Genomic DNA, 56137 nt, shown 5'->3' on the forward strand with positions numbered 1-56137 from the left:
GCGCATTCTACAGCAGCCTCATTTGCTGTCAAGTGATTATTTTCAGAAGTTTTCAAAGTTTCCTTTGTAACTTCAACCACTTGCGCTTCCGATCTCTCGTTAGCGGGAGGCGAATTCTACAGCGTTACACGCTGCTGTCAACACCTCTTTTTCACCGCTTTCGACCGAGAGGATCGAATCGTTAATAAGGCTAAAACTCACTGCCTTACCAACTCCTTCTGGCTTCGATGAACTGAAGCGTAACCGCTGCCGAAAACTGCGTAACTCGTTGAATCTCAAGGAGTTTTCCGTTTCGACTGCGCCGGAAGTGGGGCGAATTATAGACGTGTAGAATCTGCCGTCAACACTTAATTTGAATTTTCTATGAATAAGATCAAAAGCCCCTGAAACAGGGGCTTTCGCAAGGCTATATATAGAGAGGCATTACGCACCTCTATATAGAAGAGAACCCTACAGCACTCCCGACTGCCGCAACGCACCCACCGCCTCGACCGGCATCCCCAGTACCCGCTGCAGAACCTGCGCAGTGTGCTCACCTAATAGAGGAGGGGCATTACGGTACTCCACTGGAGTCTCGGAGAGGCGAATCGGACTCGCCACCTGGGGCACCATCCCAGCCAATGCATGAGGCAACTCGATAGCCAGGCCACGAGACACGACCTGTGGATCAGCAAACACCTGTGCCAGATCATTGATCGGCCCACAGGGCACCCCAGCCTGCTCCAGCTGGCTCACCCACTCAGCTGTAGTCTTGAACACCGTCGCCTGACGAATCAGCGGAATCAACACCGCCCGATTAGCCACCCGCAGCTTATTAGTGGCAAACCGAGGATCATCCACCCACTGCGGCTGACCTGCCACCTCGGCAAACTTGCGAAACTGGCCGTCGTTACCCACCGTAAGAATGAAGTCACCATCCGCCGTTGGAAAGTCCTGATAAGGAACGATATTCGGATGAGCATTGCCCAGACGCTTGGGGGCAACCCCCGTCGTCAGATAGTTCATGGCCTGGTTAGCCAGACACGCGACCTGCACATCCAGCAACGCCATATCAATGTGCTGCCCGCCACCACCCTGATCCCGATGAGCCAAGGCCGCCAGAACCGCCACCGTCGAATAAAGCCCCGTCAGGATATCGGTCAAGGCCACACCGACCTTCACCGGTCCACCTCCCTCATCCCCCTCAGGTCTTCCGGTGAGACTCATCAGCCCACCCAACCCCTGGATCATGAAGTCATAACCCGCCCGCTTGGCATAGGGACCGGTCTGACCAAACCCGGTGATCGAGCAATAGATCAACTGCGGGTTAATGGCCTTGAGCGAGTCATAGTCCAAGCCATATGCCGCCAGCCCACCAACCTTGAAGTTCTCGATGACAATGTCTGACTTGGCCGCCAGCTCACGCACCAGCTGCTGCCCCTCAGGACGAGTGAAGTCGATGGTCACCGACTGCTTGTTACGGTTGGCCGACAAGTAATAGGCGGCCTCGGTGGTGTTCTCGCCATACGCATCTTTAAGGAAGGGCGGCCCCCAGGCGCGCGTATCGTCACCATTGCCTGGACGCTCGACCTTGATGACCTCGGCCCCAAGGTCCGCCAGAATCTGCCCAGACCAGGGCCCAGCCAATACCCGTGACAAATCCAGTACCCGCAGATGCGATAACGCGCCCATGGTCGCTCTCCTATTAATAGAACGCCTGGAGACCGGTTTGCGCACGCCCTAGAATCAGCGCATGCACGTCGTGGGTACCTTCGTAGGTATTGACCACTTCCAGGTTCACCAGGTGGCGGGCAACCCCGAACTCATCGGAGATACCATTACCGCCCAGCATGTCACGAGCCATACGCGCGATATCAAGGGACTTGCCGCAAGAGTTGCGCTTCATGATCGAGGTGATTTCCACCGCTGCCGTGCCTTCATCCTTCATCCGTCCCAGTCGCAGGCAACCCTGAAGGGCGAGGGTGATTTCAGTTTGCATGTCCGCCAGTTTCTTCTGGATTAACTGAGTCGCAGCCAAGGGACGACCAAACTGCTGACGATCCAGGGTGTATTGACGTGCGGTGTGCCAGCAGAACTCTGCAGCACCCAGTGCACCCCAAGAGATGCCATAACGCGCCGAGTTCAGGCAGGTGAAAGGACCTTTCAGGCCACGCACGTCTGGGAAGATGTTCTCTTCCGGTACAAATACGTTGTCCATGACGATCTCACCAGTGATCGACGCTCGCAGACCGACCTTGCCGTGGATAGCCGGAGCACTCAGGCCTTTCCAGCCCTTCTCCAGAACGAAACCCCGAATATCGCCGGCGTCGTCCTTGCCCCAGACCACGAACACATCGGCGATCGGACTGTTAGTGATCCACATCTTGCTGCCAGTCAGGCTATAGCCGCCGTCCACCTTCCGCGCACGAGTAATCATCGCACCCGGGTCAGAACCATGGTTCGGCTCGGTCAGACCAAAGCAACCAATCCACTCGCCAGACGCCAGTTTCGGCAAGTACTTCTGTTTTTGTGCCTCAGTCCCGAACTCGTTGATCGGCACCATTACCAGGGACGACTGCACACTCATCATCGAACGGTAGCCGGAATCCACACGCTCCACTTCACGAGCGATCAGGCCATAGCACACGTAGCTCAAGCCACTGCCACCGTATTGCTCTGGAATGGTCGCCCCCAGCAGTCCGATCTCACCCATCTCACGGAAGATGGCTGGATCAGTCTTCTCATGACGGAAAGCTTCCAGAACCCGCGGCGCCAACTTGCCCTGGGCGAACTGCTCGGCACTGTCGCGAACCATGCGCTCTTCTTCGGTGAGTTGCTGGTCCAGCAGAAGGGGATCGATCCAGTTGAAGCTTGCTTTGCCGCCCATGAGTAAGTCCTCGTGAATTAGGTCAACTATCGTGAGCTGATCCTAGGCGCAGCTGGAGCCCCCAGGCAAACGAGGATTTTGCATATTGTTGTGCTAATTTCTCACTCCGTAATGGCAAAAAATGCCTTTTACAGCCTCCATTAGTGAGATAGCCGTACATGCGCAGAAAGATCCCCAGCACCGCCGCCCTTATCAGCTTCGAAGCCGCCGCTCGCCACGAGAGCTTTACCAAGGCCGCGCAGGAGCTTTCCTTGACTCAGGGCGCCGTCTGCCGGCAGATCGCTAGCCTGGAAGAGTTTCTCAGCGTGGAACTCTTCCGACGTTCACGACGCGGAGTCAAACTCACCGAGGCAGGCCTGTCCTATAGCCGCCGGGTGGCCACTCAGCTGGATGCGGTGGAGCGCGACACGCTTTCAGTCATGGGGCAACAGGGTGCCAACGTCATTGAGCTAGCAGTGGTTCCAACCTTCGGCACCCAGTGGCTCTTGCCACGCCTCAAGGACTTCCAGCAGCAACACCCCGAAGTCACGGTCAACCTGACCAACCGCACGCGCCCCTTTCTGTTTGCCGACACGCCCTTCGACGCCGCCATCTACTTCGGCGATGCCGACTGGTCCGGCACCCAGTCCCACCGCCTGATGGGCGAGAATCCCATGCCGGTGTGCAGCCCGGAGATGCTGGGCAACAACGGCCAATTAAGCGCCACAGCCATTGCCGAGTTGCCGCTACTACAACAGACCACGCGCCCCTACGCCTGGAGACAATGGTTCAACTCCCAACAGTTGAACATCCCCCGCGACATGACAGGCCCGCGCTACGAGCTATTCTCCATGCTCGCCCAGGCTGCCATGCACGATATGGGCATCGCGCTGATTCCTCCCTTCCTTATTCAGCGCGAACTGGCAGAGAAACTCCTGGTGATCGCCAACCCTCAGGCGCTGTCGAGCATCAAGGCGTATTACCTGATCATTCCCGAGCGCAAGGTGGAATCTGCCTCTTTGCGGGCATTCCGCGATTGGCTGGTGAACCAGGCGAATAGCTACAACCTAGAGCAGTAGGGGCCTACAGTTATTAGCTGACCCCGTAGTCAATAAATATAAAACACTACAGATATAATTATTTGTCGCATTTAGACAGACTGTACCGACACCTTGCACAATCGTCCTACAAGCGCCTAACCACGCGGCTTGTAGGGTTTATTGAGAGGTAATGCAGGACTATTCACACCTCCGATGAGAAAAATCTTGATTTCAAGGCCTAGGCCTTGAAAGGCACGGCTTACAAGGGTTTAACCCGGTACGTTGCGACATTCGGTCACGGGGTGACTTGTAGTTAATTTTCCGTCACTAGTCAGAATCCCTTGAAGGCCTCAAAGTTCGCCTGCAAAATGCCGCGCCCCGCTGTGATTTCAGCGGGATCGTGCTGATCGGCCACCCCAGTTGCACCCTCCGCAGTGCACTGGCCTTCTAAGAAAGATCGAAAGCAATAAGATCAAGCAGGAGATTTGACGTGCACATTGGTGTTCCTCTCGAAACCCAGACGGGTGAAACACGGGTTGCTGCAACCCCGGAAACCATCAAGAAGCTGATCGGCCAGGGTCATAAAGTCACTGTGCAAAGCGGCGCCGGCATTAACGCCAGCGTGGTCGACAGTGCCTATGAAGCGGCAGGGGCAACCATTGGCAGCGCCAACGATGCCTTTGGCGCTGAACTGATCCTCAAGGTAGTAGCCCCGAGCGACGCAGAGCTGACGCTGATCAAGAGCGGCACTGTGTTGGTAGGCATGCTCAATCCGTTCAGCAACGAGACCATTGCCAAGCTGGCCGAGTGCGGGATCACCGCCTTTGCCCTGGAAGCCGCGCCACGCACTTCCCGGGCCCAGAGCCTGGATGTGCTTTCATCCCAGGCCAACATTGCCGGCTACAAGGCTGTGCTGCTGGCAGCCCACTACTACCCACGCTTCATGCCGATGTTGATGACTGCCGCCGGTACCGTGAAAGCCGCCCGCGTGCTGATTCTTGGCGCCGGTGTTGCAGGTTTGCAGGCCATCGCCACGGCCAAACGCCTGGGAGCGGTGATCGAGGCCTCAGACGTGCGCCCGGCAGTGAAGGAGCAGATCGAGTCCCTGGGAGCCAAGTTCGTTGATGTGCCTTACGAGACCGATGAAGAGCGCGAGTGCGCCGTTGGTGTCGGCGGTTATGCCCGCCCCATGCCGGCCAGCTGGATGCAGCGCCAGGCCCTGGCGGTGCATGAGCGCGCCAAGCAGGCCGATATCGTCATCACCACCGCGCTGATTCCGGGCCGCAAGGCGCCGACGCTGCTGAGCGCCGAGACCGTAGCCCAGATGAAGCCCGGCTCCGTGGTCATCGACCTGGCTGCCGCCCAAGGCGGCAACTGCCCGCTGACCGTGGCTGACCAGGTGGTGGTCGAGAACGGCGTGACGATTGCCGGTCCCACCAACCTGGCCGGCGCGGTAGCGGCTGATGCCTCGGCGCTGTACGCCCGCAACCTGCTGGACTTCCTGAAGCTTGTCTTCACCAAAGAAGGGCAGTTCGAAGTCAACCTCGAAGACGACATCGTCGCCGCGTGCCTGATGTGCCGCGACGGCCAAGTCATCCGCAAAAACGCCTAAGCAGGGATTCAGACGATGGAAGAGCTTATCTCCCCCGGTATCTACAACCTGATCATCTTTGTACTGGCGATCTATGTCGGTTACCACGTGGTCTGGAACGTCACACCCGCACTGCACACGCCTTTGATGGCGGTGACCAATGCCATTTCCGCGATCGTCATCGTCGGCGCCATGCTGGCCGCCGCCCTGACAGTGACCCCGCTGGGCAAGACCATGGGCACCCTGGCCGTGGCCCTGGCTGCGGTCAACGTGTTTGGTGGTTTCCTGGTCACCCGCCGGATGCTTGAGATGTTCAAGAAAAAAGCCCCGAAAGCAAAAGAAGAGGCGCCCAAGTAATGAGCATGAACCTGGTAACGACGCTCTACCTGATCGCGTCTATCTGCTTCATCCAGGCCCTCAAAGGCCTGTCGCACCCCACCACGTCCCGTCGCGGCAACCTGTTTGGCATGCTGGGCATGGCACTGGCGGTACTGACCACCATCGGCCTCATCTATAAGCTGGGCGCCGAACTGGCCACCGCCGGTATCGGCTATGTGATCGTCGGCCTGCTGATCGGCGGTACCGCCGGCTCGATCATGGCCAAGCGCGTCGAGATGACCAAGATGCCGGAGCTGGTAGCCTTCATGCACAGCATGATCGGCCTGGCTGCGGTGTTTATTGCCATTGCTGCGGTGGTCGAACCTCAGTCCCTGGGCATCGTCAAACACCTGGGCGACTCAATCCCGGCCGGTAACCGCCTGGAGCTATTCCTTGGTGCGGCCATCGGTGCAATCACCTTCTCCGGTTCGGTGATCGCCTTCGGCAAACTGTCGGGCAAGTACAAGTTCCGCCTGTTCCAGGGCGCACCAGTACAGTTCGCCGGGCAGCACAAGCTGAACCTGGTGCTGGGCCTGGCCACCCTGGGCCTGGGCGTAACCTTCATGTTCACCGGCAACCTGGGCGCTTTCGCCCTGATGCTGGCCCTGGCCTTCGTCATGGGCGTGCTGATCATCATCCCGATCGGCGGCGCCGATATGCCGGTGGTGGTGTCGATGCTCAACAGCTACTCGGGCTGGGCAGCAGCGGGGATCGGTTTCTCCCTGAACAACTCAATGCTGATCATCGCTGGCTCCCTGGTAGGCTCCAGCGGCGCCATCCTCTCGTACATCATGTGCAAGGCGATGAACCGTTCGTTCTTCAACGTACTGCTCGGTGGTTTCGGCAACACCGCCGACGCCGCAGGACCTGCTGGCTCGAAAGAAGCCCGCCCGGTGAAATCCGGTTCGGCTGACGACGCGACCTTCCTGCTGACCAATGCCGACACTGTGATCATCGTTCCCGGCTACGGCCTGGCGGTGGCCCGGGCCCAGCATGCGCTGAAGGAGTTGACCGAGAAGTTGACCCACCGCGGCGTGACCGTGAAGTACGCGATTCACCCCGTAGCGGGTCGCATGCCCGGCCACATGAACGTGCTACTGGCCGAGGCCGAAGTGCCTTACGACCAGGTGTTCGAGATGGAAGACATCAACTCCGAGTTCGGCCAGGCCGACGTGGTGCTGGTACTGGGCGCCAACGACGTGGTCAACCCGGCGGCGAAGAACGATCCGAAATCGCCCATCGCCGGCATGCCGATTCTCGAGGCCTTCAAGGCCAAGACCATCATCGTCAACAAGCGCTCCATGGCCAGCGGTTATGCCGGCCTGGACAACGAACTGTTCTACCTCGACAAAACCATGATGGTCTTCGGCGACGCGAAGAAAGTCATCGAGGACATGGTCAAGGCCGTCGAGTAACCCTGCCGTAGCGCAATACCCAAAACCTCAGTCTTTAGTAGGCTGGGGTTTTTTATTTACCCCACAAAGCCGACAGAAGGCTCTAGATCAGGGCCTTTCATTCGACCTTTGTCGCGGGGCGTTTTTTTTTGAAATCACTAGACTGCGCTTCTTGCTTTCGTTGCCCGAGATAACAATCCATGTACCGTGATCGTATCCGCTTGCCTTCGTTGTTGGATAAGGTGATGAGCGCCGCCGATGCTGCCGCTCTGATCGAGGACGGCATGACCGTCGGCATGAGCGGTTTTACCCGCGCCGGTGAAGCCAAGGCCGTCCCCCATGCCCTGGCCGAACGGGCCAAGGTAACGCCGCTTAAAATCAGCCTGATGACCGGCGCCAGCCTGGGCAACGACCTGGACAAGCAACTCACCGAGGCCGGCGTCCTGGCCCGGCGCATGCCGTTCCAGGTGGACAGCACCCTGCGCAAGGCGATCAACGCCGGCGAGGTAATGTTCATCGACCAGCACCTGTCGGAAACCGTCGAGCAACTGCGTAACCAGCAGCTCAAGCTACCGGATATCGCGGTGATCGAAGCTGTGGCCATCACTGAGCAGGGGCATATCGTGCCGACCACGTCGGTGGGTAACTCCGCCAGCTTCGCGATCTTCGCCAAGCAGGTGATCGTCGAGATCAACCTGGCGCACAATCCGAACCTGGAAGGCCTGCACGACATCTATATCCCGACCTATCGTCCGACCCGCACGCCAATCCCGCTGGTGAAGGTCGACGATCGCATCGGTAGCACCGCGATTCCGATTCCTGCGGAAAAGATCGTCGCCATTGTCATCACCAACCAGTCCGACTCACCGTCCACGGTATCGACCCCGGACAGCGAGACCCAGGGCATTGCCAATCACCTGATCGACTTCCTCAAGCAGGAAGTGGATGCCGGGCGCATGAGCAATAAGCTCGGTCCGCTGCAGGCGGGTATCGGCAACATTGCCAACGCGGTGATGTGCGGCCTGATCGATTCCCCCTTCGAAAACCTGACCATGTACTCCGAAGTGCTGCAGGACTCGACCTTCGACCTGATCGATGCCGGCAAGCTGAGCTTCGCCTCCGGCAGCTCCATCACGCTGTCGAGCCGACGCAATGCCGACGTTTTCGGCAACCTGGAGCGCTACAAGGACAAACTGGTGCTGCGTCCCCAGGAGATTTCCAACCATCCGGAAGTGGTGCGCCGCCTGGGCATCATCGGGATCAATACCGCGCTGGAGTTCGACATCTACGGCAACGTCAACTCCACCCACGTCTGCGGCACGCGGATGATGAATGGCATCGGCGGTTCCGGCGACTTCGCCCGCAACGCGCATCTGGCGATCTTCGTCACCAAATCGATTGCCAAGGGCGGAGCCATATCCAGCGTGGTACCGATGGTCAGCCATGTGGACCACACCGAGCATGACGTCGACATCCTGGTGACCGAGATCGGCCTGGCTGACCTGCGTGGCCTGGCGCCGCGGGAGCGGGCACGGGTAATCATCGACAACTGCGTGCATCCAGCCTACCGCGACGCGCTGAATGACTACTTCACCAAGGCCTGCGCCCTGGGTGGTCATACGCCACACATCCTGCGCGAAGCCCTGAGCTGGCACATCAACCTGGAAGAAACCGGGAAAATGCTCGCCGAGTAATTGATACAGTTGGCAGCTGACGCAAACACAGTTTCGTCAGCCTGCCGACCACTCGCCACAAACCTGAAAAAACTGTACTGCTGTACTGGTTGATTCCCCTTCCTAGCACACCACTCCTCAGTCAAAAACAACAGAAACGCACCAATATAGTGCCGACAGGTACAGTTGCGCCATTTCTGAACAGTACAGCCCCTATAAACAGTTAACTGGCCCATCACAATACAGATGAACTGTATCTACAGAGTCTTGCGCCGGAGGAGGATCATGGGCACCAGTTAAACCACTACCTAATCCCGCCACAAGCGGAAGGATGCACATCATGGAACGTACACTCAGTTCCGAACTGTTCTTCGAAGACAAAGCTGCAAAGACCCAGGCTTCCATGCCTCTGCGCGTTATCGCCAACCTGATGCTGTGGCAGCGCCGCATCTCCAGCCGCCATCAATTGGCTCGCCTGGACTCGCGTCTGCTGGCCGATGCCGGGATCAGCGAAGCACAACGCTACGAAGAGCTGAGCAAGCCGTTCTGGCGCTAACTCAGCGTCGCTGGCTCTGACCCACCGGGTCCACCGCCAGCACCCCGAATTGCACACACAAAACCCGTCGTGGGAAACCGCGACGGGTTTTGTCGTTATGGCCTGGAAAAAAGCTTTCGGAATTGGAGTACAGCTTCAGCTATTCACAATAGGTACAGTTTTAAAATAACAACATCTACACCAGTACAATTTAACGCCGGTGTATCTGTTTAGTCGTGCCACAACTCAACACCATGACGCTACGAGCCAATTGCTCGACTTTCCAGCGAGGATTGCGTCATGAACTCATCACTCAGGCAAACCAGCAACTCGTCCCAGGTATCACCACACTTCAGCACTGTGCGAAGCTGGATACATGCGCTCAGAAACATGCAGGAGAGGGCACGAACTCGACGACTGTTGTCACAGATGGACGAACGAGAACTGTCGGACAGCGGCATCAGCCACTGTGAACAGACAGAAGAACTGCGCAAACCCTTCTGGCGCTAATCTCTGACGCAGGTCTGTGCGAACAGATCAGCTCAGCCTAATATCTGATGCGACGTAGCGATTCTTCTCCGAGCTGCGTCAGATCAAGCAGACACAGCACCTCGCAGTGGCTGTCCGGCGTCTCACTCAGCGCCTTTTAATTGTCTGTTCATTCACAGGAGTTACCCATGTCCCGTCTTCGTCTGCTCAGCGCTGCCGCACTGCTGGCCCTGGCCGCCAATGCCCACGCCACTAGCCTGATCGTGACCACCGACGCCATTGTCGGTGCACTCAAGGCCACCAGCGATGCCACATCCGATGCCACATCATCCCTGCGCGACCACAAGATTGTCCGTGCCGCACGGGATGACGCCGCCAGCTTCGTCGCCACCGATGGCGCTATTCGCGGGGTGAAACTGGAAAGTGCCTTTGCCCACATCCGCCAGCAGGCACCTCAGTTGCACGCCACTGACGCACAACTTGCCCAGGCAATCCTGGCGATCTGAAGACCGCCTGTTTCAGGTGCGTACGCGCACCTGAAGCTCTCTGCTCTGGCCCTGTCCGGGGCATTGCGCTAGCCTTGGCGCTGGTTTTCAGCTGTCGAGACTCATGGGTTTGTTCCGAATTGCGCTTTTTGCTCCGCTATTGATCATCGTCTGTTGGGCCGGCTCAACGCAGGCATTCGACCTGACCACCCAAAGCACGGTCGTCACCGTGTACGCCACAAGCCAGGTGACCTCGGCGCCCTTCGACCATAAACTGCTGCTCGCCGCCCAGGATGATGCCGCCGCCTTCATTGCAACCGACGGTAGACTGCGCGGTGCCCGCCTGGAGTCCGCACTGAACTACCTGCGCCAGGACCCGGCAAAACTTCATGCCAGCGACCTTGAACTGGCGCAGGCAATTCTCGTCCAATAACCATCCCTGTTATTCCGGAGTCGTTCCATGCGTAGCCCGCTGATTGCCGCCACCCTTGGCCTGCTGTTGTTGGCCGATGTGGCCCAGGCACACACCCTGGTGGCCACCAGTAACATCATCGTCCGTGCCTCCGGCCGCACGATCGATTTCACTTCAGACACCACCACCTCGATCCGTGACTCTAAAGTCGTACGCGAAGCCCACGACGATGCTGCCAGTTTCGTTGCCAGCAACGGTGATATCCGTGGCGCGCAGCTGGAAGCCGCATTCGATGCCCTTCGTACCCACGTACCGGAAGCCCGGGACGCCAGCGATCAGGTGCTGGCCGAAGCCATCCTCGCGCTGTGAAACCACTCCTCGCCTGGCTGCTGGCCGGAACCCTGGCGCTGCTCTGCAACAGCGCCCAGGCCGATCTGCAATTGCGCCTCAAGACCGATGGCTTGACCCCGGCGCAACAGCACGCCAGCCAGGTGCTGCTGGATGAAGCGATGCAGGCGCTGCCGCCGCGCTTCATCCAGCAACTGGACCGCACCATTGACGTCGGCTGGACCGACCAGATGCCCGACAACGCCTATGGCGAAGCCTCTCTAATGTCGGAGCTGGACCTTAACCGCGCGCTACTGCCGAGCCTGGCCGATGGTTCCGCGGCAACCCAGAAAACCAGCCGCCCCCATGGCACTGTGCGCCGGGAAATGCTTGCCACCGTGCTCCATGAGCTAACCCACATTTACGATCGTGCACGTTTATGGCCCAGTGCCGAACGCAGCCTGATCCAGCGCTGCACGCGCAAAAACAACACCTCCGGCCTGATCGGCCTGCCAGATGAATGCCGCGGCCAGAACGACCGTCGCTTCACCCTCAGCGATGATCCACGCCTGCTGGACCTGGCGGGCTGGCCGCAATACGTCGGCCGTAGGGGAGAGCGCGAGCAGCACAACCGGCAGATCGCCCGCAGCCCGGACCTTTACGAGATCACCAACCCGAAAGAATTCGTGGCGGTGAACATGGAGTACTTCCTCCTCGACCCGAGCTACGCCTGCCGGCGTCCGGCGCTATACCGCTACTACCAGGAGCATTTCGGCTGGGCGCCCGCCGCCAAGGACTCCTGCACCAAGTCCTTCGCCTTCCTCAATGCCGGCAACGACTTCGCCAAGACGCCCCTGGGGCAGGTGGATCCGGAACGGGTCTACGCAGTGGACTACCTGCTGGCAGAGGCCAACCAGAACTGGGTCAGCCGCTGGGGCCACAGCATGCTGCGCCTGGTGATCTGCGCCCCAGGCAGACCTCGGGGGCCGGATTGCCGACTGGACCTGGACCAACATCTGGTGCTGTCCTATCGAGCCTTTGTCGGTGATGTGCAGCTGTCCAGCTGGGATGGCCTAGTGGGCAAATACCCATCGCGGCTGTTTGTCCTGCCGCTGTCCCAAGTGATCGACGAATACACCAAGACCGAACTGCGCAGCCTGGCGTCGGTGCCCCTCAAGCTGTCGCGCAGCGAGATCGAGGAGGTGGTGGAACACGCCGCCGAGATGCACTGGAGCTACGACGGCATCTATTACTTCCTGTCCAACAACTGTGCGGTGGAAAGCCTCAAGCTGCTGCGCAGCGGTAGCAACAATAAACAGCTGATCGGCCTCGACAGCATCATGCCCAATGGCTTGCTGGAGGTACTGAAGGGCAGGGGGCTGGCAGACACCAGCGTGCTCGATGATCCGCGGGAGGCGCTGCGCCTGGGCTATCGCTTCGACTCCTTCCGCGACCGCTACCAAGCGATGTTCGAAGTCATCCGCAAACACCTGCCCATCAAGCAGGCCAGCGTCGAAGACTGGCTGTCGCTGAGCGCCGCAGAACGCCGCCAGTGGGTCGACCAGGCCGACCTGCGCACCAGTGCCGCCTTGCTGCTGCTGGAGCAGGCCAGCTATCGCCGGCAATTGCTGCTGGCCCAGGACGAGGTCAAGCAGCGTTATCTGGGGGCTCGCGAGCTGAAGAATGGCGGCATGGAAAAGGCCAACAAGACCCTGCAGGAAATTCTCGCCAACAGCGGCTTCCTCAGCCGCCCGGCGGAACTGCTGGGCAGCAGCGGTTATGGCCTGCCGCAGCCCGCTGAATGGCAGCGCCTGGAGTCCGAAAGCAGCCAGCGGCAGAAGCAGCTGCAATCCTTGACCGGGGAACTGGACAAGGAGGTTCGGGCCTTGCTGGAACCCGCACGGGCAGCGGAGATTGCCGCCAACGAGGCCAACCTGAAGTTGGTGGGCGAGCATTTGCGGGAGCTGCACAAGGCAGCAGGCGGGTTGGAGCTGCCCTGATGTCCGGCTTGTCCGCAGCCGGCTTGAACCGCCGTATCCGTAATTACCGCCTGCTCTCAAGGGATTCTTGCCGCTGAAGGCCGCAGGCTCAACGGGCGGCCCAGGCCCGGAACAGCACCCATAGAGCTACAAAGTCTCCCCGGCCTCACCCGGCAACTGCTCATCCAGGTGCAGCCAGGGCAGCTGGCTGTCGGTCCAGATATGCCGGTCCGCCGGCGCCAGCTCAGGGTGATCCAGGGTGGCGACGGTGACGTCGATGCTGTCCGGGCTCAGGTGGGTGACCAGTGCCAGTTGGGCGCCACAGTTCCCACAGAAGTAACGCGCACAGCTGCTGGACGAGTCATAACGGGCAGGCGTTCCCTTTACCCAGGAAAAAGCCGAGGCGGGCAAGGTGATCCAGGTGGTCACCAGGCCGCCACTGACCCGTCGACAGATCGAACAGTGGCAATGAGCAATGTCCCGCAAAGGGCCGCTGAACTGATAGCGCAACCCGCCGCAATGGCAGCCTCCAATGTGCAATTCACTCATGTGCGTCTCTCCATTGGCGTGATGCTGACGACTTTATGCCGTCCATCAGCTGATTGAACATCCACTCATTCCTTTCAACGGCGAAAGCTGGCTGAAAGCTTCCCCGATTAGGATCGCCTCCACCACCGGCAACAGACCGGTTGGCCACAGCGAGCGTATCTGCGCTGTCGGCCCTATTAACAACAACAATGGTGATTCTGATGTCTGCTCGTTCCCGCCTGTTCGCTACAACTCCTCCCGTACGCCTCGTGCTTGCCGTTCTGCGCTGATCCCACCCGGTTCGCCATTCCCTAGCCGCGCTACGCCTGGAGTACTCCCATGCTGACTTTCCTTGGCTTTGCCATGGTCATCACGTTCATGTTCCTGATCATGACCAAGCGCCTGTCGGCGCTGATCGCCCTGATCATCGTGCCTATCCTGTTCGCCCTGTTTGGCGGTTTCGCGCCGAAAATCGGCCCGATGATGCTCGAAGGCATCACCAAGCTGGCGCCCACCGGCGTGATGCTGATGTTCGCCATCCTGTATTTCGCCCTGATGATCGACTCCGGCCTGTTCGACCCGGCGGTGCGCAAGATCCTCAAACTGGTCAAGGGCGACCCGCTGAAAGTCTCCGTCGGCACCGCGGTCCTGGCCCTGGTGGTGTCCCTGGACGGTGACGGCGCCACCACCTACATGATCTGCGTGGCCGCCATGCTGCCGCTGTACAGCCGCATCGGCATGAGCCCGCGGATCATGGCCGGCCTGATCATCCTCGCCGGCGGGGTGATGAACATGACGCCCTGGGGTGGCCCGACCGCGCGCGCCGCCAGTGCGCTGCATGTAGACCCATCGGAGATCTTCGTACCGATGATCCCGGCGATGCTGGCCGGCGTGGTAGCGATCCTGGCGATCGCCTATCTGTACGGCAAGCGTGAGCGTGCACGCCTGGGTGAACTGCACCTGGCCGGCGATGAGATCGACCACAGTGAAATCAGCGTGTCGCAATACCCAGATGCCCGTCGGCCGAAGCTGATCTGGTTCAACGCTGCCCTGACCTTCGCCCTGATGTGCGCGCTGATCGCCGGCCTGCTGCCACTGCCCGTGCTGTTCATGGTGGCCTTCAGTATCGCCATGATCGTCAACTACCCCTGCCTGCAGCAGCAGAAAGACCGGGTCGCGGCCCACGCCAGCAGCGTACTGGCGGTAGTCGGGCTGATCTTTGCGGCGGGCATCTTCACCGGCATCCTGTCCGGTACCGGCATGGTCGACGCCATGTCCAAGAGTCTGCTCGCGGTGATCCCCGAGGCCCTCGGCCCGTACCTGGCAGTCATCACTGCGCTGGTGAGCATGCCGTTCACCTTCTTCATGTCCAATGACGCCTTCTACTATGGTGTGCTGCCCGTGCTGGCCGAAGCCGCCAGCCACTACGGCATCACCGCCGTGGAAATGGCCCGCGCCTCGATCGTCGGCCAACCCGTGCACCTGCTCAGCCCACTGGTACCCTCGACCTACCTGCTGGTAGCCCTGGCCGGTATCGAGTTCGGCGATCACCAGCGCTTTACCCTCAAGTGGGCAGTGCTGGTCTGCCTGTGCATAATGTTCGCCGCTTTGCTGATGGGGATCTTTCCGTTGTTCAGCACTCTTTAAAGCACTGATTCTCCGCCCGGGCCGGCTTCCCGACCCGGGCCATAACACTCGCTCAAAGGACTACACATGGAATGGCTGACCAACCCGGAAATCTGGGTTGCCTTCTTCACCTTGACCGCCCTGGAAATTGTCCTGGGCATCGACAACATCATCATGATCTCGATCCTGGTCAGCCGCATGCCCAAGCATATGCAGGCGCGGACCCGGATCTTTGGCCTGGCCCTGGCCATGATCACGCGGATCCTGCTGCTGTTGTCGATCACCTGGGTCATGCGCCTCACCGACGATCTGTTCACGGTCCTCGGCCAAGGCATCTCCGGACGTGACCTGATCCTGTTCTTCGGTGGCCTGTTCCTGTTGTGGAAAAGCTCCCAGGAGATGTACCACGCCCTGGAAGGCGAAGACGAAACCAACGACGAACCGAAAGGCAAGGGCGGTAACTTCATCTACACCATCATCCAGATCGCGATCATCGACATCGTGTTCTCCCTGGATTCGGTGATCACCGCCGTGGGCATGGTGTCCCATGTACCGGTCATGGTCGCGGCGATCATCGTCGCGGTGCTGGTGATGATGCTGGCCTCGGGCACCATCAGTGAGTTCATCGACAAGCACCCGTCACTGAAGATGCTCGCGCTGTCGTTCCTGCTGGTGGTGGGTACGGTGCTGATCGCCGAAGCCTTCGGCGTGCATGTGCCCAAAGGCTACGTGTACTTCGCCATGGGCTTCTCCCTGGCGGTGGAAGCCATCAACATCAAGCTGCGCACCGCCATCGCGAAAAAGAAGAAACAGCAGGATCCGGTGAAGCTGCGCAAGGATATTCCCGGTCAATAAATCGGGAATGCACCAAAGCAAAAAGGGGCTCTCGAGCCCCTTTTTCACCTCTGCAGCATGCTGTTTTCATGACGGTTTTGTTTCATTCGGCAGATTAGCTATGCGATGCTGGCGTCCTGTGCGTTAACCAACTACAGCTTAAATACATAACGTAGAACCTCGCGCAACAACGCCACTGGCCCTGTTTTCGGGCTCTTCACCCCAGGGGGGGGCTTTCATGCTGACCCTGCTCAATCTGCTTTCTGCCGTGGCCCTGCTGATCTGGGGCACACACATCGTCCGGACGGGGATCCTGCGGGTCTACGGTTCCAACCTGCGCCATGTCATCGGCCAGAACATGGCCAAGCGACCGCTGGCGTTCGTCGCCGGGATCCTGGTGACCGCGATGGTCCAGAGCAGCAACGCCACGGCGATGCTGGTGACCTCCTTTGTCGGCCAAGGATTGATGGCCCTGACGCCAGCACTGGCGACCATGCTCGGTGCCGATGTCGGTACCGCGCTGATGGCTCGGGTGCTGACCTTCGACCTGTCCTGGCTGTCACCGCTGCTGATCTTCCTCGGGGTGATTTTCTTCCTCTCGCGCAAACAGACCCGCGCCGGCCAGTTGGGCCGGGTCGGCATCGGCCTGGGCCTGATCATCCTGGCCCTGCAACTGATCGTCGAGGCTGCCACCCCGATCACCCACGCCCAAGGGGTAAAGGTCCTGTTTGCCTCGCTCACCGGCGACATCCTCCTGGATGCGCTGATGGGTGCGGTATTCGCCATGGTGTCCTACTCCAGCCTGGCGGCAGTACTGCTCACCGCCACCCTGGCCGGCGCCGGGGTGATCAGCCTGCCAGTGGCCATCGGCCTGGTGATCGGCGCCAACATCGGCAGCGGGGTATTGGCCTTCCTCAGCACCAGCATGCAGAACGCCGCCGGGCGCCAGGTAGCCCTGGGCAGCCTGTTGTACAAGCTCATTGGCTTGCTGCTGATCATCCCGGTGCTCAACCCGCTGGCCCATTGGATGGACAGCCTGGACTTCAGCCCCCAAGAAGTGGTGATCGGCTTCCACCTGTTGTACAACACCGCACGCTGCCTGTTGTTGCTGCCCAGCGTCGGCCCGATGGCCCGGCTCTGTGCCTGGTTGCTGCCGGAGCGTGCCCAGGACAATGGCCGCGCACGGCCGCGACACCTCGATCCCACTGCCCTGGCAACCCCGAGCCTGGCCCTGGCCAACGCCGCCCGGGAAACCCTGCGCATCGGCGACCTGATCGACAACATGCTCGAGGCGATGCGCGATGTGCTGCGCGGCAAACAGACCGCCATCACCCAGGAAATGCGCCTGCTGAGCGACGACGTCGAAGCGCTGTACAGCGCCATCAAGCTGTACCTGGCGCAGATGCCCCGAGAAGACCTCAGCGACCAGGACAGCCGGCGCTGGGCGGAGATCATCGAGCTGGCGATCAACCTCAAGCTGGCCAGCGACCTGATCGAACGCATGCTGCGCAAGGTCCAGCAACAGAAGACCTCTCAGCGCCGCTCCTTCTCCGAGGTCGGCCTGGAAGAATTGACCGGGCTGCATGCGCAGCTGATTGCCAACCTGCGCCTGGGGCTCTCGGTGTTCCTCAGTGCCGACCCGGAAAGCGCCCGTCAGCTACTGCGGGAGAAACGCCGCTTCCGCGCCCAGGAGCGGCGCCTGGCCCACGCCCATGTGAGTCGCCTGCAGCGCAAGATCGTCCAGAGCATCGAAACCAGTTCGCTGCACCTGGAGCTGATCGCCGACATGAAACGCCTCAATTCACTGTTCTGCAGCAGCGCCTATGTGGTCCTGGAAACCTCGGACACCGGTGCACTTGAAGTCGAAGACATCGCCGACATCACTCATTCACCCTGAACGTCCAGCGTTACCCGAAGTCTGTAGAGACTACGCACGCCGTAAGGAAGCTTGTTATGCGTTGTCTGTTATTCGCCTGCCTGTTGCTGGGCAGTGCACATGGATGGGCCCTGGATCGCTTTCAGGCCGAAGGTTATACCCTGTCCAACGGCCTGCAAGTGCTGCTCAAGCCCAGCAGCGAGCGGGGCCACGTGGCGATCCGCCTGGTGGTGGGTGTGGGCCTGGACGACTTCGCCTGCGCCGACAAGGAACTGCCGCACCTGCTTGAGCACCTGTTGTTCAGCGGCATCGACGCCAGCGGCGAAGGTGGCCTGGAAGAGCGCATGCAAGCCCTGGGCGGCGAGTGGAACGCCTACACCAGCAACGCCGACACCACCTTCGTCATCGAGGCTCCGGCGAAGAACCAGCGCAAGGTCCTCGACCTGCTACTGTCGCTACTGACCCATACCCGCCTCGACGACAATGCCGTGGCCGCTGCCAAGCAGGTGGTGGAACGCGAAGGCGGCGGCCATTACTCGCACCTGCAACGCTGGCTCGACCGTCAGGATCTGGGCCACAAGGCCGGCAACCAGCTGGCAGTGGAGCTGGGGCTCAAATGCGCCGAACGCGCCGAAGTCGGGCACCTGACCCTGGCCCAACTGGAACAGGTGCGCAAAGACTGGTATGCCCCCAACAACATGAGCCTGATCATCGTGGGTGAGCTGGACCGCCTGCTACCGGCTTATCTGCAACGCACCTACGGCGCGCTTGAGCCGGTGGAGCCCAGCGAACACCGCGAACTGCCGCAAATCCACGGCACGGCGGCGATCGAACGCACGCTGCTGCGCGGTTGGGTAGGGCAGAACGCGCAACTGCACTGGCTATTCCCCGAGCCCCTGCTGGACCAGCAACACGACGAGACCTTCGACCTGCTCAAGGACTACCTGGATTGGGCGCTGTACCGTCAATTGCGCCTGGAACATGAACTGTCCTACGGTCCCTGGAGCGAACGGGAGGTTTTCGGTGGCGTCGGCTTTCTCAGCCTCAATGCCGACGTTGAACGCGATGATCTGCCCCAAGCGCGGCAAGTGGTCGAGCAGCTCAAGGCGCAGTTGCTCAAGAACGGCCTCGACCCCGCCACCTTTGCCCGCCTCAAACAGGCCGCCATCGACCGCCAGGCCTGGGCGGTGCAGGGCAACAGCGCCCTGGCGGACTATTACTGGAGTGCCCTGGGCGACTTCGACAATGGTCGCTTCAGCGATCCGGCCAAGCGCCTGCAAACGGTGAGCCTGGAACACGCCAACCTGGCCCTGCGCCAACTGCTGCAACAACCCGGCTACCTGCGGATCGAAGCACCCCTGCTGGGGGATGAGCAACTGCTCTGGTTGAGCGTCGGCCTGCTGGCCCTGATCGTCCTAGGCAGCCTTGGTGGTTACCTGATCCTGCGCCGCCGGGCTGCATAACCTCTGGCGAGGGACCCTGCTCCCTCGCCACAGGCTCGCGCCGACGGTATCCTGTCGCGGTTTTTTCCTGCCATGACTGTGACCCCGCCCGATGCCTAACTGGACCCAATACATACAGCGCCTTCTGGAACTGATGAAGCGCTATCCGGGGATCATTGCGCTCGGCGGCTTCATCTCCGGAGTCGGCAGCTTCATCCTGGTAGACCGGCAGCAGAGCCTGGCCTCGTGGATCGCCGTGATCCTGCTGGTGAGCTGGGTCTGGCTGATGCTGGAAAACAGCCTGACCCAGCTGTTCACCAAGGTTTTCAAGCGCGAGATCCCGCAGCCGCTGCTGCGCTATGCCACGCAGATGATTCACCAGGAAAGCCTGTTCTTCGTCCTGCCGTTCTTCTTCATCACCACCAGTTGGAACAGCGGCCAGTTGGTGTTCACCGGATTGCTCGGGGCCGCGGCGCTGATTTCCATCATCGACCCGCTGTACTACAAATGGCTGGCCCCAAAGCGTTGGCTATTCCTTGCGCTGCACACCCTGACGCTGTTCGCCGCCTTGCTCACTGCACTGCCGCTGATCCTCCACCTGACCACTGCCCAGAGCTTCAAGCTGGCCTTGGGCACCGCCATGCTCCTGTCCTTCCCGAGCCTGGCGTCGATCCTGCCGATCCGCAGCTTGCGCAGTGCCTTGACCGTGTTGAGCATCACCCTGGTCATCGGCAGCACCGGCTGGCTGCTGCGCTCCTGGGTACCGCCGGCCACCCTGTGGCTGACCGAGGACGCCATCAGCACCCAACTCCAGGACCGCACGCCGGGAGACAGCCTGGAACAGGTCAGCACCAGCCAGGTGCGCAGCAACGGTTTGTACGCCTATACCGCAATCAACGCACCGCGAGGCCTGGACGAACGCATCTACCACGTCTGGCAGTTCAACGGCAGCGAAGTGGACCGCATCGCCCTGGACATTCACGGCGGGCGCAAGGAGGGCTACCGTGCCTGGTCATACAAGCAGAATTTTCCTGCCAACCCAGCGGGCCACTGGCAAGTGCGGGTGATCACCGAGGACGGTCAAGTAATCGGCGTGCTGCGCTTCGAGATCACCGACCCAGATCAAGACGCAGCCAAGACCGGCGAGGCAAAGTAGTCGGGATCGTGCTATTACGTAGCACTGCGTAATCGCCACACAAGCTTGGAGCTTATGACTACCAGCGTGACGCCCGGCACTGCTCAATTGGATCTTGGCCACTCTCCGGCGCAACTGCGTATCTCCGGTGACTGGACGCTGGCGCACTACAGCGACCTCAAGCGCCTCAGCCAATCCCTGCACGGCCACTACGACAGCAGCACCCATATCGATCTCAACAACCTTGGCGCCCTCGACACCGCCGGCGCCTCGCTGCTGGTGGAGCTGCTGGGCGCCGAGCGCCTGGGCCAGTCCGCGGAACATGCCGACTGCACCCTGTCTGCCGCCGACCGTGCGCTGCTGCACACGGTCTATACCTCGCTCAACGACTTCTGTGTGCCGGTCAAGGAACCCCAGGTCTCGGTCAGCGTGCAGTTGCTCTCGCGCATTGGCAGCGCGGTCTACACCGTCTGGCAAGACACCCTCAAGGTGCTGGGCTTCATCGGTCTGATTCTCGAGACCCTGGCCCGTGGCCTGCTGCGCCCCAAGCGCTGGCGCCTGACGCCAGTGGTAGCGCATATCGAGCAGACCGGCCTAGACGCGGCGCCCATCGTCGCCCTGCTGACCTTCCTGGTGGGGGCGGTGGTGGCCTTTCTCGGGGCCACGGTGCTGGCCAGTTTCGGCGCCAGCATCTTTACCGTGGACCTGGTGGCGTTTTCCTTCCTGCGGGAATTTGGCGTGCTGCTCACCGCGATTCTCATGGCCGGTCGTACCGCCAGCGCCTTCACCGCACAGATCGGCTCGATGAAGGCCAACGAAGAGATCGACGCAATCCGCACGCTCGGCCTGGACCCGGTGGAGTTGCTGGTACTGCCCCGAGTCCTGGCGTTGCTGGTATCGCTACCGATGCTGACCTTCCTGGCCATGCTCTCGGGAATCATCGGTGGCGGCGTGGTCTGCGCCCTGTCCCTGGATATCTCGCCAGCGATGTTCCTCTCGCTGCTGCATTCGGACATTGGCGTGAAGCACTTCCTACTGGGCTTGGTCAAAGCGCCGATTTTCGCCTTCCTGATCGCCGCCATCGGCTGCCTGGAGGGCTTCAAGGTCAGCGGCAGCGCCGAGTCCGTTGGCGCCCACACCACCTCCAGCGTGGTCCAGTCGATCTTCGTGGTGATCGTGATCGACGCTGTGGCAGCATTGTTTTTCATGGAGATGGGCTGGTGAGCCGCCTGCCCCGTGCGCCCGCCGAGGCGGTGATCGAGGTCCGCGGGCTGTGCAACCGCTTCGGCAAGCAGAGCGTGCACGAGAACCTCGACCTGGATGTGTACAAGGGTGAAATTCTCGGCGTGGTCGGCGGTTCGGGCAGCGGCAAGTCCGTGCTGCTGCGCAGCATCGTCGGCCTGCGCCAGCCCAGCGAGGGCTCGGTGCGGGTCTTCGGCCAGGACCTGCCGAGCCTGCCGGAACAGCAACGCTCGCTGATCGAACGACGCTTTGGCGTACTGTTCCAGAAGGGCGCACTGTTCACCTCACTGACGGTGACCGAGAACGTTGCCCTGCCGCTGATCGAACATGCGGGGCTGTCACGCAGCGATGCCGAGCACCTGGCGGCAGTGAAGCTGGCCCTGGCCGGGTTGCCGCTGTCGGCGGCCGACAAGTACCCGGCCTCGCTGTCCGGCGGCATGATCAAGCGCGCAGCCCTGGCCCGTGCCCTGGCCCTGGACCCGGACATCCTGTTTCTCGACGAACCCACCGCCGGCCTCGACCCGGTAGGCGCTGCCGCCTTTGACCAACTGATCCTGACCCTGCGTGACGCGCTGGGCCTGAGCGTGTTCCTGGTCACTCACGACCTCGACACCCTCTACACCATCACCGATCGGGTGGCGGTGCTGGCGCAGAAGAAAGTACTGGTGGCGGACGCCATCGATATCGTCGCCGAAACCCCGGATGCGTGGATTCACGAATACTTCCACGGCCCACGCGGCCGCGCCGCCTACCAGGCAGCTACACAGACCAACGAGGGATGACATGGAAACCCGAGCCCATCATGTACTGATCGGCCTATTCACCGTGATCGTGGTGGCCGGCGCCTTGCTGTTCGGCCTGTGGCTGGCCAAGTCCAGCGTCGACAGCGCCTTTCAGGACTACGAGATTGTCTTCAATGAGGCGGTCAGCGGTCTATCCAAGGGCAGCGCTGTTCAATACAGCGGGATCAAGGTCGGTGACGTGGTCAACCTGCGCCTGGACCCCAAGGACCCGCGTCGGGTGTTGGCGCAGATCCGCCTCGGCGGCGAAACCCCGATCAAGGAGGACACCCAGGCCAAGCTGGCCCTGACCGGCATCACCGGCACCTCGATCATCCAGCTCAGTGGCGGCACGCCGCAAAGTCCGGCCCTCAAGGGTAAGGACGGTCGACTGCCAACCATCATTGCCTCTCCGTCGCCCATCGCCCGCCTGCTGAACAACAGCAATGACCTGATGACCGGAGTCAACCTGCTGCTGCACAACGCCAACCGGATGTTCTCCCCGGACAACGTTTCCCGCGTCAGCAGCACCTTGGACAACCTGCAAAAGACCACCGCGAGCATCGCAGAGCAGCGAGACGACCTGCGCCAACTGATGCAGCAGCTGGGCTCCATCAGCAAGCAGACCAGTGCCATGCTGGAACAGACCACCGCGCTGATGCGCAATGCCAACGGCCTGCTCAACGACCAGGGCAAGCAGATGTTTGGCAGTGCCGAGCACGCCATGCGCTCCCTGGAGCAGAGCAGCGCCACCCTCAACAAACTGCTGAACGACAACCAGGACTCACTGAACAATGGCATGCAAGGGCTCAATGGCCTGGCGCCGGCGGTGCGCGAACTGCGCGAGACCATGAGCTCGCTACGGGCCATCACCCGCCGCCTGGAAGCCAACCCCGGCGGTTATCTGCTGGGTAACGAGAAGAACAAGGAGTTCACGCCATGAAGCGTGCCAATCGTCTGTTTGCCCCGCTGGCCCTGAGTGGCGCCCTGGCCTTGACCAGCGCCTGCTCGATCCTGCCCAAGGCCGAGCCGCTGGATATCTATCGACTGCCGGTAGGCCAGAGCAGCACTCCGACCCCGGGCAAAGTGCTGTCGTGGTCATTGCAGCTACTCAAGCCCCAGGCCGGCGATGCCCTGAACAGTGCGCGGATTGCGGTGATTCCCCAGGGCAACCTGATCAGCAACTACAAGGCCTCACGCTGGAGCGATCCGGCCCCGGTGCTGCTGCGCAACCGTCTGCTGGATGGCTTCCAGCGCGATGGCCGGGTGCAGTTGTTGAGCACCGACGACAGCAACCTGCAGACCGACCTGGCCTTGGGCGGAGACTTGCAAGCCTTCCAGACCGAATACCAGGGCAATGCCGCCCAGGTGGTGATACGCCTGGATGCACGCCTGATCCGTGGCAATGACCAGAAAATTCTCGCTAGCCGGCGCTTTGAAGTACGTCAGCCGCTGAGCGAGACCCAGGTGCCAGCGGTGGTGGCGGGGTTCGGCCAAGCCAGCGATACGCTGACCCGCCAGGTAGTGGATTGGGCAGTGGGGCAGGGCAATCTACAGATAAAGCATTGAGGCCCGATTCACCGGCCAGCGGCTCCTCAGTAGGAGCCGGCTGGCCGGCGAGCAGTCCTTCAACTCAACCAAAGAACCAGTAGCAGACGCAAATCGCCGCCACCACGCCAGCAAACTCCGCCAACAAGGCACAGCCCACGGCGTGCCGCACCCGCTGGATGCTCACCGCACCGAAATACACCGCCAATACATAGAAGGTGGTTTCGGTACTGCCCTGGATGGTCGCTGCGACCAAAGCAGGAAAGCTGTCCACGCCCTGGGTCTTCATGGTTTCGATCAGCATCGCCCGCGCCGCGCTGCCGGAGAACGGCTTGACCATGGCAGTGGGCAGGGCATCGACGAAGCGCGTATCCCAGCCGGCCCAGGACACCAGATGCCGAATCCCGTCGAGGCCGAAATCCAGCGCGCCGGAAGCCCGCAGCACGCCAATCGCGCAGAGCATGGCCACCAGGTACGGCAACAGGTTCTTGGCAACGTCAAAGCCCTCTTTGGCGCCCTCGACAAAGGCCTCGTAGACCTTGACCTTACGCAACGCGCCGATCACCAGGAACAGCATGATCAGGCCAAACAGCGTGAGGTTGCCGAGGATCGACGACAGCGACGCCAGAGCGCTGGCCGATAGGGTCGCCAACAGCGCCATGAACGCGCCCAACGCCAGGGCACCGGGAATCAGGTAGGCCAGCACCACCGGGTCCCACAGGCGCAGGCGCTGCATCACCGCCACCGACAGCAGGCCCACCAGGGTTGACGCGCTGGTGGCCAGGAGGATCGGCAGGAACACCAACGTCGGGTCCGCCGCACCTTGCTGGGCGCGGTACATGAAGATGGTCACCGGCAGCAGGGTCAGGGACGAAGCGTTGAGCACCAGAAACAGGATCTGCGCGTTACTGGCGGTGGTGCTACTGGGATTGAGCTCTTGCAGGGCACGCATGGCCTTGAGGCCGATGGGCGTGGCCGCGTTGTCCAGGCCCAGGCCGTTGGCGGCGAAGTTCAGGGTGATCAGCCCCAGTGCCGGGTGCCCGGGCGGCACTTCCGGCATCAGGCGCTTGAACAGCGGGCCCAGCACCTTGGCCAGCCACTCGACGATCCCGGCCTTTTCGGCGATCCGCAGGAAGCCCAGCCACAGGGTCAGGGTGCCGAATAGCAGCACCATGACTTCTACCGACAGCTTGGCCATGGCGAAGATACTTTCCACCATGGCGGCGAAAATCCCGGCGTTGCCCCCCACCAGCCACTGCGCCAGGGCGGAAACGGTCGCAACGATAAAGAAGCCAAGCCACAGGCCATTGAGCATCAGTCATATCCCTCGGAAGATGCGGCGAATGATAGCGGGGCGGGCAGAAACGACAAACCCCGGATTGACCGGGGTTTGTCTGAAGCTCAGCGCCGGCTTGCCGGCTCCTGCGGGATGTCTCAGCCTTTGGTGGCTTCACCCGCCGGCAACTGCTCTTTGCTGCGCCAGTGCGGCAGGGAGTTCCAGTAGCGCTGGCCCTTGGCATCGTCGTACATGCCTTCCCAGCGAGAGATGACCAGGACCGCCAGCGCGTTGCCGATCACGTTCAACGCGGTGCGTGCCATATCCATCACACGGTCGACGCCGGCGATGAACGCCAGGCCTTCCAGGGGAATGCCCACACTGCCCAGGGTAGCCAGCAGCACCACGAAGGATACGCCCGGAACACCGGCGATGCCTTTGGAGGTGACCATCAGGGTCAGCACCAGCAGCAGTTGTTGGCCAATGGACAGATCGATGCCGTACAGCTGGGCGATGAAGATCGCCGCGATGCTCTGGTACAGAGTCGAACCGTCGAGGTTGAAGGAGTAGCCGGTCGGCACCACGAAGCTGCAGATGGCCTTCGGCGCACCGTAGGCTTCCATCTTCTCGATCACACGCGGCAGCACGGTTTCCGAACTGGCGGTGGAGTAGGCGAGCACCAGCTCGTCCTTGAAGATGCGCATCAGCTTGATCACCGAGAAGCCGAACAGGCGGGCAATCAGGCCGAGGACCACGAAGGCGAAGAAGGCGATGGCTGCGTATACCAGGATCACCAGCTTGGCCAATGGCAACAGGGAGGCGAAACCGAAGTTGGCAACGGTCACCGCGATCAGCGCAAACACACCGATAGGCGCGTAGTTCATGATCATGTGGGTGACTTTGAACATGCTTTCCGAGACGCCCTGGAACATCTTCACCAGCGGGTCGCGCAGGTCGGACTGCAGGCTCGACAGGCCCAGGCCGAAGAGCACCGAGAAGAAGATGATCGGCAGCATTTCGCCGCGGGCCATGGCCGCGAAGATGTTCGACGGAATCAGGTTGAGGATGGTCTCGATGAACGCGTGTTCATGTTGCACTTCAGCAGCAGTGGCCTGGTACTTGGAAATATCCACGGTACCCAGGGTGCTCATGTCGATGCCTGCGCCCGGATGGAACAGGTTGGCCAACAGCAGACCGACGACGATGGCGATGGTGGTCACCACTTCGAAGTAGATGATGGTCTTGAGGCCGATGCGGCCGAGCTTCTTGGCGTCACCAACACCGGCGATGCCGACGATCAGCGAGGAGATGACGATCGGGATCACGATCATCTTGATCAAGCGGATAAAGATATCGCCCGCAGGTTGCAGGACGTTGCTGACCCACCAGGCTTTTTCAGCACTGAAATGATTGAGCAGAGCGCCAATCGCAATCCCCAGGACCAGACCGATGAGGATCTGCCAGGCGAGGCTTAATTTTGCCTTCTTCATATCATTACCCTTACTTCAGTTGGACTCGGGCTGATGCGCGAACTGGAACGCTCAATGGCGGAATAGTTTGGGCATCGGCCCCCGTATAAGGTCATCCCGAACGAGCATTTACGGCTCTCTGCGGGCGAAAAAAGGCGCAACTATTCCGATGCAAGGGGAGCACGTCTAATGCCGTAAACGCCTACCCTATGCCGAATCGGCATGAGCTTTTACAAACAAAACGAGCGTCCCAACCGGTTCGAATACGCCATTTCGGCAGGCAGAAATGCCGTGAAACGGCCATTTCAGGCGGCGTCCAGGGTTGTCGGGGGGGTCAGGAAAAGGCCTTAAATAACTCAGAAATGTCCTGAATAAAAAGCCTAAGACCGATCAGGATTTCCTACGAAGTTTCTCGATATACGGTCGCAGAGAAACAAGAAGAAACGTTTGACCGGGGTCAAAGGAAGATTTTCTAAGGGAAAGCCGATGAAGGTGAGCCGATGGCTCTAGTACAGGACTTTGCGTATTCAAGCACGCCGCAAGCTCGTCAAGTCGATGCCGACCTGGAAACCTGCACCGCCGCTCTTTCCTGACCCGCCCTTGGCGGAGGAACTCCCTGTACCCCTACACCCCGATCACCTGCGGATCAGAACGTCCCGGCCGCTTGGTCAGGCACACGCCTTTCTCGGGCAGTGCACAGTCGAAAGCGCCTTGGCGGCACGCTCCACTATCGATTACGCAACAGCGGCAGACTCGAACTCAGTACCAGTTCGGGTCTTTCCTCAACTGCTCCTTGAGCAAGGCCTGCATACCTTCATCGGGCTTGCCGAGGAAACGGTAATTGGCATGGCGGGTGGGCGACTTGTCCACGGGCAGCCCCGCCGGCACGTCCACCAGCATGGCGTAGGCATGCTTCTTGTCGAAACCGAAGGCGACAATCAAACGCTGGTTCTGGCAGCTCTGCGCGGTTTCACACAACGGCCCGACCAGGTATTGGTCGCCGTCTTCTGCAACGGCGTTCATTTGTTGAGCATCACCCGAGAGGTTCATCACCCACTCGGGCAGGCGCTCTTCCTTGTGCACAACCCCCTGCCAGGTTTCACGAAACTGCGGATCCGTACCCAGCAACTCGTTGGCTCGTGCCTGGCCATCATTGGCCGCCGACGCCAGGGCGCTGGCGCCCAGCAGCAGCGTGGCGGCCAATGTCTTGAACAAGAGACTCATGGTCAGCCTCGGCCACGACGGCCAAAGAAGAACGAAGCGATAAACATCACCAGGAACACCACAAAGAGGATCTTGGCGATACCCGTGGCGGTGCCCGCGATACCACCGAAGCCCAGAACGGCAGCGACAATGGCAATGATCAGGAATGTGATTGCCCAGCTCAGCATGATGATTCTCCTTACTCTTCTATTAGTGGTACTGCGTGTGGAGCCAGCCGGGTGCCGCCGATTGCGGGCCCGACCTTGATGCCTAGAACACCCAGCGTTCCTGACGTGGCGCGTCCAGCGCCGGCTGCGCCTGGTCGACGACCATCAGTTGCACAGGAGTGGTATCGGTGAGCTGACTGCTGACCGAGCTGAAATGGGTCTGGGTGAAGTGATGAACCGGCACACGTGGCGCAGGCACCTGGCTGTCTTGCCAGCGTTGGAGCTGTTGCCCGGCGATCAGGGTGACCAACAATGCAAGGCTGGCAAACAGGCCTTGCTGGAGATGCAGTGGTGCAATACGCAATTGGGTAAAACGTTGGCGATTCATCCTGAAGCTCCTCCCACATTGGTGGTGATGTTGTTATGGAAGCCATTACCTGCACTCCTCGATAAGAGGGTTACTGCAGTCTGCATGCCAGCTTTTTAACGAGGATAAAAAATCAATAAAATCAATTAGTTATGATATTTAAACGACGACTGTCAATACGCATCCTGCACGATGCCTCCTGGCTGACCGTGCGAAATGCACGATCCACCAGAACTGCCTTGGACGCTTTTTGATCACAGGGGGAACTTTGCCGATCGGCGAATGGCCTGATACAGATCTACGCAGCCTGTTAACCATTTCAGCCGGAGATATCTAACCTGCATGTCGTGGAATGAATCAGAATCAACCTTGCAACTTGCCCGATCTTTCCGGGACTAAATAAGACCATTCATTAAAGGAGCCCGGGAAATGGAGTCAGCGCCGGAGAATCAAGGCCGCATCCTTCTGGTGGATGACGAATCCGCAATCCTTCGCACCTTCCGCTACTGCCTGGAAGATGAGGGCTATACCGTGGCCACCGCCAACAGCGCGGCCCAGGCGGATGCCCTGCTGCAACGCCAGGTGTTTGACCTGTGCTTCCTCGACCTGCGCCTGGGTGAAGACAACGGCCTCGATGTGCTGGCACAGATGCGCATCCAGGCACCCTGGATGCGGGTGGTGATCGTCACCGCGCACTCCGCCGTGGACACTGCGGTGGACGCGATCCAGGCCGGCGCCGCCGACTACCTGGTCAAGCCTTGCAGCCCCGACCAACTGCGTCTGGCCACTGCCAAGCAACTGGAAGTTCGCCAGCTTTCGGCGCGCCTGGAAGCCCTGGAGGGCGAAGTACGCAAACCCAAGGATGGCCTGGACTCCCACAGCCCGGCCATGAAGGTGGTACTGGAAACCGCGCGCCAGGTCGCCGCCACCGACGCCAATATCCTGATCCTCGGCGAATCCGGGACCGGTAAGGGCGAACTGGCCCAGGCCATCCACGGCTGGAGCAAACGGGCGAAAAAGTCCTGTGTAACCATCAACTGCCCGTCATTGACTGCTGAACTGATGGAAAGCGAACTCTTCGGCCACAGCCGCGGCGCCTTCACCGGGGCCAGCGAAAGTACCCTGGGCCGGGTCAACCAAGCCGATGGCGGCACCCTGTTCCTCGATGAGATCGGCGACTTCCCGCTGACCCTGCAACCCAAGCTGCTACGTTTTATCCAGGACAAGGAATATGAGCGCGTCGGCGACCCGGTAACCCGCCGCGCCGATGTGCGCATCCTCGCCGCCACCAACCTCAACCTCGAGGACATGGTGCGCGAAGGGCGTTTTCGCGAAGACCTGCTGTACCGCCTGAACGTGATCACCCTGCACCTGCCCCCCCTGCGCGAGCGCAGCGAAGACATCCTGACCCTGGCCGACCGCTTCCTCGCACGCTTCGTCAAAGAGTATTCGCGGCCGGCGCGCGGCTTCAGCGACGAGGCCCGAGAGGCCCTGCTGAACTACCGCTGGCCGGGCAACATCCGCGAACTGCGCAACGTGGTGGAGCGGGCGAGCATCATCTGCCCTCAGGAGCGGGTGGAAATCAGCCATCTGGGCATGGCCGAGCAGCCCACCAACAACGCCCCGCGGATCGGCGCCGCATTGAGCCTCGACGAGTTGGAAAAGGCTCATATCGGTGCCGTCCTGGCCACCAGCGACACCCTGGATCAAGCGGCCAAGACCCTGGGCATCGATGCTTCGACGCTGTACCGCAAGCGTAAACAGTACAACCTGTGAGCGACACCTTATGAAGTTGGCGATGAAACTGCGGACCCGGCTGTTTCTCAGCATTTCGGCCCTGATCACCGTAGCCTTGCTGGGGCTGGTGCTCGGGCTGGTCAGCGTGATGCAGATGGCCAACACCCAGGAATCGCTAATCCGCAACAACTTCATCACCCTGGACCTGGGGCTCAAGCTGCGCCAGACCCTGGGTGACCAGCTGATCCTCATGCTCAGCAACAAGCCCGATCCCACAACCCTGGAAGCCTCCAGGCAGCACTACCTGGAATTGCTCGACCAAGGCATAGCCCACGAACAGCAGAACCAGGGGCCAAGCGGCTTCCAACAGGCCCGCGACGACTACCTGAGTTTCTTTCAGGCCTTTGAACGCAACAGCTCAGCCTCTGGGCTGAGTCAGAACAACGAGTTGACCGAACGCTTCAATACCTTGCGCGGTGGGCTCATCAACGAACACAAGCGCGCCCTGGACAACATCAGCCAAGTGGAACGCCAAGCCCACGACCGGGCACTGCTGGTGGCCAGCCTGCTGGGCATTGTCGGCCTCGCGGTACTGATCATCGGCTTCATCACCGCCCACGCCATCGCCCGGCGCTTTGGTGGCCCGATCGAAGCTCTGGCCAAGGCGGCAGACAAGATCGGCCAAGGTAATTTCGACGTTACCCTGCCGATCTCGGCGGCGGCAGAGATGAACCTGCTGACCCGGCGTTTCGGCATCATGGCCGAAGCCTTGCGCCAGCATCAGGCAACCAACGTCGATGAACTGCTGGCCGGCCAGCAACGCTTGCAGGCGGTGCTCGACAGCATCGACGACGGCTTGCTGATGATCGACCGCCAAGGCTGCCTGGAACACCTCAACCCGGTGGCTCAGCGCCAACTGGGCTGGGACCAGGAACGCCTCGGCCAGGGCCTGGGCAGCGCTCTGCAGCGCCCGGAGCTGGATGAGCAACTGCAGTTGGTGCTGCGCGGCGGCAGCCTGGAACGGGCTCCGGATGACCTGGACATCGAGGTCGACGGCGAATCGCGCCTGCTGACCTACAGCCTGACCCCGGTGAGTCATACCCAGGGGCATATTCTCGGCGCCGTTATGGTGCTCCACGATGTCACCGAGCAACGGGCGTTCGAACGGGTGCGCAGTGAGTTCGTGCTGCGTGCTTCCCATGAACTGCGGACCCCGGTCACCGGCATGCACATGGCTTTCGGCCTGCTCCAGGAGCGCCTGCACTTTGCCGAGGAGTCTCGGGAAACCGACCTGCTCAATACGGTCAACGAAGAAATGCAGCGCTTGATGCAACTGATCAACGATCTGCTGAATTTTTCCCGCTACCAGAATGGCCTGCAGAAACTCACCCTGTCGCCCTGCTCCCTGGAAGAGCTGCTGGAGCAGGCCCAGGAGCGCTTCGTCGAACAGGCGCAACGACGAGAGATCAGTCTAATGCTGGAGATCCAGGCGCCGCTGCCACGACTGCAGGCCGACCAGCCGCAGTTGGAGCGAGTCATGGACAACCTGATCGACAACGCGCTGCGCCATACCGCCAGCGGCGGCCAGATCCGCCTGCAGGCCCGGCGCCATGGCGAACGCGTGATTGTCAGTGTCGAGGACAATGGCGAAGGCATCGCCTATGGCCAGCAGGGGCGGATCTTCGAGCCCTTTGTCCAAGTGGGGCGCAAGAAGGGCGGTGCCGGGCTCGGGCTGGCCCTATGCAAGGAAATCGTCCAGCTCCATGGTGGGCGCATGGGTGTGTACTCACGACCGGGGCAGGGCACCCAGTTCTACCTGGCTCTGCCGCTGTAGGAGATCACGCTTCATCGTCCAGCCGCCTGGCCACCAGGCGTCGCCCACGGGTGATCAACTCGGTGAACTGCAATGCGCTCAGGGCATGGGCGAACAACCAGCCCTGGCCAAAGCTCACCCCCTCGCTGCTTAGCAACAGCGCCTGGTCTTCAAACTCGATGCCTTCGGCAATCACCTTGAGCTTCAGCGCGTGAGCCATGCGAATGATGTGCGGCGCCACGCCACTGCTGGCGGCGTCATGCCCCAGGGCGTCGATAAAGGCTTTGTCGATCTTCAGGCAATCCACCGGCAGGCTTTGCAGGTAGGCCAAGCTGCAATAGCCGGTACCGAAGTCATCGATCAGCACCTGATGCCCCACGTCTCGCAAAGCCTGCAGGTTGTTGCGGGCCACCACCACATCGATCAGGCCACGCTCGGTCACCTCGAAGGCAATCTGCCGCGCCGCCACCTGGTGCAGCGCCAGCAGCCGCGCCATCACCAGCCCGATTCGCGGCACCATCACGTCGCAGGCCGCCAGGTTGACCGAGATGTACAACTGCGGATTGGCCCGCAGCACATGCCCCAGTTGCTCCAGCAGGCGCTGCAGGACGAAGTCGGTGATCTGGCGGATCTGCCCGGTGTTCTCCGCCAGGGGGATGAACAGATCGGGGCTGGTCAGCGTGCCATCCGGGCGACGCCAGCGCAGCAGTGCCTCGGCACCTACGCAGAGCCGGCTGTTGAGGTCGAAGATCGGCTGGTACAGCACCTGCAACTCACCGCGACGCAATGCCCCCTGCAACTCCGCCCCCAGGGATTGGCGCTGCCGGACCAGTTGGTACACCAAGCCGCCAATGAACAGGGCCAGCAACAGGCTGATCGGCAACAGCCACCACCAGCCATCGAGCATCTCAGCCTGCAGGCTGGCCCGAGGGATGATCAACACCAGTTGATACTCGGGATTGCGGGTCGGCATGCGATAGATCAGCAGGTCCTGGGTGACCTGCAATGGCCCATCGTGACTGGCCCGCCAGGGTTCCACGGGAGGCCAGGCCCGGGCTGGGCCCAGTACCGGAATCGCTCGGCTGCCATGATCGACCACCACCATCAGGCTGCCACCCACCGGCAGGTCGACGACGTCGGTCAAATGCCCACGCGAAGTGGCCACGCGAAAGTTGCCCCGCCCCAGCATCAGGGCAGCAAGGTTCTCGTTGGGTTGGGTCGAGGTATTCAACCAGTAGCTGTAGGTTGGCCCACGGATATCCGGCGACCTGACCGACGGCAAGAGGTTCTGCCGTGGCCAGTTCGAACAGCTCTGAGTGGCATCCATGTAGGCCGCTTCATAAATGAAGCGATAGCTGTAGCTGACCTGCTGCAGCGCCGCGACCATATCGACGCTGCATTCGCGCAACGGCTGGGCCTCCAGCACGTCCAAGCCTTCACGCAGTTGCCCGAACAGTTGCTCCAGGCGCTCCAGGAAGCGCTGCCCCTGGGCGTTCATCTGCTCACTTTCCCGTTGTTGGACCTGATGCATGGCCACACCCATGCTGCCCAACACCAGCACTGCCGCACTCAGCGCAGCCGCCAACGTCGCCAGCAACCAGGGGCGATAGAACCAGGTACGCATGGGCTCGCGAGCGGCCGGCATCATGAGAGATCCCAAGGATTACCAATGAGTTATAGCAACTGATTGGGTAATCGGCGCGGACCGTCCGGCGGCGTCATTATTTTGTCTGGTTGAGCACCTTCAGCAGCGCTGCGCTTTCTGCGTCCGGTGTTCCGTCAAAGCGGGTCGGGCGGTAGTGCATCTGGAAGGCCGCCAAGACGTGCCGGGTCTGCGCATCCAGCTCGCCGGTCTGCGGGGTGGCATAACCCAACAGGGCCAGTTGCTGCTGAAACCAACTGATGCTCGGCAGGCTCGCGGCGAATGCCGCCTGCTGGCGCGTTACCGCCTGGGCATCGGGCCACAAGCCAAGTCCGGCGTCGGCCAGGCGCTTCCAGGGAAACAATGGACCCGGGTCGAGTTTGCGCAACGGGGCAATGTCGCTGTGGCCAATGATGTGGCGCGGCGAGATGTTGTTGCGCTTGCTGATGTCCTTGAGCAACACGATCAGGTTCTGGATCTGCGCTTCGCTGTAGGGGTACCAGAGCCGTCCGCTGGGACTGTCACGGAACCCCGGGTTGACGATTTCGATACCGATGGAGCTGGAATTGAGCCAGGTACGGCCTTGCCACTGACTCTCACCGGCGTGCCAGGCACGGTACTGCTCGTCCACCAGTTTGTAGATGGTGGCGGCTTTGTCGTCGCCAATCAGGTAATGACTGCTGACCTGGCCGTGGGTCAGCAGGGCCAGGGAGCGCTCCAGGGACGCCGAAGTGTAGTGGACGATGATGAACTGGGCACGCTGATCGTAGTTGACCGACGGATGGCTGGTGTCGATCCGCGGGCCACTGGCACAGCCGGCAATGATCAGCAGGGAAAGAGCGAGAGCAAAAATTTTCATGGCAAAAGGCAGTACGCTGAAGACGATAATGCAACAGTGTAACGTACTGCTCCGGCCATCATGGGCAAAACAATGGCTTCAGACAGGAAGCGGCAAGCCTTCAGCCTGCCTCTACCCGATTGCGCCCCGCATCCTTGGCTCGGTACAGCGCCTGATCAGCTCTTTTAATCACCAGATCGCTGCGATCACCGGTCTTGAACGCACTCAGGCCGATGGACACGGTAATGGTCACAGGCTCGCCCTTGAAGTGAAACGGACAGGCCTCGATCGCCGCGCGCAGCGCTTCCACTATCCGCGCGCCCACCGGCCAAGGCGTGTTGGGCATCAGCAGGACAAACTCCTCACCACCGAACCGCGCGATGAAGTCGCTGCCGCGCAGGCGCTTGCGCAGCACGTTGGCGATGATCTTCAGCACCTTGTCGCCTGCCAGATGGCCGTAGTTGTCGTTGATCCGCTTGAAATGATCGAGGTCGAGCATGGCCAGCAACAAGCTATTGCCGTGTTGTTGCCACTCTCCGACCTCATGCTCCAGGCGCTCGGTCCAGGCGGCACGGTTGGGCAGCCCAGTCAGCGGATCGATCAGGGCCTTCTGCCGTTGCTCCTCCAGATGCTCGCGGTAGCCCTGGGCTTCCTGCTCCATGCTCGACACCCTTTCCGCCAGGCTTTGCAGGCGGGCAGCCACTTCTTTCTCACGTTCGTCGCGCTGCTTCTGGTGCTGATCCATGGTGCCCAGCAAGCCTTCCAGATGACTTTCCAACACCTGCTTGAGGTCATCCAGGTCCGCCGCTTCCTGCACACTGCTCTGCAGGCCGTCGACCTGCTCGCGGATCTGCGTGTCCATCGCTCGCGCAGCCGAGTTGCTATCTGCATGCCCCTCGCTTGCCGCCTGCAGATTGCTCTGGAAGGCTTCCAGTCGCTCGTTGAGTTGCTTGAGGTAGTCCTCGAACTCATGCTGGCCCGAATCGGTGATTGCCAGCATCAGCACCGCCAGATCATCGAGGATCGGCAGCAACTCATACCAGTTCAGCCCGTGCTGCAGACGGTCGCGCATGGCCTCGGCCTGGGGCCGGTGGCGCTCGGGCAGGCTCAGGTCGTCAAGCAGCCCCAGCAAGGTGTGTTCAATGTGTTTGGCCACCGAACTGTAGGAAGGCTCGGGAGAGTCAGGCAACGCATAGAGCACATCGTGCTCCGGCTGCTCCGGATCGATAGCCGCCAGGGCCTCGGCCATGACCGGCGGTAAAGGCAGGCTGTCGAGCAACACCGCAGAGGAGCTCGCCGGAGCGGGCAGTAACTCGTCGGGGTTGAGCGGTATCGAATCGGTCGGGGCCTCGGCTACAGGTACCGGCACCGCCTCAGCGAGCATGGCTGCTGGCACCTCAGGGGCAGGGGCCTGTGGCTCGAGCTGAACAGGCGCTGGGGCCGCAACTTCAGTCTCGACCCGCAGCACAGGCTCAGACGCTTTTTCCTGGGCCAGTACGGGGGGCACAAACGCTACTACCGGGGCTGGAGGAGGCGAGATGGCAGCCTCGGGCTCGACCGCTGCGGGCGTCGCGGAGATGGGCTCCGGTGCTCGCTCCACTTCTCGGGGTGCCGGTATGACGGGCGCGGCCTGGGCAGTCTCGGCGACTTCAGGCAAGACGGTGGTCGGCGTTTGATAGTGCTCGCGAATCGCCTCCTCCGCGCCCGAGGCTTCTTCAGGCTGCGGACCAGGCGCCACTGCGGGCGCAGGAGTGGGCAGGAGTGCCGGAATCTCTTGCACCTCGGCTTGAGCTGTTGCATCGCCGGCTTCGCGAGTACCGAACAGGCGCTGCAACAAACTCGGTCGTTCTGGCTCGGCAGGGGTTTCCAGCTGGCTCAGGACCTTGCCCTGCAAATTGCTCAGCTCCCCCAGCAACAAGGGGATCTCCCGCGCCTGACCGACCCGGCTGTCCAACTGCTTGGCGAAGGCCTTCAGCGGGCGGCTGACTTCCCGGGGCAAAGGCAGCGATTGCAGTTGGCTGACCAGCGCCGTCAAGGCGCTGCTCATCTGATCGATCCGGGTTTCCCGCCGCTGCTCAGACTCCAGCACGGCTTTTTCCAGACGTGGCAGAAGGGCTGCCAGCCCAGCATCCATATCGTCGGTACGCACCACCTCGCGCATTTCCTTCATGCACTGGTCGACCGCGCGGTCGGTGCCCTCCGCCGCCAGGGTGCTACGCACCAGGCCACGGCGCAGCAAGTCGAGGCGAGCCGCCCAACGGCGTTCAAGCTTTTCCTGCTGTTCGATACTTTTAAGGTATTTCTCTTTCCAGCGCTGGGCGTCGTCGCTCATTCATCGGTTCCGCGAGGGGCAGGACTCAACGCGGGCAATGCATCAGCCGTGAGCGAACCCGGCAGACGAATCTCTACCGCGACCGGCAGGTGATCGGATATGGGTTGGGCCAGGACTTCGACGCGCTCCAGGGTCAGGCTGGGGCTGAGCAGAATATGGTCCAGGCAGCGTTGCGGACGCCAGCTGGGGAAGGTCGCCTGCAGTTGCGGCGCCAACAGGCTGAGATCACGTAAAGGGGAGTGCTCCAGAAGATCGCTGGCGTGGGTATTCATGTCCCCCATCAGCACCTGATGCTTGTAGCCACCGATCAACTCGCGGATGTACGCCAGTTGCCGGGTTCGAGTCCGGGCACCAAGCGCCAGGTGCATCATCACCACCACCAGCGCCTCAGGCCCTTCGCCGAAACGCACCAGGATTGCACCACGCCCCTTGGGGCCGGGCAGTGGGTGGTCTTCGATAGCCCAGGGACGCAAGCGACTGAGCACGCCATTGCTGTGCTGCGCCAGGCGCCCTAAGTTGCGATTGAGCTGTTGGTACCAGTAGGGAAAGGCGCCCAGCTGGGCCAGGTGTTCCACCTGATTGATGTAGCCAGAGCGCAGGCTGCCGCCATCGGCTTCCTGCAGGGCCACCAGGTCAAAGTCACCCAGCAGGTTACCGATCTTCTGCAGGTTGTCCGCACGCCCGTTATGGGGCAGCAAGTGCTGCCAGCCACGGGTCAGGTAATGGCGATAACGTTCGGTACTGATACCGACCTGGATATTGAAACTGAGCAAGCGCAGACGACTGTCCGCCGGCAGGCCGGTCGACGCTAAATGGTGCTCGTTGACCTGCGGATCATGCAGGCCAACGATGCGTTCCGAACCCCAGCGCGGCATGACAGGCGGCGCTTACTTGGCCGCGCGCTCTTTGGCGATCAGCTGTTCGGCCACGCTCAGCGCGCCTTCAGGACCACCGGCGGTGCCCAAGTCGAAACGGTACTTACCATTGACCACCATGGTCGGTACGCCAGTGATCTGATAAGCCTGGGCTTTCTTCTTGGCATCCTCGACCTTGCCTTTGACGGCGAAGGAGTTGTAGGTGCTCAGGAACTTGTCCTTGTCGACGCCTTCGGCTGCCAGGAACTCAGCCATCTCTTCTGGAGTGGCGAGCTTCTTGCCGTTGTGGATAGCTTCGAATACCGCTTTGTGAACCTTGTTCTCGACGCCCATGGCTTCCAGGGTGATGAACAGCTGGCCGTGGATATTCCAGATGCCGCCGAACATCGCCGGGATGCGCACGAAGTTGACATCGGCAGGGAGCTTTTCAGCCCAGGGATTGATGGTCGGCTCGAAGGCATAGCAGTGTGGGCAGCCGTACCAGAACAACTCAACCACTTCGATCTTGCCTGGCACCGCAACCGGAACGGCGCTGCTCAACTCGACATATTGTTTACCGGCTTCAAGCGGTTCGGCGGCTTGAGCGGTCACACCAAACAAGCTGGCGGTGACGAGAGCGGCGCTGAGAATCAGATTACGCATGCTTTACTCCTGGACAATTTTGGCGCCTCGCGCGGCCTGGATTAAGACAGGTCATGGCGGGCTTGAGTTCGCTAGTGTAGCGGCAGACGCCATAAAAAAGGGCGGCCTGAGCCACCCTTTATGCTTGCACCGTCAGATTAATCGATCATTAACATTGCCGTGGCTTCGCATCCTCGGCAAGCCCGATCGAAACAGCCTTAGTGCAGGCCCTGAATATAGCTGGACACCGCTTCGATGTCTTTGTTGCTCAGCTTGCCGGCAATGGTGCGCATGACCAGGGTGTCGCCGTCGTTGGTACGGTTGCCTTCGCGGAAGTCAGTCAACTGCTTGGCCACGTATTGTGCGTGCTGGCCACTCAGGTGAGGGAAACCGGCCGCTGCGTTACCCGCGCCGTTTGGCGAGTGGCAACCGATGCAGGCAGGCATGCCCTGATCCAGTTTGCCGCCACGGAAGAGCTCTTCACCACGGGCCACGACTTTCGGATCAGCCGCGCCAACGCTGCCTTTCTGGCTAGCGAAGTAGGCGGAGATATCAGCCATATCCTGATCACTCAGGTTGGTCAGCAGACCGGTCATTTCCAGTACTTGGCGTTTACCCGACTTGATATCGTGCAACTGCTTCTCCAGGTACTTTTCCCCCTGACCCGCCAGCTTTGGAAAGTTTGGCGCCATGCTGTTCCCATCAGGACCGTGGCAAGCGCCACATACTGCGGCTTTCGCCTGACCGGCAGCAGCGTCGCCTGCGGCATGGGCGACACCTGTAATGCCCAAGGTCAACAGCAGACTCACGAGTAATTTGTTCATCAGCTAATCCAACTACGGCTAAGGGTTAAGAGTTATGGGCCGGGATCACTCGCTCATCCAATGGATGATGGCTTGGTAATCCTCGGCACTGCAGTCCATGCACAAACCACGCGGCGGCATCGCCTTGAAACCCTGGGTCACGTGTTGTACCAGCGTCTCCATACCTTGCGCCAACCTCGGCGCCCAAGCTTCCTGGTCGCCCTTGCGGGGCGCCGTGGGTAGTTGGCCGGAATGACAAGCCTCACAAACACGGTTGTACACAGCTTCCGGATCCTGTGTAGCCTGAGCGCTGTAAAGCGGCATCAAGACACCGGCAGCTAGCAGCCATTTCGTCATAAAACGACCTTTTCAGGGTTGAGAGCGTGCTGCGTTCTACTGCGCATTCAAGGTTTATCGCTCTCGTGAACTTCATCCTACGCTGGGACAAAGCGCACACAAAATCTGCGGCATTATATACTGGCGTTACTGAAACGGAAACGACACCGCTTGCCGCGCCCACTCTCGGCATCGCCCTTACCGGATATCCCATGCAACTCAAGAACCCCATCCTCGGCCTGTGCCAACAGTCTACGTTCATGCTCAGCGCCGCCAAAGTCGATCAATGCCCTGACGATGACGGCTTTGAAGTGGCTTTTGCCGGGCGTTCCAACGCCGGTAAATCCAGCGCCCTGAACACCCTGACCCACGCCAGCCTGGCGCGCACCTCGAAAACCCCGGGGCGTACGCAGTTGTTGAACTTCTTCAAGCTAGACGACGAACGCCGTCTGGTCGACCTCCCGGGCTACGGTTACGCCAAAGTACCGATCCCGTTGAAGCAGCACTGGCAGCGCCACCTGGAAGCCTACCTGGGCAGCCGCGAGAGCCTCAAAGGCTTGATTCTGATGATGGATATCCGTCATCCAATGACTGACTTCGACCTGCTGATGCTGGACTGGGCAGTGGCCAGCGGCATGCCGATGCACATCCTGCTGACCAAGGCCGACAAGCTGACCTACGGCGCAGCCAAGAACACCCTGCTCAAGGTCCAGTCGCAAATCCGCAAGGGCTGGGGCGAAACCATCACCATCCAACTGTTCTCGGCCCCCAAGCGCATGGGCCTGGAAGAGGCCTACACCGTGTTAGCGGACTGGATGGAACTGGCCGACAAAGGCGCCGAAGCCGAGGCCTGAAAGACGTAGGGAGAATTGTCTGGGGGATGATCAGGCAAGGCAAAAACGCGGTGCGAAAGCGGAGTTTACTGGCTGTAAATGAGCATTTCGCGCCGCGCTTTTAACGCAGCATGGTCATTTCCCAGGCAATTTTCAGGCAAAAAAAACCCCGGACTTCGTATGGGGAGGGGAAGTTCGGGGTTTAAGTTCTAGACCGCTAGGGCGGGGTCCAGATATCTGCCAACACTTAACACAACATAGGAGCATCGAAGGGCTTCACCACCCATTCAGTAACTCTGAGTGGAGCTTCACCGATTTAGTTCCAACGGGTTGCAAAAACTATTGGTAATAATCGGTGAAATTTTCCGTGCTAATAGCTCTTCGCCAGTTCTTGGCGCGACACTATGCCGCGGAAAAAACCGCTGGAAAGTGCCCTTAGTGGGCCTCATCCCAGTTGTTTCCCACCCCGACTTCGACCAGTAGAGGCACATCCAGGGTCGCGGCAGCGCTCATGTGACCGCGAACTTCCTCGCGAACCTGATCCACCAGATCCTCACGCACTTCCAGCACCAGTTCGTCGTGCACTTGAAGAATGACCCTGGCGTCCAGCCCCGAAGACTCCAGCCAGTTATCTACCGCCACCATGGCTTTCTTGATGATGTCTGCCGCCGTGCCCTGCATGGGCGCGTTGATCGCGGTACGCTCGGCGCCAGCACGCTCCTGTGGCTTGTTGGAGTTGATCTCCGGCAGGTACAGCCGACGACCGAAGATAGTCTCCACGTATCCCTGGTCCGCCGCTTGGGCGCGGGTGCGGTCCATATACTCGCGAACCCCCGGATAGCGGGCAAAATAAGTATCGATGTAGGCCTTGGCCTGCTTGGTATCGACACCGATATCCTTGCCCAGCTTCTGCGCGCCCATGCCGTAGATCAGGCCGAAGTTGATGGCCTTGGCACTGCGCCGCTGATCGGAAGTGACATCCTTGAGTTCGACCTTGAATACCTCGGCCGCAGTAGCGGTGTGCACGTCCAGATTGTTGCGGAAGGCATTCAGCAGGCCTTCATCCCGGGACAGGTGCGCCATGATCCGCAGCTCAATCTGCGAATAGTCCGCTGCCAGCAGCTTGTAGCCGGCCGGGGCGATAAAGGCCTGGCGAATACGCCGGCCCTCAGCAGTGCGCACCGGAATGTTCTGCAGGTTCGGATCACTGGAAGACAGACGCCCAGTGGACGCCACCGCCTGGTGATAGGACGTGTGGATCCGCCCGGTGCGCGGGTTGATCTGTTCCGGCAGGCGATCGGTGTAGGTGCTTTTCAGCTTGCTCATGGAGCGGTACTGCATCAGCACCCGAGGCAGCGGATAGTCGTCCTCCGCCAGCCTTGCCAGCACCTCCTCGGCGGTGGAAGGCTGCCCCTTGGCGGTCTTCTTCAGCACCGGCAGGCCGAGCTTGTCATAGAGAATCGAGCCCAGTTGCTTGGGCGAACCCAGATTGAATTCCTCACCGGCGATCTCGAAGGCTTCGCGCTCCAGGGCAACCATCTTGTCCCCCAGCTCGATGCTCTGTACCCCCAGCAACTTGTCATCCACCAAGGCACCCTGGCGCTCAATGCGTGCCAGAACCGGCACCAGCGGCATCTCGATATCGGTCAGCACGCTGGCCAGGCTCGGAATGGCGGTGAGTTTCTCGAACAAGGCTTGGTGTAGACGCAAGGTCACGTCGGCATCTTCGGCGGCGTAAGGTCCCGCCTGATCCAGGGGAATCTGATCGAAGGTCAGCTGCTTGGCGCCCTTGCCGGCGATGTCCTGGAAACTCACGGTGCTGTGGTCCAGGTACTTCTGCGCCAGGCTGTCCATGTCATGACGGGTGGCGGTGGAGTTGAGCACGTAGGATTCAAGCATGGTGTCGAAAGCCACACCGCGTACGGTAATGCCGTTCGCCTGATCGCCCCCGATGGCGCAGTTGGCCAGGATGTTCATGTCAAACTTGGCGTGCTGGCCGACCTTGAGCAGCTTCGGGTCCTCCAGCAACGGCTTCAACGCCAGCAATACGGTATCGCGGTCCAGCTGCTCCGGCACGCCCATATAGGAGTGAGTCAGCGGGATGTAGGCCGCTTCGCCGGCCTTGACCGAGAAGGACAGGCCCACCAGTTGCGCCTGCTGTGCGTCGATACCGGTGGTTTCGGTATCGAAGGCAATCAGCTTGGCGTTCTTCAGCCGATCCAGCCAGACCGTGAAACGTTCCTGATCGAGGATGGTTTCGTACTGCAGTTCAAGCGGTGCCTGCTCGACCGCTGCTGGCTGCTCTGCCAGCTCTTCCGGCACCGCAGCTGCACTGAGTTCGACGCGCTTGGCATCGCGCTGCAAGTCGTCGAGCCAACTCTTGAACTCCAGCAGGCTGTAGAGCTCAGCCAGCTTCTCGCGATCCGGCTCGCGCAAGTGCAGATCGTCCAGCCCCACATCCAGCGCCACATCCACCTTGATGGTTGCCAACTGATAGGAGAGGAAGGCCATTTCCTTGTGTTCTTCGAGCTTGGCCGGCAGGGTCTTGGCACCACGAATCGGCAAGGTCGGCACTATATCGAGCTGCTCGTACAGGTCTTTCAGGCCGCCATTGACCCCCACCAGCAAGCCGGAAGCGGTCTTCGGACCAATGCCCGGAACCCCCGGGATGTTGTCGGAAGAGTCGCCCATCAATGCCAGGTAATCGATGATCTGCTCGGGAGCGACGCCGAATTTCTCCTTCACGCCCTCCACGTCCATGCTGCTACCGGTCATGGTGTTGACCAAGGTAATGTGCCCATCCACCAGCTGTGCCATGTCCTTGTCGCCGGTAGAAATCACCACCGGACGATCCGCCGCCGCGCTGCTGCGGGCCAGAGTGCCGATCACGTCATCAGCCTCGACCCCTTCAACGCATAGCAACGGGAAACCCAGGGCGATCACGCTGGCATGCAAGGGCTCGATCTGCACCCGCATATCGTCGGGCATGCTCGGGCGGTTGGCCTTGTATTCGGCATACATGTCATCGCGGAAGGTCCCGCCCTTGGCGTCGAAGACCACGGCGAACGGACTGTTCGGGTACTGCCTGCGCAGACTCTTGAGCATGTTCAGCACGCCCTTGACCGCACCGGTAGGCAGGCCTTTGGAGGTGGTCAGCGGTGGCAACGCGTGAAACGCGCGGTACAGATATGAAGAACCGTCCACCAGGACGAGGGGGGCTTGGCTCATGAGCAGGATCAACCTTTTCGGCGGGTCCGGCGCTAGAATAGCGGGACCGTTGACGACAAAGGGACAAGGTTATCATGCGCACACTAAATCGCTTGCTGCTGGCCGGCTTGATTGCAATCGCTCCAATGGCCGTGATCGCCGCAGAAGATGCGCCGTCAGCAGACCCGGAAGTGACCATTCGCACGGAAGGCGACAAGACCATCCAGGAATACCGGCAAAATGGCTTTTTGTATGCCATCAAGATCACGCCAAAAGGTGGCAAACCTTATTTCCTGGTGCGCGCTGATGGCTCCGACGGCAACTTCATCCGTTCGGATCAGCCGGATATGCTGATCCCTTCGTGGAAAATCTTTGAGTGGTAAACCACTCCGACTTCAACTCAATGGCGCTGGCTTGATAGCGGCGCCCGTACTGGCAGTTTTTAATCATGTCTGTGTTCACCCCCCTGGCTCGGCCCGAGCTGGAAACCTTTCTCGCCCCCTATGGGCTCGGCCGCCTGCTTGACTTCCAGGGGATCGCCGCTGGTAGCGAAAACACCAATTTCTTCATCAGCCTGGAACAGGGCGAGTTCGTCCTGACCCTGGTGGAGCGCGGCCCGGTCCAGGAAATGCCGTTCTTCATCGAACTGCTGGACGTGCTGCACCAGGCCAATCTGCCGGTGCCCTACGCATTGCGCACCACCGACGGCATCGCCCTGCGGGAATTGGCGGGCAAGCCGGCGCTGCTGCAACCGCGCCTGGCGGGCAAACACATCAAGCAAGCCAACGCCCAGCATTGCATCCAGGTTGGTGAGCTGCTCGGCCATCTGCACGTAGCCACCAAGGACAACATGATCAAGCGTAAGACTGATCGTGGCCTGGACTGGATGCAGCAAGAGGGCACGCAACTGTTGCCTCACCTGGATGCAACGGCACAAGACCTGCTGCAACGGGCGCTGGAGGAGATTTCCGAGAAAAAGACCAGGATCCTCGCCCTGCCCCGGGCCAACATCCATGCCGATCTGTTCCGTGACAACGCCATGTTCGAAGGCACCCATCTGACCGGCCTGATCGACTTCTACAACGCCTGCTCAGGGCCGATGCTCTACGACGTAGCCATTGCCCTGAACGACTGGTGTTCCGATGCCGAGGGCGTCATCGACGGGCAGCGAGCCCGGGCCTTGCTGGGTGCCTATGCGGCGCTGCGGCCCTTCACTGCCGCGGAGGCCGAACTCTGGCCGACAATGCTGCGAGTAGCCTGCGTACGGTTCTGGTTGTCACGGCTGATTGCCGCCGAGAGCTTCGCTGGGCAGGACGTACTGATTCATGACCCGATGGAGTTCCAGCGGCACCTGGCGCAGCGGCAACAGGTCAACCTGCCATTGCCATTCGCCCTCTGAAACGCTTCGCGGGCAAGCCCGCTCCTACGTCTACAACCCTGTAGGAGCGGGATTGCCCGCGAAAGCATCCCGCCACAATCCCCGCTTACAACTGCTCCAGGCAGCCCGCCAGGTCATTCCCGAGCTTCTCCAGTACCTGCTCGTACCCCTGCGCGGTAGCCGGTGTGTAGCCACCCAAGGCATCCAGCTCCGCCAACGTCACCGGCAGCCCAGCTACCAATGTCTCCGCCAGTCGCGGACGCAAAGGCGGCTCACTGAACACGCAGGTCTTGCCCACCTGTTGCAACCGTGCACGCATCGCCGCGACGTGCTGCGCTCCCGGCTGCACTTCTGCGGCAACGCTGAACACTCCGGTGTGCTTGAGGCCATAAGCGTCCTCGAAGTAGTCGAACGCTTCGTGGAACACAAAATAGGGTTTGCCGACGACTCCCGCCAGGCGCGCTTTCAAGCGGGTATCCAGAGCATCCAGACGTTCATTGAAAGCTTTCAGGTTGCTCTGATAGCGAGCGGCGTTGGCCGGTTCTGCCGCGCTCAGGTCAGCGGCGATGCGAGCGGCAATCACCCGAGCATTGACCGGCGACAGCCACAGATGCGCATCCAGGGTACCGGGACGATGATCATGGTCATGTTCGTCGGCATCTTCGGCGTGGGAGTGGCTATCTTCGGCAAAATGACGAAGCTTCATTCCGGGCAGATCCTGCACCGCCACCGATGGCAGACTGCGGCCTTTCAAAACCCGCGGCAAGAAACCCTCCATGTCCGGTCCGACCCAGTACAGCAAGTCCACGGTCTGCACCTTGCGTACGTCGGAAGGGCGCAGCGCGTAGTTGTGTGGCGAAGCCCCCGGCGGCAATAGCACCTCGGGAACCGCCACGCCGTCTTGCACCGCCGCGGCGATCAACTGCAAGGGCTTGATGCTGGTGAGTACCCGAACTTCGGCCTGGGCTGAGCCGATCGCAAACAAACTGAAGGTAAAAGCAACAAAAAGGCGAAAAAGTCTGGGCACGATGGACACTCGAAGAGGCAAGAACAGGTAACATAATAACGTCTCTCACAAACCTCGTCGCCGCTCATGCCCAAAACACCGCTTGCCAGCCGTCCACACGACCACTCTCACTGCGTGCACAGCGCACTGTCTGAGGCCGACGCCCTGTGCGCACGGCAGGGCCTGCGCCTGACGGCCTTGCGCCGGCGGGTGCTGGAGTTGGTGTGGCAAAGCCACAAGCCCCTGGGGGCCTACGACATTCTCGCCGTGCTCAGCGAGCAGGACGGTCGTCGCGCGGCACCGCCGACGGTTTATCGCGCGCTGGATTTCCTCCTGGAAAACGGCCTGGTGCACCGCATTGCTTCGCTCAATGCCTTCGTCGGCTGCAACCACCCGGAACACGCGCATCAGGGTCAATTCCTGATCTGCCGCGAGTGCCACGCGGCCATTGAGCTCGAACAGAAATCCATCAGCGACGCCATCATCAGCAGCGCCCGCGACGTCGGTTTCGTGGTCGAAGGCCAGACCGTTGAAGTGGTCGGGCTCTGCTCGGGTTGCCAGGGGGCTTGATGAGCACTGCGCTGATCCGCCTTGAGCAGGTCACGGTGACCTTTGCCGGGCAGAACGTGCTGGACAATATCCAGCTCAACGTCGAACCCGGGCAGATCGTCACCCTGATCGGCCCCAACGGCGCTGGCAAGACCACCCTGGTGCGTGCCGTGCTCGGGCTGCTCAAGCCCGACAGCGGCAGTGTCTGGCGCAAGCCCAAGCTGCGGGTTGGCTATATGCCGCAGAAGCTTCATGTCGACCCAACCTTGCCACTGTCGGTGCTGCGCTTCCTGCGCCTGGTGCCAGGCGTGGACCGCATCCGTGCACTGGCAGCACTCAAGGAAGTCGGCGCCGAACAGGTGATCGACAGCCCGGTGCAAAGCATTTCCGGTGGCGAGATGCAGCGAGTGCTGCTGGCCCGGGCCCTGCTGCGCGAGCCGGAACTACTGGTGCTCGACGAACCGGTGCAAGGCGTCGATGTGGCCGGCCAGGCCGAACTCTACAGCCTGATTACCCGCCTGCGGGACCGTCACGGCTGTGGCGTGCTGATGGTTTCCCATGACCTGCACCTAGTCATGAGCACCACCGACCAGGTGGTCTGCCTCAACCGTCACGTCTGCTGCTCCGGACATCCCGAGCAGGTCAGCGGCGACCCGGCCTTCGTCGAACTGTTCGGCAAGAACGCGCCGAGCCTGGCGATCTACCACCACCATCACGACCACGCCCACGATCTGCACGGCTCGGTGGTGACCCAGCCCGCAACGGGCCACGCCCATGTTCATGGAGAAAACTGCAAGCATGGCTGATTTTCTGCTCTACGCCCTGCTCGCAGGTTTGGCTCTGGCGGTGGTCGCCGGCCCCTTGGGGTCCTTCGTGGTCTGGCGGCGCATGGCCTATTTTGGCGACACCCTGTCCCACGCCGCACTGTTGGGCGTGGCCCTGGGTTTCCTGCTGGATATCAGCCCGGCGGTGGCGGTCACTGTGGGTTGCCTGCTGCTGGCGGTGCTGCTGGTGACCCTGCAACAACGCCAGCCGCTGGCATCTGACACGCTGCTGGGGATTCTTGCGCCTAGCACCCTGTCTCTGGGCCTGGTGGTACTAAGCTTCATGCATGAAGTGCGGATCGATCTGATGGCCTACCTGTTCGGTGACCTGCTGGCGATCAGCCCCACTGACCTGGCGTGGATTCTCGGCGGCAGCGCAGCGGTGCTGTTGCTGCTAGTGGCCCTGTGGCGCCCCTTGCTGGCGATCACCGTGCATGAGGAACTGGCCAGGGTCGAAGGCCTGCCCGTGGCCTCGCTGCGCATGACGCTGATGCTGTTGATCGCCGTAGTGATCGCCGTGGCAATGAAGATTGTCGGGGTATTGCTGATCACCTCGCTGCTGATCATTCCAGCAGCGGCGGCGCAACGACACGCCCGCTCGCCGGAGCAGATGGCCCTGGGCGCGAGCCTGCTGGGCATGCTTGCAGTCTGCGGCGGACTGGCGCTGTCCTGGTTCAAGGACACCCCGGCCGGGCCGTCGATCGTGGTCACGGCCGCCGCACTGTTTCTGCTGAGTTTTGTTCTGCCCCGTCGAGGGGTGTAGACTTGCTCGCTTTTTGCGCAATTAGAGAGTCGCAGGAATGAAGCCGTTCGCCTCCCGTTATTTGCTCCTTGTCGCCTTTTCCCTGCTGCTCGGGGCCTGCCAAAGCACGCCACCGGCGGCCACCGAGGTCCCCGATGCCCGGGCCACGGCCATCGCGCAGCTGGAACAAAACATCGCCAGCAGCGAACTGGCCACCGCCGAAGACCAGCTGAGCGCATTGCAGGCGCAGACGCCTGATGATCCGCAGTTGGTGCAGTACCAACGGCAGTTGGCCGAAGCTTATCTGCAGCGCAGCCAGATCGTCCTGCAAAAAGGCGATGTGAATGCCGCAGCCACCGCCCTGAGCCGAGCCCGAGCGCTGATGCCCAAGGCGCCAGCACTGACCGGCGGGGTCAACAGTGCCATTGCTCATGCGCGCAAGGCCGAGCTGGACCAGGCCGAGGCCGCCTTGAAGGCTGCCGAGGCGCGGCCAGCGGCCAAGCTGATCGACCCTACAGCCCAAAGCACCACTATTGCCCTGAATGTCACCGATATCCGCAAGCTGCGTCGGCAACTCGATGCCCTGGCTGCCGACGTAGTGAATTACCAGTGCGATGTGAGCATTCAGGTACCACGCACCGAGGATTATCCTTGGCTGTCGACCTTGCTGAGCAAACGAGTGAAAAAACTCGACGCCGACTTCGAACAGAAGATCAGCCGGCAGATCGTGCGCCACGTGCCGGCACAGATGGTGCTGAGCCCACACAAGGCGCAATGACGCCATCACCGGCAAGCCGGCTCCTACAGGGGAGCAGGCTTGTTGGCGATGAATTGTTCAGGCCGGAATAGCCTTGGCCTTTCCTTCTCGACCCCAGACCCGATGCTGGGCAATGGCGGCAAAGAGCGCCTTGAATGCCTTGGCGTCCACACCCACGATCAACCCCTCATCCGCTTCCAGCCTGAGCACATGCAGTAGCTCTCGGGCTTCGCCGTGCAAGGCAATCGCCTTGAGGTGCTTGTACGCTTCCAACAGGTAATGCAACGCCGTTACCGCGATTGGCCGCCGCCCGGGACGGGCACGGCGTCGAACGCCACCGATGGCAAACCTTCCATAGAGGCATCAACCGCCAGGCTCTGGCCATCCGCAGTGGTCACCGGCGCTGACTCAGCCCTAGCAGCTTGGCGTGCGCACCCTGGGCTTTCAGTGCCTTCTTCAAGGCCTCGATGACCGCACCATCGACACCATCCCGACAGCAGGTTCGCCTGGCTCAGGGCGGGCGAGCGCGACAGAGGGACTTCATGAACAAATACCCACTGGCACGGCACCTGGGGCTTTCGAGAGGCTCAAGCAGCGAATGGTGAGAAACCGCGGCAGTTCGTTTTTCATGACCTTTGATCGCGTTATTGCCAAATGGCATGATGATTGCGAAATAAATGCTAAGAACCTCTATACGGACAGGCTAAAATGCGCGCCCGGCTAACCGCTGATCCTTTTCTAACGCGCCCCACAAGGTTCGCTACGTGATCGAGTTTCAAAACGTCCATAAAACTTACCGGGTCGCCGGTAAGGATATTCCCGCCCTGCACCCGACCAGTCTTCGGGTCGAGAATGGCCAGGTGTTCGGCCTGATCGGCCACTCCGGCGCGGGCAAAAGTACTCTGCTGCGCCTGATCAACCGCCTGGAAAATCCCAGCGGCGGCAAGATCATCGTCGACAGCGAGGAAGTCACTGCACTGGATGCCAACGGCTTGCGCCGCTTCCGGCAACAGGTCGGGATGATCTTCCAACACTTCAACCTACTGTCCTCCAAGACCGTGGCCGACAACGTTGCCTTGCCACTGACCCTGGCCGGTGAGCTGTCGCGCAGCGCAATCGACAAGCGGGTTGCCGAACTGCTGGACCGGGTTGGCCTGTCCGACCATGCGAAGAAGTACCCGGCGCAACTGTCCGGCGGCCAGAAGCAGCGCGTCGGCATCGCCCGCGCCCTGGCCACCCAGCCAAAAATCCTCCTGTGCGACGAAGCCACCAGCGCCCTGGACCCGCAAACCACTGCGTCGGTCCTGCAACTGTTGGCAGAGATCAACCGCGAGCTGAACCTGACCATCGTCCTGATCACCCACGAAATGGACGTGATCCGCCGCGTCTGCGACCAGGTAGCGGTAATGGACGCCGGCGTGATCGTCGAACAGGGCTCGGTGGCCGAGGTGTTCCTGCACCCCAAGCACCCGACCACCAAGCGCTTCGTCCAGGAAGACGAGCAGGTCGATGAAAACGAACAACGCGACGACTTTGCCCACGTACCTGGGCGCATCGTGCGCCTGACCTTCCAGGGCGATGCCACCTATGCGCCGCTGCTGGGCACCGTGGCCCGGGAGACCGGGGTCGACTACAGCATCCTCGCCGGACGCATCGACCGCATCAAAGACACCCCTTACGGGCAACTGACCCTGGCCATTACCGGCGGTGACATGGAAGCGGCCTTTGCCCGCTTCACCGCGGCAGATGTCCACATGGAGGTGCTGCGCTAATGGAACTGCTGAGTAGTTTCTTCACCAATATCGACTGGCTGGAAATCTGGCTGGCCACCGGCGACACCCTGATGATGCTCTGCGGCTCGCTGCTGTTCACCATACTCCTGGGCCTGCCGCTGGGGGTTCTGCTGTTCCTCTGCAGCCCGCGCCAACTGCTCGAACAGAAGTCGCTGTATGCGCTGCTGTCACTGGCCGTCAACATCCTGCGCTCACTGCCCTTCATCATATTGCTGATCGTGATGATTCCCTTCACCGTATTGATCACCGGCACCTCCCTGGGCGTGGCCGGGGCCATTCCGCCGCTGGTGGTCGGGGCAACGCCGTTCTTTGCCCGACTGGTGGAAACCGCACTGCGGGAAGTGGATCGCGGCATCATCGAGGCCACCCAGTCCATGGGCGCCAGCACCCGGCAGATCATTACCAACGCCTTGCTCCCGGAGGCTCGGCCGGGCATTTTTGCCGCGATCACCGTGACCGCGATCACCCTGGTGTCCTACACCGCCATGGCCGGCGTAGTCGGTGCCGGTGGCCTGGGCGACCTGGCAATCCGCTTCGGCTACCAGCGCTTCCAGACCGATGTGATGGTGGTCACCGTGGTGTTGCTGCTGGTATTGGTTCAGGTTCTGCAAACCGTTGGCGATAAGCTGGTGGTGCACTTTTCTCGCAAATAAAATTGCCGGTTCTGGCCGGCAGGCGCCCGGGGTCGGGCGACTTACAAGGAGCTTGTTCGATGAAAAAACTACTCGTCGCTTTCGCAGCCGTTGCCGCGTTCTCCGCGCACGCCGCCGAAACCCTGACCGTGGCCGCCACACCGGTGCCCCACGCCGAGATCCTGGAATTCGTCAAACCGGCCCTGGCCAAAGAAGGCGTAGACCTGAAGGTCAAGGTCTTCACCGACTACGTGCAGCCCAACGTGCAAGTGGCTGAAAAACGCCTGGACGCCAACTTCTTCCAGCACCAGCCATACCTGGATGAGTTCAACAAGGCCAAGGGCACCAAGCTGGTGAGCGTGGCCGGCGTGCACATTGAACCCCTGGGCGCCTACTCCAACAAGTACAAGCAACTCTCCGAACTGCCGGGTGGCGCTACCGTGGTAATCCCCAACGACGCCACCAACGGTGGCCGCGCTCTGCTGCTGCTGGACAAGGCAGGCCTGATCAAGCTGAAGGATTCGAACAATATCCTGGCGACCATCAAGGACATCACCGAGAACGCCAAAGACTTGAAGTTCCGTGAACTGGAAGCCGCCACCATCCCGCGTGTGCTGACCCAGGTCGACCTGGCCCTGATCAACACCAACTACGCTCTGGAAGCCAAGCTGGATCCGGCCAAGGACGCCCTGGTGATCGAAGGCAAAGACTCGCCTTACGTGAACATCCTGGTGGCCCGTCCTGATGACAAGGATTCGGACGCCATGAAGAAACTGGTAGCTGCCCTGCATAGCCCGGAAGTGAAGCAATTCATTCTCGAGAAGTACAAAGGCGCGATCGTGCCGGCGTTCTGATCGGTTGCAGAAACACGAACGGGGCGCCTTTGGGCGCCCCGTTTCGTTTCAAGTGGTCCTTTCTCCGGCTTGCCGGCGAGGAACGATAAAGAATTACTTGCGCTGCAACATCACCGGCAACTGGGCCACCAGCTTCTGGTTGTTCAACGGCGCGCGGATAAAGCCACGCTGGCTGCCATCCGGCCCGATCACCGCCAGGTTGCCGCTGTGGTCCACGGTGTAGTTGGGCTTGCTGGTGTCCGCCGGGATGAAGGGAATGCTCACCGCATTGGCGAGCTTCTGCAGGTCTTCCACCGAGGAGGCGGTCAGGCCTTTGAAGTCCTTGTCGAAGTAACCCAGGTACTGCTTGAGCTGCTGCGGGGTGTCGCGGTTGGGATCGACGCTGACCAGGATCACCTGCAGCTTGTCCACCGCCTCCTTGGGCAGTTCGCTCTTGATCTGCCGCAGCTGGGCCAGGGTGGTGGGGCAAATATCCGGGCAGAAGGTGTAGCCGAAGAACAGCAACGACCACTTGCCCTTCAATTCGTCGATCACCACCGGCTGACCATCCTGGTCGAGCATCTTCACCGCCGGCAGAGTACGGCTCTGTGGCAGCAGAATGATCCCGGCATCGATCAATGCAGTGGGGTCGCCTTGACCCTTGCCGGACAGTACTTTGTTGACGGTCAGCCCCAGGACCAGGGCCACCAGAGCAACGAGAATAAAGACGGTTTTCTGAGTTCGAGTCATAGGTTCAACAATAGGTAATGGTCTACGAGCAGGGCGATGAACAGCAGGAACAAGTAATAAATAGAGTACTTGAAGGTGTTGATCGCCGCGTGCGGCCGAGTGCCACGGTACAGCACCCAGGCCCATTGCAGGAAGCGCCCACCCAAGGCCAGGGCACAGACCAGGTACAGCACGCCGCTCATGTGGATGGCAAAGGGCAGCAGGCTCACCGCCAGCAGGGCAAAGGTATAGAGCAGGATGTGCACCTTGGTGTAGTGCTCGCCGTGGGTCACTGGCAGCATCGGGATATCCGCCTTGGCGTACTCCTCCTTGCGATGGATAGCCAGGGCCCAGAAGTGCGGCGGGGTCCAGGCGAAGATGATCAACACCAGCAGTAGCGGTTCGGCGCTCAAGTGCCCGGTCGCGGCGACCCAGCCCAACAACGGCGGGGCCGCTCCGGCAAGGCCGCCGATGACGATATTCTGCGGCGTCGCGCGCTTCAAGAAGCCGGTGTAGACCACTGCGTAGCCCAATAGCGACGCCAGGGTCAGCCAGGCCGTTAGTGGATTGGTGAACGCCAGCAACAGTGCCTGCCCGGCCAGGGCCAGGAGCACGGCGAACGCCAGCGCTGCCCGGGGCGTAACCCGGCCTTCAGCCAGCGGGCGCTTGTGAGTCCGAGCCATCACCGCATCAATGCGTCGGTCCACCACATGATTGACCGCCGCCGCGCCGCCGGCGCACAGAGCAATGCCCAGGTTGCCAAACACCAGCACCGTCCACGGTACTCCGGCGCGGGTGGCGAGGAACATGCCCACCAACGAGGTGATCAGCATCAGTACCACCACCTTGGGCTTGGTCAGCTCCAGGTAGTCCCGCCAGATCGCCTGCGGGTGCTGACGCTCGCCAATCAGAGTCGCCATGGCATCTCTCCTTTGATGGTAATGGGACCCGCCATCTGTTTGCGCGGGCTGAGGCGCCAGCCCAGGGGCAGCCGATCGCGGGCCTGCACCAAGCTGGTTCGGGCGTGATAATTGACCAGCACCAGGGTCAACAGCAGCGCGGCGCCCCCGGCGTTGTGCGCCACCGCCACCGGCAGTGGCAGATGAAAGAACACATTGCTCAAGCCCAGGCTGATCTGCGCCGCCAGCGCCACCAGCACCAGCCCGGCCAGGCGAGTCATGCCCGTTTGCCTGAGCTGCCAGGCCAGCCCCAGCAACACCAGGGTGACCAGCAGCGCCCCCACTCGGTGGGTCATATGGATGGCGGTGCGGGCATCACTGTCCAGTTGCCCACCCAGGTAGTTCGGCCCGATGTGCTGAGTCAGGTGAAAGCCGTTGGCAAAATCCATGTTCGGCCACCACAGCCCGTGGCAGGTCGGCAGGTCGATACAGGCCACCGCAGCGTAGTTGGAACTCACCCAGCCTCCCAGGGCGATCTGTCCGATCACCAGTACCAGCCCCGCAGTCGCCCAATATTGCAGGCGGCGCGGCACAATCAACGCAGGTAGCACACCGGACAGGCGCAAGGTCAGCAGAAACAACAGGCTCAAGGTAGCGAAACCGCCCAGCAGGTGCGCGGTAACCACTTGCGGCCAAAGCTTGAGGGTTACGGTCCACATGCCGAAGGCCGCCTGGGCGAACACCACGGCCAAGAGCAACAGCGGTAACTTCAGGGGCTGCCCGGGATGCCGGCGATGGGTCCAGGCACGAGCCGCCAGAAGCACAATCAACAGGCCCAGGGTGCCGGCGAAATAGCGGTGGATCATCTCGTTCCAGCCCTTGTGGGCTTCCACCGGAGCCTCGGGAAAATGCAGCTCGGCGTGGGCCAGCTGGGCTTCGCTCTTGGGCACGCTGATAAAGCCATAGCAACCGGGCCAGTCCGGGCAGCCGAGGCCGGCGTGGGTCAGCCGGGTGTAAGCACCGAGCAGCACCACAATCAGGGCCAGCAAGGTGGCAAACAACGCGAGGCGAAATCCAGGTTTGGCCATGACGAAGTCCTTATCCGATGTTCGACAGTTTCAGCAGATGGCGCAGGTCGTTGAGCAGGTCCTTGCCCTTGACCCGGGCGTCATAGCGCAGCACCAGGTTGCTGTGGGGGTCGACGATCCACAGCTGTGGCGCATCCTTGTCGTTGGCACTCTTGCTGAAAGCCGCCAGGTCCAGCGGATAGCGTTGCAACTGCGGGTATTCGCGCAGCAGCTTGGCTTCGTACTCGGCGCTCAGCGGCTGGGCGCTGGCCAAGGCATGGCTGGCCCGGGAGGCATCGCGCCCCAAGGCCACCTGGATCTGCCGCGCCAGGTATACCAACTGCTGACAATCCACCGAACAGCCCTTGGGTGCGGTGACCAGGATCTGCCAGCGATCCTCCTCGGACTGCACGCCGATCTCGGCACGAGTCTGCCCGTTGCCGATCATTTCGCCGTGATAGCTGCGGCTTTCCGGCACCCAGAACTGGAGCTTGTACATGCCGGTGGCCAGGATCATCGGGCCAATGACCATCAGCAGGATGAGGATCAGCTGCCAGCGACCACGGCGCCGATTGGGCGCTTGGGCATCAGTGATGTTGGGTGGATTCATGGCCGCTCCCATGGCGTTTCTCCCGTGTGTTGTGCCAGCCGAAATAGAGGTAGAGGGCGAACAGGGCCAGGGCCATGGCGAACCACTGCACCGCATAGGCCTGATGTTTTTCCGGGCCCATGGCGACCACCGGCCATTCGGTCAGGTAGGCACCAGGACCAGACTCCTGGCGCACTTCATGGTTGAAGCCACTGCGCCCCAGTTCGGCCCACAACGCCTCTGGAGCTACCGCGGTGATTAACCGTGGCCAGGAAGCGCCGGCCGGGTCGGCATGCAGCTGGAACGCAGTGCCCGGAGAAATGTAAACCCAGGCATCCAGGCTCAGGCTCTGTTCCGGGGTGTTGAACACCGGTGGCGTGCGCCGGTCGGGCCAGGGCAGCCAGCCACGATTGACCAGCAACCAACGACCGCTGGCCTGGTCGAGAAAGGGCTGCAGCAGCTCGACTCCAACCTTGCCGTCGTGCATGCGGTTATCCAGCAACAGGCTGTGGTCCCCATCGAAATGACCATGCAAGCGGACCCGGCGAAAGGCCGGATCCTCGGCGGCCAGCAGCTCGAACAAAGCCACCGGTTCAGCCGCACGGCGTTCGGCATAGCTGCTTAGCAATTGGCGTTTCTGCTCGCCGCGGCCCAGCTGCCAA

General features: G+C 61.1%; 54 protein-coding genes and 1 pseudogene (1 of these 55 cut by a window edge). 32 read left to right on the forward strand and 23 right to left on the reverse strand.

What is annotated here, in order from left to right; all coding sequences use genetic code 11:
* Positions 1-450: 450 nt before the first annotated feature.
* Together GV819_RS00005 and GV819_RS00010 are read right to left on the reverse strand one after the other, a co-directional pair.
* Complete coding sequence (locus GV819_RS00005; protein WP_161752276.1) at positions 451-1671, reverse strand: CaiB/BaiF CoA transferase family protein; 1221 nt, start codon at positions 1669-1671, stop codon at positions 451-453.
* A gap of 13 nt (positions 1672-1684) precedes the next feature.
* Positions 1685-2866, reverse strand: coding sequence for an acyl-CoA dehydrogenase (locus GV819_RS00010; protein WP_161752278.1), 1182 nt, complete (start codon positions 2864-2866; stop codon positions 1685-1687).
* A gap of 158 nt (positions 2867-3024) precedes the next feature.
* Between GV819_RS00010 and GV819_RS00015 the strand changes: the two genes are divergently transcribed.
* From GV819_RS00015 to GV819_RS00065, 11 genes are all read left to right on the forward strand, one after another.
* Positions 3025-3924, forward strand: a complete 900-nt coding sequence (locus tag GV819_RS00015; protein ID WP_161752280.1) for a LysR substrate-binding domain-containing protein — start codon at positions 3025-3027, stop codon at positions 3922-3924.
* 451 nt (positions 3925-4375) lie between these two features.
* Positions 4376-5497: a Re/Si-specific NAD(P)(+) transhydrogenase subunit alpha gene (locus GV819_RS00020; RefSeq protein ID WP_161752282.1), complete on the forward strand. Its 1122-nt coding sequence runs from the start codon at positions 4376-4378 to the stop codon at positions 5495-5497.
* A 15-nt stretch (positions 5498-5512) separates the two neighbouring features.
* Complete coding sequence (locus tag GV819_RS00025) at positions 5513-5833, forward strand: NAD(P) transhydrogenase subunit alpha (protein WP_003220416.1); 321 nt, start codon at positions 5513-5515, stop codon at positions 5831-5833.
* On the forward strand, positions 5833-7269 hold the full coding sequence (locus tag GV819_RS00030) for an NAD(P)(+) transhydrogenase (Re/Si-specific) subunit beta (RefSeq protein WP_161752284.1): 1437 nt from the start codon (positions 5833-5835) through the stop codon (positions 7267-7269). Before GV819_RS00025 ends, GV819_RS00030 begins: the two co-directional genes overlap by 1 nt.
* Before the next feature lie 179 nt (positions 7270-7448).
* Positions 7449-8942, forward strand: a complete 1494-nt coding sequence (locus GV819_RS00035) for an acetyl-CoA hydrolase/transferase family protein (protein WP_161752286.1) — start codon at positions 7449-7451, stop codon at positions 8940-8942.
* 319 nt (positions 8943-9261) lie between these two features.
* Positions 9262-9477, forward strand: a complete 216-nt coding sequence (locus tag GV819_RS00040; RefSeq protein WP_161752288.1) for a DUF1127 domain-containing protein — start codon at positions 9262-9264, stop codon at positions 9475-9477.
* Positions 9478-9756: 279 nt separating this feature from the next.
* On the forward strand, positions 9757-9966 hold the full coding sequence (locus tag GV819_RS00045) for a DUF1127 domain-containing protein (protein WP_161752290.1): 210 nt from the start codon (positions 9757-9759) through the stop codon (positions 9964-9966).
* 167 nt (positions 9967-10133) lie between these two features.
* Entirely contained in the window at positions 10134-10451 is a 318-nt protein-coding gene (locus GV819_RS00050) for a DUF2388 domain-containing protein (protein WP_161752292.1), read from the forward strand.
* A gap of 103 nt (positions 10452-10554) precedes the next feature.
* A complete protein-coding gene (locus GV819_RS00055) occupies positions 10555-10863 on the forward strand; it encodes a DUF2388 domain-containing protein (RefSeq protein WP_161752294.1) in 309 nt (102 codons plus the stop codon).
* Positions 10864-10890: 27 nt separating this feature from the next.
* On the forward strand, positions 10891-11211 hold the full coding sequence (locus tag GV819_RS00060; protein ID WP_161752296.1) for a DUF2388 domain-containing protein: 321 nt from the start codon (positions 10891-10893) through the stop codon (positions 11209-11211).
* Complete coding sequence (locus GV819_RS00065) at positions 11208-13169, forward strand: DUF4105 domain-containing protein (RefSeq protein WP_161752299.1); 1962 nt, start codon at positions 11208-11210, stop codon at positions 13167-13169. The genes GV819_RS00060 and GV819_RS00065 overlap by 4 nt, the downstream gene beginning before the upstream one ends.
* A gap of 126 nt (positions 13170-13295) precedes the next feature.
* Here GV819_RS00065 and GV819_RS00070 read toward each other — a convergent pair whose 3' ends face one another.
* Complete coding sequence (locus tag GV819_RS00070; protein ID WP_161752301.1) at positions 13296-13697, reverse strand: GFA family protein; 402 nt, start codon at positions 13695-13697, stop codon at positions 13296-13298.
* Positions 13698-14015: 318 nt separating this feature from the next.
* On the opposite strand from GV819_RS00070, the gene GV819_RS00075 reads away from it, so the two are divergent.
* From GV819_RS00075 to GV819_RS00115, 9 genes are all read left to right on the forward strand, one after another.
* On the forward strand, positions 14016-15323 hold the full coding sequence (locus GV819_RS00075; RefSeq protein ID WP_161752303.1) for a CitMHS family transporter: 1308 nt from the start codon (positions 14016-14018) through the stop codon (positions 15321-15323).
* 66 nt (positions 15324-15389) lie between these two features.
* Complete coding sequence (locus GV819_RS00080; protein WP_161752305.1) at positions 15390-16157, forward strand: TerC family protein; 768 nt, start codon at positions 15390-15392, stop codon at positions 16155-16157.
* Between the two features lie 217 nt (positions 16158-16374).
* Positions 16375-18033 carry a Na/Pi cotransporter family protein gene (locus GV819_RS00085; RefSeq protein ID WP_161752307.1) on the forward strand — a complete coding sequence of 553 codons (1659 nt, stop codon included), beginning with the start codon at positions 16375-16377 and terminating at the stop codon, positions 18031-18033.
* Between the two features lie 56 nt (positions 18034-18089).
* Positions 18090-19475, forward strand: coding sequence for a M16 family metallopeptidase (locus tag GV819_RS00090; protein ID WP_161752309.1), 1386 nt, complete (start codon positions 18090-18092; stop codon positions 19473-19475).
* Between the two features lie 91 nt (positions 19476-19566).
* The gene (locus GV819_RS00095; protein WP_161752311.1) at positions 19567-20610 is read left to right on the forward strand and encodes a DUF5924 family protein; all 1044 of its coding nucleotides are present in this window, start codon (positions 19567-19569) and stop codon (positions 20608-20610) included.
* A gap of 54 nt (positions 20611-20664) precedes the next feature.
* On the forward strand, positions 20665-21813 hold the full coding sequence (locus GV819_RS00100; RefSeq protein WP_161752313.1) for an ABC transporter permease: 1149 nt from the start codon (positions 20665-20667) through the stop codon (positions 21811-21813).
* Positions 21810-22613, forward strand: coding sequence for an ABC transporter ATP-binding protein (locus GV819_RS00105; RefSeq protein WP_161752315.1), 804 nt, complete (start codon positions 21810-21812; stop codon positions 22611-22613). The genes GV819_RS00100 and GV819_RS00105 overlap by 4 nt, the downstream gene beginning before the upstream one ends.
* 1 nt (position 22614) lies before the next feature.
* Positions 22615-23553 carry an MlaD family protein gene (locus GV819_RS00110; RefSeq protein WP_161752317.1) on the forward strand — a complete coding sequence of 313 codons (939 nt, stop codon included), beginning with the start codon at positions 22615-22617 and terminating at the stop codon, positions 23551-23553.
* The gene (locus GV819_RS00115; RefSeq protein ID WP_161752319.1) at positions 23550-24179 is read left to right on the forward strand and encodes an ABC-type transport auxiliary lipoprotein family protein; all 630 of its coding nucleotides are present in this window, start codon (positions 23550-23552) and stop codon (positions 24177-24179) included. The genes GV819_RS00110 and GV819_RS00115 overlap by 4 nt, the downstream gene beginning before the upstream one ends.
* A gap of 64 nt (positions 24180-24243) precedes the next feature.
* Here the strand turns inward: GV819_RS00115 and GV819_RS00120 are convergent, their stop codons facing one another.
* From GV819_RS00120 to GV819_RS00140, 5 genes are all read right to left on the reverse strand, one after another.
* Entirely contained in the window at positions 24244-25473 is a 1230-nt protein-coding gene (locus tag GV819_RS00120) for a nucleoside recognition domain-containing protein (RefSeq protein ID WP_161752320.1), read from the reverse strand.
* Between the two features lie 119 nt (positions 25474-25592).
* Positions 25593-26924, reverse strand: a complete 1332-nt coding sequence (gene gltP / locus GV819_RS00125; RefSeq protein WP_161752322.1) for a glutamate/aspartate:proton symporter GltP — start codon at positions 26922-26924, stop codon at positions 25593-25595.
* A gap of 738 nt (positions 26925-27662) precedes the next feature.
* Entirely contained in the window at positions 27663-28127 is a 465-nt protein-coding gene (locus GV819_RS00130) for an inhibitor of vertebrate lysozyme family protein (RefSeq protein ID WP_161752324.1), read from the reverse strand.
* 2 nt (positions 28128-28129) lie between these two features.
* Complete coding sequence (locus GV819_RS00135) at positions 28130-28294, reverse strand: DUF1328 domain-containing protein (protein WP_003170804.1); 165 nt, start codon at positions 28292-28294, stop codon at positions 28130-28132.
* An 82-nt stretch (positions 28295-28376) separates the two neighbouring features.
* Entirely contained in the window at positions 28377-28661 is a 285-nt protein-coding gene (locus GV819_RS00140) for a hypothetical protein (RefSeq protein WP_161752326.1), read from the reverse strand.
* A gap of 408 nt (positions 28662-29069) precedes the next feature.
* On the opposite strand from GV819_RS00140, the gene algB reads away from it, so the two are divergent.
* Entirely contained in the window at positions 29070-30416 is a 1347-nt protein-coding gene (algB, locus tag GV819_RS00145) for a sigma-54-dependent response regulator transcription factor AlgB (RefSeq protein ID WP_161752328.1), read from the forward strand.
* A 10-nt stretch (positions 30417-30426) separates the two neighbouring features.
* The gene (locus tag GV819_RS00150) at positions 30427-32211 is read left to right on the forward strand and encodes a KinB sensor domain-containing domain (RefSeq protein WP_161752330.1); all 1785 of its coding nucleotides are present in this window, start codon (positions 30427-30429) and stop codon (positions 32209-32211) included.
* A 4-nt stretch (positions 32212-32215) separates the two neighbouring features.
* Here the strand turns inward: GV819_RS00150 and GV819_RS00155 are convergent, their stop codons facing one another.
* The 7 genes from GV819_RS00155 to GV819_RS00185 all read right to left on the reverse strand — a co-directional run bounded on the left by GV819_RS00155 (position 32216) and on the right by GV819_RS00185 (position 39658).
* Entirely contained in the window at positions 32216-33838 is a 1623-nt protein-coding gene (locus GV819_RS00155) for an EAL domain-containing protein (RefSeq protein WP_161752332.1), read from the reverse strand.
* A gap of 73 nt (positions 33839-33911) precedes the next feature.
* Positions 33912-34691 carry an N-acetylmuramoyl-L-alanine amidase gene (locus GV819_RS00160; RefSeq protein ID WP_161752334.1) on the reverse strand — a complete coding sequence of 260 codons (780 nt, stop codon included), beginning with the start codon at positions 34689-34691 and terminating at the stop codon, positions 33912-33914.
* 100 nt (positions 34692-34791) lie between these two features.
* Positions 34792-37002, reverse strand: coding sequence for a GGDEF domain-containing protein (locus GV819_RS00165; RefSeq protein WP_161752336.1), 2211 nt, complete (start codon positions 37000-37002; stop codon positions 34792-34794).
* A complete protein-coding gene (locus GV819_RS00170) occupies positions 36999-37877 on the reverse strand; it encodes an endonuclease/exonuclease/phosphatase family protein (protein ID WP_161752338.1) in 879 nt (292 codons plus the stop codon). Before GV819_RS00170 ends, GV819_RS00165 begins: the two co-directional genes overlap by 4 nt.
* A 12-nt stretch (positions 37878-37889) precedes the next feature.
* Positions 37890-38519 (reverse strand): thiol:disulfide interchange protein DsbA/DsbL, encoded by a 630-nt coding sequence (locus GV819_RS00175; protein WP_161752340.1) that lies wholly within the window; start codon positions 38517-38519, stop codon positions 37890-37892.
* 197 nt (positions 38520-38716) lie between these two features.
* Positions 38717-39322 (reverse strand): c-type cytochrome, encoded by a 606-nt coding sequence (locus GV819_RS00180; RefSeq protein ID WP_161752342.1) that lies wholly within the window; start codon positions 39320-39322, stop codon positions 38717-38719.
* 45 nt (positions 39323-39367) lie between these two features.
* A complete protein-coding gene (locus GV819_RS00185) occupies positions 39368-39658 on the reverse strand; it encodes a c-type cytochrome (protein ID WP_161752344.1) in 291 nt (96 codons plus the stop codon).
* 191 nt (positions 39659-39849) lie between these two features.
* On the opposite strand from GV819_RS00185, the gene yihA reads away from it, so the two are divergent.
* Positions 39850-40491 carry a ribosome biogenesis GTP-binding protein YihA/YsxC gene (gene yihA / locus GV819_RS00190; protein WP_161752346.1) on the forward strand — a complete coding sequence of 214 codons (642 nt, stop codon included), beginning with the start codon at positions 39850-39852 and terminating at the stop codon, positions 40489-40491.
* A 414-nt stretch (positions 40492-40905) separates the two neighbouring features.
* Here the strand turns inward: yihA and polA are convergent, their stop codons facing one another.
* Positions 40906-43698 carry a DNA polymerase I gene (gene polA / locus GV819_RS00195; RefSeq protein WP_161752348.1) on the reverse strand — a complete coding sequence of 931 codons (2793 nt, stop codon included), beginning with the start codon at positions 43696-43698 and terminating at the stop codon, positions 40906-40908.
* Between the two features lie 74 nt (positions 43699-43772).
* Between polA and GV819_RS00200 the strand changes: the two genes are divergently transcribed.
* Together GV819_RS00200 and GV819_RS00205 are read left to right on the forward strand one after the other, a co-directional pair.
* Complete coding sequence (locus GV819_RS00200; protein WP_161752350.1) at positions 43773-44060, forward strand: DUF2782 domain-containing protein; 288 nt, start codon at positions 43773-43775, stop codon at positions 44058-44060.
* Between the two features lie 65 nt (positions 44061-44125).
* Entirely contained in the window at positions 44126-45076 is a 951-nt protein-coding gene (locus GV819_RS00205; RefSeq protein ID WP_161752351.1) for a homoserine kinase, read from the forward strand.
* Positions 45077-45161: 85 nt separating this feature from the next.
* On the opposite strand, the gene GV819_RS00210 is transcribed toward GV819_RS00205, so the two are convergent.
* The gene (locus GV819_RS00210) at positions 45162-46082 is read right to left on the reverse strand and encodes a zinc ABC transporter substrate-binding protein (RefSeq protein ID WP_161752353.1); all 921 of its coding nucleotides are present in this window, start codon (positions 46080-46082) and stop codon (positions 45162-45164) included.
* Positions 46083-46148: 66 nt separating this feature from the next.
* Here GV819_RS00210 and zur point away from each other — a divergent pair, with 66 nt between their 5' ends.
* Genes zur through GV819_RS00230 form a run of 4 tightly spaced genes read left to right on the forward strand, consistent with a single transcriptional unit; the run spans position 46149 to position 48954 of the window.
* Positions 46149-46631, forward strand: coding sequence for a zinc uptake transcriptional repressor Zur (gene zur, locus GV819_RS00215; RefSeq protein ID WP_011058466.1), 483 nt, complete (start codon positions 46149-46151; stop codon positions 46629-46631).
* Positions 46631-47416 (forward strand): zinc ABC transporter ATP-binding protein ZnuC, encoded by a 786-nt coding sequence (gene znuC / locus GV819_RS00220; RefSeq protein ID WP_161752355.1) that lies wholly within the window; start codon positions 46631-46633, stop codon positions 47414-47416. The genes zur and znuC overlap by 1 nt, the downstream gene beginning before the upstream one ends.
* Positions 47409-48197 carry a zinc ABC transporter permease subunit ZnuB gene (gene znuB / locus GV819_RS00225; RefSeq protein ID WP_161752357.1) on the forward strand — a complete coding sequence of 263 codons (789 nt, stop codon included), beginning with the start codon at positions 47409-47411 and terminating at the stop codon, positions 48195-48197. Before znuC ends, znuB begins: the two co-directional genes overlap by 8 nt.
* 37 nt (positions 48198-48234) lie before the next feature.
* Positions 48235-48954, forward strand: coding sequence for a PA5502 family lipoprotein (locus GV819_RS00230; RefSeq protein ID WP_161752359.1), 720 nt, complete (start codon positions 48235-48237; stop codon positions 48952-48954).
* Between the two features lie 57 nt (positions 48955-49011).
* On the opposite strand, the pseudogene katE reads toward GV819_RS00230, so the two are convergent.
* Positions 49012-49466: pseudogene (gene katE / locus GV819_RS00235) on the reverse strand (catalase HPII); the annotation flags it as partial.
* A 231-nt stretch (positions 49467-49697) separates the two neighbouring features.
* Between katE and GV819_RS00240 the strand changes: the two are divergent.
* Genes GV819_RS00240 through GV819_RS00250 form a run of 3 tightly spaced genes read left to right on the forward strand, consistent with a single transcriptional unit; the run spans position 49698 to position 52212 of the window.
* Entirely contained in the window at positions 49698-50705 is a 1008-nt protein-coding gene (locus tag GV819_RS00240) for a methionine ABC transporter ATP-binding protein (RefSeq protein WP_161752361.1), read from the forward strand.
* A complete protein-coding gene (locus GV819_RS00245) occupies positions 50705-51379 on the forward strand; it encodes a methionine ABC transporter permease (protein WP_161752363.1) in 675 nt (224 codons plus the stop codon). Before GV819_RS00240 ends, GV819_RS00245 begins: the two co-directional genes overlap by 1 nt.
* Positions 51380-51438: 59 nt before the next feature.
* Complete coding sequence (locus GV819_RS00250) at positions 51439-52212, forward strand: MetQ/NlpA family ABC transporter substrate-binding protein (RefSeq protein ID WP_161752365.1); 774 nt, start codon at positions 51439-51441, stop codon at positions 52210-52212.
* Positions 52213-52305: 93 nt separating this feature from the next.
* Here the strand turns inward: GV819_RS00250 and GV819_RS00255 are convergent, their stop codons facing one another.
* The 5 genes in view from GV819_RS00255 to GV819_RS00275 are tightly spaced (at most 10 nt apart) and all read right to left on the reverse strand, a layout consistent with a single transcriptional unit that may run on beyond the window.
* Positions 52306-52941, reverse strand: a complete 636-nt coding sequence (locus GV819_RS00255) for an SCO family protein (protein WP_161752367.1) — start codon at positions 52939-52941, stop codon at positions 52306-52308.
* A complete protein-coding gene (cyoE, locus tag GV819_RS00260; RefSeq protein WP_161752369.1) occupies positions 52938-53840 on the reverse strand; it encodes a heme o synthase in 903 nt (300 codons plus the stop codon). Before cyoE ends, GV819_RS00255 begins: the two co-directional genes overlap by 4 nt.
* Positions 53828-54907 (reverse strand): COX15/CtaA family protein, encoded by a 1080-nt coding sequence (locus tag GV819_RS00265; RefSeq protein WP_161752371.1) that lies wholly within the window; start codon positions 54905-54907, stop codon positions 53828-53830. Before GV819_RS00265 ends, cyoE begins: the two co-directional genes overlap by 13 nt.
* Positions 54908-54917: 10 nt before the next feature.
* Positions 54918-55508, reverse strand: coding sequence for a hypothetical protein (locus tag GV819_RS00270; protein WP_161752373.1), 591 nt, complete (start codon positions 55506-55508; stop codon positions 54918-54920).
* Positions 55474-56137: the 3' portion of an SURF1 family protein gene (locus GV819_RS00275; RefSeq protein ID WP_161752375.1), read on the reverse strand. It continues 77 nt past the right edge of the window; 664 of the gene's 741 nt are visible here — the last part of the coding sequence; its start codon lies beyond the right edge, outside the window; the stop codon is at positions 55474-55476. The genes GV819_RS00270 and GV819_RS00275 overlap by 35 nt, the downstream gene beginning before the upstream one ends.

The sequence above is a fragment of the Pseudomonas sp. Fl5BN2 genome (genome assembly GCF_009908205.1).
Classification (GTDB): Bacteria; Pseudomonadota; Gammaproteobacteria; order Pseudomonadales; family Pseudomonadaceae; genus Aquipseudomonas.

Bases quoted from the DNA above. Each gene is read 5' to 3' on its own strand.
- GV819_RS00115 (WP_161752319.1), top strand. From the start codon at position 23,550: ATGAAGCGTGCCAATCGTCTGTTTGCCCCGCTGGCCCTGAGTGGCGCC.
- cyoE (WP_161752369.1), bottom strand. From the start codon at position 53,840: ATGGCGACTCTGATTGGCGAGCGTCAGCACCCGCAGGCGATCTGGCGG.
- GV819_RS00015 (WP_161752280.1), top strand. From the start codon at position 3,025: ATGCGCAGAAAGATCCCCAGCACCGCCGCCCTTATCAGCTTCGAAGCC.
- GV819_RS00160 (WP_161752334.1), bottom strand. From the start codon at position 34,691: ATGAAAATTTTTGCTCTCGCTCTTTCCCTGCTGATCATTGCCGGCTGT.
- znuB (WP_161752357.1), top strand. From the start codon at position 47,409: ATGGCTGATTTTCTGCTCTACGCCCTGCTCGCAGGTTTGGCTCTGGCG.
- GV819_RS00120 (WP_161752320.1), bottom strand. From the start codon at position 25,473: ATGCTCAATGGCCTGTGGCTTGGCTTCTTTATCGTTGCGACCGTTTCC.
- GV819_RS00040 (WP_161752288.1), top strand. From the start codon at position 9,262: ATGGAACGTACACTCAGTTCCGAACTGTTCTTCGAAGACAAAGCTGCA.
- GV819_RS00170 (WP_161752338.1), bottom strand. From the start codon at position 37,877: ATGCCGCGCTGGGGTTCGGAACGCATCGTTGGCCTGCATGATCCGCAG.
- GV819_RS00025 (WP_003220416.1), top strand. From the start codon at position 5,513: ATGGAAGAGCTTATCTCCCCCGGTATCTACAACCTGATCATCTTTGTA.
- GV819_RS00035 (WP_161752286.1), top strand. From the start codon at position 7,449: ATGTACCGTGATCGTATCCGCTTGCCTTCGTTGTTGGATAAGGTGATG.
- polA (WP_161752348.1), bottom strand. From the start codon at position 43,698: ATGAGCCAAGCCCCCCTCGTCCTGGTGGACGGTTCTTCATATCTGTAC.
- gltP (WP_161752322.1), bottom strand. From the start codon at position 26,924: ATGAAGAAGGCAAAATTAAGCCTCGCCTGGCAGATCCTCATCGGTCTG.
- GV819_RS00250 (WP_161752365.1), top strand. From the start codon at position 51,439: ATGAAAAAACTACTCGTCGCTTTCGCAGCCGTTGCCGCGTTCTCCGCG.
- GV819_RS00180 (WP_161752342.1), bottom strand. From the start codon at position 39,322: ATGAACAAATTACTCGTGAGTCTGCTGTTGACCTTGGGCATTACAGGT.
- GV819_RS00055 (WP_161752294.1), top strand. From the start codon at position 10,555: ATGGGTTTGTTCCGAATTGCGCTTTTTGCTCCGCTATTGATCATCGTC.
- GV819_RS00075 (WP_161752303.1), top strand. From the start codon at position 14,016: ATGCTGACTTTCCTTGGCTTTGCCATGGTCATCACGTTCATGTTCCTG.
- GV819_RS00110 (WP_161752317.1), top strand. From the start codon at position 22,615: ATGGAAACCCGAGCCCATCATGTACTGATCGGCCTATTCACCGTGATC.
- GV819_RS00005 (WP_161752276.1), bottom strand. From the start codon at position 1,671: ATGGGCGCGTTATCGCATCTGCGGGTACTGGATTTGTCACGGGTATTG.
- GV819_RS00045 (WP_161752290.1), top strand. From the start codon at position 9,757: ATGAACTCATCACTCAGGCAAACCAGCAACTCGTCCCAGGTATCACCA.
- GV819_RS00270 (WP_161752373.1), bottom strand. From the start codon at position 55,508: ATGGGAGCGGCCATGAATCCACCCAACATCACTGATGCCCAAGCGCCC.
- GV819_RS00140 (WP_161752326.1), bottom strand. From the start codon at position 28,661: ATGAATCGCCAACGTTTTACCCAATTGCGTATTGCACCACTGCATCTC.
- GV819_RS00050 (WP_161752292.1), top strand. From the start codon at position 10,134: ATGTCCCGTCTTCGTCTGCTCAGCGCTGCCGCACTGCTGGCCCTGGCC.
- GV819_RS00070 (WP_161752301.1), bottom strand. From the start codon at position 13,697: ATGAGTGAATTGCACATTGGAGGCTGCCATTGCGGCGGGTTGCGCTAT.
- GV819_RS00205 (WP_161752351.1), top strand. From the start codon at position 44,126: ATGTCTGTGTTCACCCCCCTGGCTCGGCCCGAGCTGGAAACCTTTCTC.
- GV819_RS00245 (WP_161752363.1), top strand. From the start codon at position 50,705: ATGGAACTGCTGAGTAGTTTCTTCACCAATATCGACTGGCTGGAAATC.
- GV819_RS00265 (WP_161752371.1), bottom strand. From the start codon at position 54,907: ATGGCCAAACCTGGATTTCGCCTCGCGTTGTTTGCCACCTTGCTGGCC.
- GV819_RS00150 (WP_161752330.1), top strand. From the start codon at position 30,427: ATGAAGTTGGCGATGAAACTGCGGACCCGGCTGTTTCTCAGCATTTCG.
- GV819_RS00255 (WP_161752367.1), bottom strand. From the start codon at position 52,941: ATGACTCGAACTCAGAAAACCGTCTTTATTCTCGTTGCTCTGGTGGCC.
- GV819_RS00090 (WP_161752309.1), top strand. From the start codon at position 18,090: ATGCGTTGTCTGTTATTCGCCTGCCTGTTGCTGGGCAGTGCACATGGA.
- GV819_RS00135 (WP_003170804.1), bottom strand. From the start codon at position 28,294: ATGCTGAGCTGGGCAATCACATTCCTGATCATTGCCATTGTCGCTGCC.
- znuC (WP_161752355.1), top strand. From the start codon at position 46,631: ATGAGCACTGCGCTGATCCGCCTTGAGCAGGTCACGGTGACCTTTGCC.
- yihA (WP_161752346.1), top strand. From the start codon at position 39,850: ATGCAACTCAAGAACCCCATCCTCGGCCTGTGCCAACAGTCTACGTTC.
- GV819_RS00100 (WP_161752313.1), top strand. From the start codon at position 20,665: ATGACTACCAGCGTGACGCCCGGCACTGCTCAATTGGATCTTGGCCAC.
- GV819_RS00155 (WP_161752332.1), bottom strand. From the start codon at position 33,838: ATGATGCCGGCCGCTCGCGAGCCCATGCGTACCTGGTTCTATCGCCCC.
- GV819_RS00165 (WP_161752336.1), bottom strand. From the start codon at position 37,002: ATGAGCGACGACGCCCAGCGCTGGAAAGAGAAATACCTTAAAAGTATC.
- GV819_RS00010 (WP_161752278.1), bottom strand. From the start codon at position 2,866: ATGGGCGGCAAAGCAAGCTTCAACTGGATCGATCCCCTTCTGCTGGAC.
- GV819_RS00085 (WP_161752307.1), top strand. From the start codon at position 16,375: ATGCTGACCCTGCTCAATCTGCTTTCTGCCGTGGCCCTGCTGATCTGG.
- GV819_RS00030 (WP_161752284.1), top strand. From the start codon at position 5,833: ATGAGCATGAACCTGGTAACGACGCTCTACCTGATCGCGTCTATCTGC.
- GV819_RS00130 (WP_161752324.1), bottom strand. From the start codon at position 28,127: ATGAGTCTCTTGTTCAAGACATTGGCCGCCACGCTGCTGCTGGGCGCC.
- GV819_RS00080 (WP_161752305.1), top strand. From the start codon at position 15,390: ATGGAATGGCTGACCAACCCGGAAATCTGGGTTGCCTTCTTCACCTTG.
- algB (WP_161752328.1), top strand. From the start codon at position 29,070: ATGGAGTCAGCGCCGGAGAATCAAGGCCGCATCCTTCTGGTGGATGAC.
- GV819_RS00185 (WP_161752344.1), bottom strand. From the start codon at position 39,658: ATGACGAAATGGCTGCTAGCTGCCGGTGTCTTGATGCCGCTTTACAGC.
- GV819_RS00200 (WP_161752350.1), top strand. From the start codon at position 43,773: ATGCGCACACTAAATCGCTTGCTGCTGGCCGGCTTGATTGCAATCGCT.
- GV819_RS00230 (WP_161752359.1), top strand. From the start codon at position 48,235: ATGAAGCCGTTCGCCTCCCGTTATTTGCTCCTTGTCGCCTTTTCCCTG.
- GV819_RS00175 (WP_161752340.1), bottom strand. From the start codon at position 38,519: ATGCGTAATCTGATTCTCAGCGCCGCTCTCGTCACCGCCAGCTTGTTT.
- zur (WP_011058466.1), top strand. From the start codon at position 46,149: ATGCCCAAAACACCGCTTGCCAGCCGTCCACACGACCACTCTCACTGC.
- GV819_RS00095 (WP_161752311.1), top strand. From the start codon at position 19,567: ATGCCTAACTGGACCCAATACATACAGCGCCTTCTGGAACTGATGAAG.
- GV819_RS00060 (WP_161752296.1), top strand. From the start codon at position 10,891: ATGCGTAGCCCGCTGATTGCCGCCACCCTTGGCCTGCTGTTGTTGGCC.